This window comes from Microbacterium sp. 2FI, from assembly GCF_005502885.1.
Lineage (GTDB): Bacteria > Actinomycetota > Actinomycetes > Actinomycetales > Microbacteriaceae > Microbacterium.
The window spans coordinates 55,714-109,900 of record NZ_SCMR01000014.1; the positions used below are offsets into that span (position 1 = coordinate 55,714).

Genomic DNA, 54,187 nt, shown 5'->3' on the forward strand with positions numbered 1-54,187 from the left:
TTCGCGAACCGCTGCGCCTTCGCCACCCCGGAGTGCAGCGCCGCGCCCGTCGCCCTCGTCGACGATGTGCGCTGCATCCGCGCCGACGAACTCACCCTCTCGGAGGCCGCACGATGACCGCGACAGAGACGCCGACCGACACGCGCACTCCGCTTCTTCAGGTGCGCGGACTCGCGGTCGAGTACGAGGCCGGCGGCGGCCTCCCCTGGCGTCGACACAAGGCTCGGGCGATCCAGGACGTGAGCTTCGACGTCTTCCCCGGCGAGACACTGGGCCTCGTCGGCGAATCCGGCTCGGGCAAGAGCACGACGGGCCGCGCGATCCTGCGGCTGGCCGAAACCGCCGCCGGATCGATCGTGTTCGACGGCACCGACGTCACCGCGATGGGGCGCACCACGCCGCTGTCGTATCGGCGCGACGTGCAGGCGATCTTCCAGGATCCGAACTCGTCGCTGAATCCGCGCCACGTCGTCGCGCGCTCGCTCGACGACGCCCTCCATCGCCACGGCGTGACGGATGCCGCGGAGCGCCGCATCCGCTCGATCGAAGCCTTCGAGCAGGTGGGCCTGTCGAAGGACCACATGAACCGCTTCCCGAGCGAGCTCTCGGGCGGCCAGCAGCAGCGCGTCGCGATCGCGCGGGCGCTCGTTTTGAACCCGCGCCTCGTCGTCTGCGACGAGGCGGTGAGCGCGCTCGACCTGTCGACGCAGGGGCAGATCATCAATCTGCTCGCCGATCTGCAGGAGCGCACCGGGGTGAGCTACCTCTTCATCGCCCACGACCTCGGGATCGTCCGGCATCTGTCCGACCGGATCGCCGTGATGCAGAAGGGCCACCTCGTAGAGATCGGCGAGGCGGAGGACGTCTTCCGGCATCCCCAGCATCCGTACACCCGCAAGCTCCTCGCTGCGAGCCCGGCCTCGCACCCCGAGGGTCGCGAGGAGCGTCGCGCGAATCGTCAGCGCTTCCGGATGGATCAGCGCATCGCGGCCTCTTGAACCGGCCGCAGACGCGAGAACGCCCCGCTCCCTCGTTCGAGGAGCGGGGCGTTCTTCGTGGTGTCAGTCGGTCTCGGCTCCCTGGCAGAACTCGCACGGGTCGTCGACGCAGGCTCCGTCGCCGGAGCCCCGCACCCACCGCAGCAAGGTCACGTCAGGCCGTCGCCGGCGCGACCTTGGCGTAGCCGCGCACGTCGGGGAACGGCGGCACGCGATCGGGCTGCAGGTCGACCTGGAAGGTGTTGAGGCACATCGACAGCAGCGTGAAGTTGCCGAGCAGCCCGATGGCGTCGACGAGCTGCTGATCGGTGAAGACGGAGCGGGCACTCGCGAAGGTGTCGTCCGAGACGAAGTGGGTCGTCAGCAGCTCGGTCGCGAAGTCGTGGAAGGTCGAAAGCTCGACATCGTCGCCGAAATCGGGCTCGGCCCACGTCGCGAGCGCCTCCACGGCCTCGGGCGGGATGCCGGTCTCGATCGCCTTGTCGATGTGCGAGTTCCACGAGAACTGGGCGTCGAAATGGCGCGAGGCGATCAGCAGCGCGTACTCGCGGATGCGCTCGGGCATGCTGCAGTCGAAGCGCACGAACGCGCCGAGGGCTTCGACCCGGTCGCACAGCTCGGGGCTGTGCAGCCAGACCTTGAACGGGCCGCCGATCTTGCCGCGCTTGGCGACGATGCGGTCGGCGAGCTCGCGCTGGCGGTCGGTCATGTCTTCGACGGGGGTGACCTCGAGTCGCATTCGTCGTTCCTTCGGTTCGGGCAGTGGCTTCCACCGTGAGACTAGGTCGGTGCCGGAGCCGGGAGAAGGGCCCGACGGGCAAGGTAATCGTGCACCCTCTGAACCGACCTGCGACCTACCGTGGGAACGTGCCCGCACTCATCACCTCGCTCACCGCCGAGCTTCGTCACGACTCGGCCGCCGTCGCGACCCCGACGCCTCGGCTCACGTGGGCGACGGCATCCGATTCCCCCGACTGGGTGCAGGCGTGGGCCGAACTCCGCCGTGACGACGAGATCGTCCGGCTGGATGCGCGCGACAGCGTGCTGGTCGCGTGGCCGTTCGCGCCGCTCGAGGCCGGCGAGCGCGCCATGGTCTCGGTGCGCACCGGATCGACCGCGGGCGACGAGACGCCGTGGAGCGCGCCGCTCGAGGTATGGGCGGCCTTCACCGACGAGTGGACCGCCCTGCCCATCGGACTCGCGAACCCTTCGCGCGTCGCGCAGCCGGTGCTCTTGCGGACGACGTTCGCGCTCGACCGGCCGGTGCGCTCGGCGACGCTCCACTGGGCGGCGCTCGGTGTGGCCGAGGCCTCGCTCAACGGCGAGGCGGTCGACGACCTCGTCCTCACCCCCGGCTGGACGAGCTACCGCGAGCGCCTCGTGCACGAGACGAGCGATGTCACCGCGCTCGTGCGGGTCGGCGAGAACGCACTCGGCATCGCGCTCGCCGGCGGCTGGTACACCGAGGAGTACCACGTGCTCACCGCGCCGAGGCGGTTCTTCGGCGATCAGCCGCGCGCGCTCGCGCAGCTCGTGCTGGTCTTCGACGACGGAACCATGCGCACGATCGCGACCGGCGACAGGTGGCGCGCCCTCGGCGACGGACCGATCGTCTCCAGCGGCATCTACGCCGGTGAGCACGTCGACGCGAGGCGTCTTCCGGCCGGCTGGGACGAGCCGGGCTTCGACGACGGGGATTGGGCACCGGCGCTCGTGACCGACGACGTCGTGCCGCGCCCCGAGGCGCGAATGGCGCCGCCGGTGAGGCGCATCGAGCGGATGCCGGTGGTCGAAGCCTCACGCACGCCCTCAGGCCGCATCCTGCTCGACTTCGGCCAGAACATCGTCGGCCGGCTGCGGCTGCGCGTCACCGGACCCGCCGGCACCGTGATCACGCTCCGTCACGCCGAGGTCCTCGAGGACGGCGAACTGGCGCGGCGCCCCCTGCGGCTGGCGGAGGCCGTCGACTCGTTCACGCTCGCAGGCTCGGGCGAGGAGGAGCTCGAGCCGCGCTTCACGTTCCACGGGTTCCGCTACGCCGACATCGAAGGATGGCCCGGAGAGTTCGATCCCACCGCTGTCGAAGCCGTCGTACTCGCGAGCGACCTGCGCCGCACAGGGTGGTTCGAATCCTCCGATGCGACGCTCGACCGGTTCCACGAGAACGTCGTGTGGACGCTGCGCGGCAACTACCTCGCCGTCCCGCAGGACTGCCCCCAGCGTGACGAGCGCCTCGGGTGGACGGGCGACACGCAGCTGTTCACGCCGACCGCGGCCTTCCTCTACGACTGCCACGCGTTCCTGCGCTCGTGGCTGCGCGACCTCGCGCTCGAGCAGCAGAAGCTCGGCGGACTCGTGCCGCTGTTCGCGCCGAACGTCGTGCCCGGATTCGCCGACCGCGGACCGGTCGCCGCGTGGGGGGACGCGATCGCGGTCATCCCGCGGTTGCTCGCACACAGTTCGGGCGACGCGACCCTCCTCGCCGAGTTCTACCCCGGCATGCGGGCGTGGGCCGACCTCGTGCTGAGTCACCGCGATGCCGAGGGCCTGTGGACGAGCGGGCGGCAGCTGGCCGACTGGCTCGACCCGAACGCGCCACCCAACGCCCCGTCGCGCGGGCGCACCGACACCGACATCGTGGCGACGGCCTACCTCGCGCGCACGCTGGCACTCACCGCCGACATCGCGCGCGAACTCGGCGACGATGCGGATGCCGACCGCTTCGCCGCCCAGGGGATCGCCACCCGCCGCGCCTTCGTCGACGCGTTCGTGACACCCACGGGCCGCATGATGAGCGACACCCAGACCGCGTACGCGCTGGCGATCGCCTTCGACCTCATCGACGATGATGCCCTGCGCGGGCGCGTCGGCGACCGCCTCGCCTTCGTCGTCCGCCGCGACGGGTTCCACATCGCCACCGGCCTCGTCGGCACCGCCGTCATCGCCCCGGCGCTCACGAAGGCGGGCCACATCGATGTCGCCGAGCGCCTGCTGTTCCAGACCGAGGCGCCGTCGTGGCTGTACCCGGTCGGCGTCGGGGCGACCACCGTGTGGGAGCGCTGGGACGGCCTCCGCCCCGACGGCACCCTCAATCCGGGCGCCATGGTGTCGTTCAACCACGTGGCCCTCGGCTCCGTCGCCGCGTGGCTGCACGAGGAGGTCGCGGGGCTCTCGGCCCTCGAGCCCGGTTACCGGCGCCTGCGCATCGCGCCGCACCCGCTCACCCGACTGACGCATGCGCGTGCCGAGCACGAGACCCCCTATGGACCTGCGGCAGCCGGCTGGGAGCGCGTCGACGGTGCCCTCCGCGTGCGGGCGGTCGTGCCGCCCAACACGACCGCGCTCGTGCGGCTGCCCGACGGAAGCGAGTTCGACGTCGGCTCGGGCACGCACGAATGGACGTGCCCCGCGGATGCCGCCCGGCCCCTGCCCCCGCTCGACCTCGACTCGTCGCTGGCCGACCTCGCCGACAGCCCCGCCGGCTACGGCGCCTTCCACGGCGCGCTCGCACGCCAGCCCAACCGCTTCCTCGCCGGGGCGGTGCGCGCCAACGCCCTGTACACGCCGGGCCGCAGCATCCGCGACGCCCTCGTCTTCGCCGACGGCGCGACGCTCTCCGCCGTCGCGGCGGCGCTGGCGGCGGCATCCGATCCCGTGGCCCCGATCGCCACGCCCGTTCCCCACCGACAGGAGCCCTCATGACCACCATCCGCATCTTCGCCGAGATCGAGGTGCTCGACCGCGGCGGCGCCGTGAAGACGTGGCCGCTCATCACGACCGAGACGAGCGGCGGCGAGAACGACCTCGCCACCGGCATCAGCGTCTATCCGGTCGGCGCGGGGGCGCCGCTGCACTCCCACAACTGCGACGAGCAGGTGCTGATCCTCGACGGCGAGGGCTTCGTAGAGGTGCACGAAGGAGGGAAGGATGCCGGCATCCTTCGCCGCGACCTCGTGAAGGACGACACCGCCTATGTGAAAGCGGGCGTCTTCCACCGCTACCAGAACACCGGCGACACCCCGATGCGGATCCTGTGGATCTACCCGCAGGCCTACGTGACCCGCACGTTCGGCGACACCGGCAAGACCGTCGAGCACCTCACCGCCGAAGACGCCATGGGCGGGCGCTGAGACGGTCAGACCGTCAGCACGACCTTGCCGTCCGGGTGCCCCGTCGCGACGAACCGCAGCGCCTCGGGCGCGTCGGCGAGCGAAAACGTGCGTGCGATCGTGAGGGTGAGATCGCCGGATGCCGCGAGGGCCAGGATCCGCGCACGCGCGGGCATGCGGAACGCGATGCTCGCCGGGGCGGCGCCCGCCGAGATCCCGACCCCGGCCTCGCGAGCCTTCGGGCCGGGCGCGAGCGTCGCGATGCGCGAGGGGTCGGCTACGAGGTCGAGCGACACCGCGAGCGCCTCGTCGGTGCCGGCGGCGTCGACGGCGGCATCCACACCTTCCGGTGCGAGCGCGCGCACGCGATCGGTGAGACCGTCGCCGTAGGTCGTCGGCTCGGCACCCAGCGCGCGGAGGCGCTCGTGGTTCCCGGGCGAGGCGGTCGCGATCGTGCGCACGCCCGCGAGACGGGCGAGCTGCAGCACGAGGGAGCCGACCGAGCCCGAGCCGGCATGGACGAGAAGCGTCTCGCCGTCGCGCGCGCCCGAGAGCGCGAGAAGTTCGGCGGCGACGACCCCGACGTGCAGAAGTCCCGCCGCGGTGACGTCGCCGATCGACGCGGGCAGCGCGAAGACGTCGGACGCCGAGACGGTGAGGTCGGTGGCGAATCCGCCTGCGACCTTGAACGCAACCACGCGATCGCCGGCGGCGACGTGCGTGACCTCGTCGCCGACCGCGGTGACGACCCCGGCGGCCTCCTGGCCCACGCCCACCGGCAGCAGCGACTCGTCGGCGTTCCAGCCGCCGGAGAGACCCTTGTAGTCCGAGGGGTTCACGCCGGCGGCGGTGACCGCGATGGTCACCTCGCCGGCGGCCGGTGCCGAAGCAACGGCATCCACGAACTCGAGCGCGTCGATCCCGCCGTACGTCGGGAGGACCCACCGCTTCGACACGTCAGCCGACCTCGGGCACGACGACGCCCAGCGCGGCAGCGAGGTCGACCAGCTCGGTCCAGAGCTTCTCGCCCACCGGGATGCCCGCTTCCGACCGGTTCGCGGCCTTCGCCGAGCTGCGCTCGCCGGGGACGAAGATCTCGTCGACACCCTCCGCCTTCGGAAGGGCGTGGATCGTCTCCACGGTGGCGTCGACGTTCGCGATGAACTCGCCCACGTCGCCGAAGGCGGCCGGATCGATCACGATCAGCGTCGCATTCTGCCGGTGCTTCTTCGTGCCCGCGTGGTACGGCGTGAGGATCGGAGCGGTGACCAGAACGCTGGTGACCAGCTCGAACATGAGCGAGAGTCCCGAGCCTTTGGCACCGCCCAGCGGAGTCGGAACCTTCGCCGCCTCGGGGTCGGTCGTCGGGGTGCCGTCGGCGGTCGTCGCTGACCCATCGGGGAGCGGCAGCCCCTTGCGCTTGTAGTCGGCGATCTTGCCCATCGCGATCAGCGACGTCGCCATGTCGAGCAGCACGGTCGGGCGCCCCGCGCCCGACGGCACGCCGATGGCCAACGGGCTCGTGGCGACCGAGGCGCCGACGGCGCCGGTGTACGACATCATCGGCGAGCCGGCCGCGATGCCGATGCCGATCAGCCCCTGGTCGGCGATCAGCGATGCGTAATAGCCGATGGCGCCGGTGTGGACGGTGTTGCGCACCGAGACGATCGCGACGCCCTGCGACTTGGCCTTCTCGACGGCGAGCGTGGCCGCGCGCGTGAGTGCGATCGGCCCCGGGGCGAAGTCGGCGTCGACGACGGCTGCGCCGGGCCGGGTGTCGTCGACGGTGATGCTCGCCGTCGGATTCGCCACCCCGCTCTCGAACATCTCGACATAGCGGGGCACGCGCGCGATGCCGTGGGAATCGATCCCCCGCAGGCTCGCCCACACGAACGAGCGGGCGAGTGCGGTGGAGTCGTCGACGGAGAGGCCGGTGGCGACGAAGATGTCGCGGGCGAAGTCTTCGAGGGCTTCGGCGGGCACGGTGACAGGACCGGGCATGGTGGTGCTCCTTGCGGTGAGGGATGTCAGCGGGTGACGGCGACGTTCACGACGGCGGTCGTGCCGCGCTTGACGGCGTCGACGGCGTCGGCGAGCACGCCGTCGAGCTCGTCCGGGTCCGAAACCTCGGCGGCGAACATGCCGAACGGCGTGGCGAACGCCGACAGTTCGGGCTGCGACGACAGGTCGACGCCGAGGTGGTTCCGGGTCCGCACGGCTGCACCGTCGGGGTAGAAGCGCAGGTGGTTCATCTTCATCGACAGGTACTTCTTGTTGTTGACGATGACGACGAGCAGCGGCAGTCCGTTGTCGGCGGCCGCGAGCAGCGACTGCACGATCGGGTTGTAGAGGAACGCGCCGTCGCCGATGGTGAGGATGACGAAGCCGTCCTGCACCGCGAGCTTGACGCCCAGGGCGACAGCGATCCCCTGGCCGAGACCGCCCTGCACGTAGAAGTACGAGTCGGACCGTTCCCAGCCGACGTGGCGCTGCACGACGCGGCTGTGGGTGATCGTCTCGTCGACGACGACCGCGTCTTCTGCTCGCGCGATGCCGCGAAGGGCCATGGCGAGGGCGACCGGGTCGATCCCGCCGGAGGCGCCGGGGGCCCGCGAGCGCTGCTCGGCGGCATCCGTCTGCGAAGCCCACGCATCGTGCGCGGGCGCGAACGACGCCGCCCGCGCCGCGAAGTCGCCGCCGACCACGAGCGTCGCCTCACGCAACTGGGCGAGCGTCTCGGGCAGCGCGCCCTCGAGGTAGTGGTCGGCGTTCAGCACCTGGTAGACGATGTGCGGGCGCTGCGGCACCTCGTCGATGACGACCGTCTTCGCCGAGCCGGGCTTGCGGCTCGGCGGATAGAACGGGGCGCGGCAGTTGACGAGCAGGATCAGGTCGGCCTCATCGATGTGCGGCTCGAGGTCGGCGCCGAGGGCGAGCGGCCCGGTCTTCGGGTAGTTCGCGCATACGGCGGATGCCGGTTCGATCACGCCGATGCCGAGGTCGTCGGCGAGCGCGCGCAGCGCCTCGAAGCCGCCGGGCTCGCGGCCCGCGGTCTCGGTGATGATGATCGGACGCTCGGCACGGGCGAGGAGCTCGGCCACCGCCGCGATGTCGGATGCCGCCGACACGCGTCGTCCGCGGGCGACGACCTCTTTGCGCACGGGCTTCGCTGCGGGCTCGAGCAGCACCTCGAGCGGCACGTTGAGGTAGACAGGCCCGGCCGGCTGACGCTCGGCGATCTCGCCGGAGCGCTTCACCAGCTCGTAGAGGGTCGAGACCGAGCCCGCCATCTGCGACCACTTGGTGAAGGGATCGGCGATCGGGTGCGTGCCGCCGACGATCGAGAGGTTGCGGTACCACTGGCCGCCGGGATCCTGCCCCGGTCCATCGCCGTAGGTGGTCGACTCGCTCGAGGCGACGACCATTCCGACGCCCGCGAGCAGTGCCCCGTGGACTGCCATCGACCCCTGCAGGAGTCCGGGTGCCGCGTGCAGCAGCACCGCCTGCACGCGGCGGGTGACGAGGCCGTACCCCGTCGCCATGCCGACGGCGACCGTCTCGTGCGTGAGGTCGAGGTAGCGGGGCGCATGCTCGCCGGCATCCTGACGACGAGCGAACGCCTCCCACGCCGGGGCCCATTCCGACCCCGGCGATGAGAAGACGACGTCGACGCCGAGGTCGGTGAGCGCGTCGATGAGCAGCTCACCGCCGTCGTACGTCTCGGTCATGGGATCAGCTCTCCGCCTTCGCCGATGATCCTGCGGCCGCGCCGGCCGTCTCGGGGATGTCCCAGTCGAGGACCTTGCAGATGCCCTTGCCCATGATCCAGTCCAGTTCCTCGGGCGAGAAGGTGTAGTACTTCGTGAACTGCTCGACGGTATCGGTCCAGGTGAGGCCGTGACCGAGCAGGCGCGTGATGTCGGTGCCGAAGTGGGCACGTTCCGGACCCATCTTGTCAACAACCTCGCGCACGTACTTCTCGATGTTGTAGTTGGGGAAGGGCTCGGTCGAGTAGCCCGGCAGCGCCGAGACCTTCACCGAGATGTTCGGGTGCACGTGCAGGTCGGCGGTCTCCTGAACCCAGTAGCCGATCGCGTCATCGACGCAGCGGGCCATGATGCCCATGTGGTCGATGATGATCTTCAGATCGGGGTGCTTCTCGGCGATCTGGCCGAGCTCGGCCTTCCAGATCGGCGCGTGCACCATCGTCGGGATGCCCAGCTTCTCGGCCAACGGCCAGTACCAGTCGTTGGTGCCGTCGATCATCCAGTTGCGGTCCTGCGGGCGGTGGAAGGTCAGGCGCACGCCCTTGATGTGCTCGCTGTCCTTGATGAAGTGCAGCAGCCGCTCGCCCTCTTCGGGATCGTTCTGGGGCACGCGGGCCATGATCCCGAACCGGCCGTCGTACTGCTCTGCCGCCTCGAGGGCGTAGTCGATGCGGTCCCCCTCCCACGACGGGGGCAGGATCAGCGCGCGGTTGACGCCGGCCTCGTCCATGAGCGAGATGGCCTCTTCCGCGAGGAAGGCCTCCTCACGATGCCCGTTGAGACGAATGCGCTCGCGGGCGCCCGGGACCCAGGGGCGGTCCGGCGTCTCTTCCTTCCAGAGGTGGATCTGCGAATCGACGATGAACAACGGTCTTCCTCACGTTCGTGTTGCTGGGCCGGTCTGCCGCGTCGGCGATGACTCGGTCACCGGCTGGGCCAGTCGGCTCCAGTGCAAGCGAACGTATCCCGGGGTCTCGGCGCTAGCCAGGGTCGGGAGCGCACGTTTAGGTTTCCGGATCGTGCACGGTTCCGGGGCAGTGCACCGGTGTCGTCGTGGTTGGCTGAGATGGGCCCGTCCTGTGGGCGGCGCCGGAAGGAGATCACCCATGACGGATGCCGCTGCCGCCGCTTCGGGACCGCGCGGGCGAACCGGGCGCCCCGGTGTCGACCCGGCTTCGCCGTTCTTCCGCGCCGGCGGGCGGAACCGGTTCACGGCGCGCCGCGCCCGCGTGATCGGCGTCGAGCAGGTGGCGCCGGCGATGCTGCGCGTGCGCGTGTCGGGACCGGACTTCGCCGACTTCGTCAGCACCGGACCCGCCGACCACGTGCGCGTGTTCTTCCCCGACCCCGAGACCGGCGAGCTCGTCGCACCGGTCGCCGTCGGGCCGGGCGAGGACGGCATCGTGCGCCCCGAGGCGCCCGTGCATGCCCGAGACTTCACGCCGCTGCGGGTGGCGCGGGTCGGCGCCGAGGTCGCCGTCGACATCGACTTCTATCTGCATCCGTCACCCGGGCCCGCCGCCGTGTGGGCGTCACGGGCCCGGCTCGGCGACGAGCTCGTCATCGTCGGCCCGCGCGGCTCGAAGGGCGCTCCGCAGGGGGCCGCCCGGCTCGTGCTGGTGTGCGACGAGACGGCACTGCAATCGGCGACGCGGTGGGCCGCGGAGGTGCCGGCATCGACCGTCATCGACCTCATCGCGGTGGCTGCGGACAATGGCGAGTGGATCGCCGGCTACATCGCCGAGACGGCGGGGCGGGCTGATGTGCGCCTGCGCCTCGTCGGCGCCGGCCGCGATGACGCCCTCGTCGAGGCGGTGCGGGCGACGGCTCCGGATGCCGAGACCTTCGTGTTCGCCGCGGGTGAGGCGTCGGCTCTCGTGCCGGTGCGCCGGTTCCTGCGCAGCCTCGGCCTCGCACCCGAGCAGGTCGCCCTCAGCGGGTACTGGAAGCAGGGCACGACGGGCTTCGACCACCACGCCCCGATCGACCCCGCCGACCCCGACTGAGCGGGTTACTGCGCCTCGACCGGCGCCTCCCACGCAGCCGTCGAGGGCACCGGACGCCGCAGGAACAGCACCGCGACCACGCCGACGAGCATGACGGCGGCCGGCAGCAGGATCGCCTGTGACATCGCCACCGCGAACGGCTCGGCGATCGCGGGCGGCAGCGCGCCGCTGCCGAAACTGCCGCCCGACTCGCCTGCGCCCGGGATGTTCGCCTCGATGCGGGCCTGCATGAACACGGCGATCGCGGCCGAGCCGAGAACCGAGCCGATCGTGCGGGTGGTGTTGTAGATGCCCGCGCCCGCGCCCGCCTGCCGCGGCGAGAGGTTGCGGGTGGCGGTGGTGGCGAGCGGCCCCCACATGCCGGCGTTGCCGACGCCCATGATGAACGACGGGATCAGGTACATCCAGATCGGGGTGTCGAGGTTCATCAGGACCGAGTAGAGGACGAGCGACCCGGCGACCAGCAGCAGGCCCGGCACGAGCAGCACGCGCGGGTCGGTGCGGTCGAGCCACCGGCCCGCGAGGGGCGAGAGGACGCCGGCGGCGACCGCCATCGGCACGAGCAGCAGCGCGGCCTCGGTGGGCGAGAGCCCCCGCGCGAGCTGGATGAAGAACATGAGCGGCAGCGACATGCTGGTCACGGTGAACCCGACCGTGGCGATGCCGATGTTCGCGACCGAGAAGTTGCGGTCGCGGAACAGCTCCATCGGCACGAGCGGCTCGCTCTTGGTGCGGAACTGCTGCCAGATGAACAGGCCGAGCACCCCGACGCCGGTGATGATGAGCCCCCACACGGTGATGGGTCCCCAGATCACGCCCCAGTCATAGGTCTCGCCCTCCTGCAGCCCGAAGACGATGAGGAACAGCGCGGTCGCGCTCAGGAACACGCCGACCAGGTCGAACCGGTGGGGGTGCGTCTCGAGCTTGGGCACCAGCATCCAGGCCAGGACGAATCCGACGATGCCGACGGGGATGTTGATGAAGAAGATCCACTCCCACCCGAAGCCGTCCACCAGCAAGCCGCCGGCGAGCGGGCCGACGAGCATCGCGACGCCGGACGTCGCGCCCCACAGGCCCATCGCCGCGCCCCGCTGGTTCGGCGGGAAGGTGCGCGTGATGATCGCCATCGTCTGAGGCGTCATCATCGCAGCCCCCAGGCCCTGCACCGCGCGGAACGCGATGAGCGCGCCGAGCGTCGGCGACAGTCCGCACGCGAGCGAGGCGAGCGTGAAGACCGTGAGGCCGATGAGGTAGATGTTCTTGGGTCCGAACCGGTCGCCGAGGCGCCCCGTGATCAGCAGCGGCACGGCGTAGGCGAGCAGGTACGCCGAGGTCACCCACACGACGTTGTCGAGGTTGTTCGAGTCGGGGTCGAGGGCCGCCTTGATCGCGGGGTTCGCCACCGACACGATCGTCGTGTCGACGAGGATCATGAAGAACCCGATGACCAGCGCCCACAGCGCCGGCCACGGATTGCGGGCGGGCGGCGTCGCGGCGGATGCGGTGCCGGCGGGTGCTTCGGCGGGGCGGGCGGATGCTGCGCCCGGCGTCTCGGAGTGCTTCACTGTCGTGCTGCCTTTCGCTGAGCGAGATAGCGTTCCGAGGGCTCGGCTGCGCGCCCCCAGGGGAAGTCGGGTCGGTCGATGCGCTCGAGCAGGGCGTCGAGCCACGCGAGCTCGGCGCCGCGCAGCGTCTCGTCGCGGTCGACCTCGAGCAGATACTGCGCCGGCACGCCCTTGTCGCGGGCGAAGCGGTGGCCCTCGGCGAGCGCGGCGCGCGCCTCGGCGAGCGCCGTGCGGCGGATCCGCAGCAGGGCCACGGCCTCGGCCCGCTCGAGGTTGTGCGCCTCGGCGAGGGCGATCCGGAACTCTGCGGGCCGGTCGATGCGCGCGAGCTCGCGCCGCACCCACTCGCCGACGACGGCGGATCCGGCATACGTCAGCGCGTACGTCGTGCGCTCGGGGCGGTTGCCGCCGCGATCGACGCCGACCTCGGCGACGAGCCCCGCCTTCTCGAGCCGCGCGACGGTGTGGTACATCGTGCCGTTCGTGATCGGCACGAGGCGATCGTCGCGGCGCATGCGCATGAGCCGGATCATCTCGTAGGGGTGCATGTCGCCCTCGTCGAGGAGCGCGAGGACCATGATCCCCAGCGGGGTGATGCGGTCGACGGCGTCAGTCATGCGATTGCTCCGAATTGGTTAGTCCACGTGGACTATACGCGGCCCCGCGGACGGTTGTCACGTTCTCGCGCCACGCCGGGATAATGGGCGGGTGACGGATGCCGCTCCCCTCGACCTCGCCGGATGGCGCCACGTCTACTCAGGCAAGGTGCGCGATCTGTACGAGCCCGACTCCGATGCCGCGTCGGCGGCTGCCGCCGACCGGATGCTGGTCGTCGCGAGCGACCGCGTGAGCGCATTCGACCACGTGCTCTCGCCCGGGATCCCCGACAAGGGCGTGCTGCTGACGACGCTGAGCCTGTGGTGGTTCGATCAGCTCGCCGGCGCCGACGGCGGGCGCAGCATCCCGAACCATCTCGCCGCGGCGCATGTGCTGACCCTCGGCGCCGACGGTCGGGCGAACACCGCCGACGACGTGGTCTCGCTCATCCCCGCCGCCGTCACGGGGCGATCGATGGTCGTGAAGAATCTCGACATGCAGCCGATCGAATGCGTCGTGCGCGGCTACCTCACCGGCTCGGGCTGGGCCGAGTACCGCGAGAGCCGCACCGTGTGCGGCATCGCGCTGCCCGACGGACTCACCGACGGCGACCGACTTCCCGAGCCGATCTTCACGCCCGCCTACAAGGCGCCGATGGGCGAGCACGACGAGAACATCTCGTTCGAGCAGACCGTCGAACTCGTCGGCGCCGAGCGCGCGGCGGAGCTTCGTGACCTCTCCCTCGAGATCTACACGCGCGCTGCGCGCACCGCCGAGGCGCACGGGCTGATCCTCGCCGACACGAAGTTCGAGTTCGGCCTCGACGCCGAGGGCGTGCTGACCCTCGCCGACGAGGTGCTCACGAGCGACTCGTCGCGGTACTGGGATGCCGAGGCATGGGCCGCCGGAACGACGCCGGCCGAGCGGATGGCGAGCTTCGACAAGCAGATCGTCCGCAACTGGCTGGCCGAGAACTGGGACAAGCAGGGCGAGCCGCCGGCACTCCCGGCCGAGATCGTCGAGCGCACCGCCGACCGGTACCGCGAGCTCCTCGGGCTCCTCACCGGCTGACCCCCTGGCCCCCGGCCCTGGCCCCTGGCCCCTTCTCCCGTACCGAAAACCTGGTCGGTCACGACGACACCCCGACGGACGGTCGTTCGGCCCGGCGTGTCGGATGACGGGCCGGGTTTTCGGCCCGCCGACCGGGTCAGGCGACCGTCGCGTGCAGGGCGTTGCGCCACGGATCGTCGAACGAGACCGTCTGCCCGTCGTCGCGCAGGGCGACGCCGTGGTGCCGCAGGCGCTCACCCAGCGAGCCGAGGGCATCGGCATCCGGCAGTGCGAGATCGACGCGACCGAGCCCGAGGGCCGGCATCCGCGGACCCGCCCCGCGCGAGTTCCACACGTTCATCGCCATGTGGTGGTGGTATCCGCCCGCGCTCACGAAGACGGCCTGGTTGCTGAGCCCGGCCGTCTCGTCGAAGCCGAGTGCGTCGACGTAGAAGGCGCGCGCGGTCGCGACATCGCCCACCGACAGGTGGACATGGCCGATGGATGCCGCATCCTCCGCGGTCGAGCCGCGCACCACGTCGTCCGACAGGTGCTCCGAGAGGAATGTGTTCGGATCCAGGTACAGCGTCGCCATCTCGATCTGGCCGTGCACCCACGACCACTCGGTGCGCGCGCGGTCCCAGTAGAGCTCGATGCCGTTGCCCTCGGGATCGGTGAAGTAGAACGCCTGGCTCACCAGGTGGTCGGCGGATCCTGTGAAGGTTCCCGGCGCGCTGCGCGCGACCGAGTACAGCGCGGCGGCGAGCGCCGCCTGAGATTCGAACAGGATCGCGGTGTGGAAGAGGCCGGCCGAGCCTGGCGTCGCGTGGCGCAGCGTCGCCTCGTGTCGCAGCACGACAAGTGCACGGCCCGCGCGACCGAGGGTCACCGTGTCGCCCTCGGCGGCGAGCACCTGCAGAGTGACGACGTCTCGGTAATACCGGGTCATCGCGTCGAGGTCGCCCACGAGGAGCGTGACGGCTCCCATGCCGGTGGCGGGGGCCAGTCGATCGGATGCTGCGCGCTCTTCATTCACGTGAATGAGAACCGTCGGCATCCGCCCATCATTCCCCGACCCCGCTGTACCGAAAACCCGGTCGGTGACGACGACACGCCGTCGGTGGCGCCCCGCGCCCGGCGTGTCGGATGACGGACCGGGGTTTCGGCACGCGCCGAGGACAGGTGCGGGGACGCCCGGAACGGGTCAGACCGGGTCAGACCGAGTCGCGGACGACGAGCTCGGTCTCGAGGATCGTGACGTGGCGGGGGTGCTTGCCGGCCAGGAGGTCGAGCAGCACGGTCGCCATGCGCTCGCCCTGTGCGAACGACGGCTGCCGCATCGTCGTCAGGTGCGGGATGACCGAGGTGGCCACGGGCGAGTCGTCGAAGCCCATGATCGCGATGTCTTCGGGCACGCGCAGGCCCGCGCTGCCGATGACGGCGAGCGCACCGCGGGCCATGAGATCGCTCGCGATGAACACCGCGTCGGGTGCGTCGCCCGCGTCGAGGATGCGCTGCATGGCGGCGGCGCCGCCGTCGGCGGTGAAGTTGCCGTCCTCGACCGCGCCGGGCGTGAGCTCCCACGCGGCGAGCGCCTCGTGGTACCCCTGCAGCCGGTCGACGCCCGCGGGCATGTCGAGGGGCCCCGCGATCGTCGCGATCCGGCGGCGTCCGCGCTCGATGAGGTACGTCGTCGCGTCGTGGGCGCCGCGCACGTTGTCGACGTCGACGTAGTAGTCGCGCTCGCGCTCGCGCACGGGGCGTCCGCCGTACACGACGGGCACGGACGATGCGATGCGATCGATGAACGTGTCGCTCGTGTGGTGCGACACGATGATCGCTCCGTCCACGGCGCCGCTGCGCACGTAGCTCGTCGTCTTGTCGCCCGGGTCGTCGTTGGCGATGAAGAGGTTGAGCACGTAGTCGGATCGGCTCAGCCGCGCGTTGATGCCCGAGACGATCGCCGCGAAGAACGGGTCGCCGAAGAAGCGCGTCGTGTCTTCTGGGACGATGAGCGCCACCGCGTGTGTCTGCCGGCTCGCGAGCGAACGGGCGGCGCGGTTGGGCACGTAGTTGAGTTCGGCGATGACCCGCGTCACCGCCTCGAGCGCCTCGGGGCTCACCGCCGACGACCCGTTGACGACCCGCGACACGGTCGATCGTGAGACACCGGCTGCCGCGGCGACCTCTTCGATCGTCACGGAACCGCGCATCGCTTCCGTGGTCATGTCGCCCTCTCCCTCTCGCCCCCGACGGGCCTAGACCCCGACCGGCGCCACCGCCGGCTCGAGAGCGCGTGCCGCGATGATGCGGCTGTACTCGCGCCCACTGTCCTTGACGGTGCGTTCCTGCGTTTCGTAGTCCACTCGAACGATACCGAACCGCTTCTCGTAGCCCCAGGCCCACTCGTAGTTGTCGAGGAGCGACCAGTAGAAGTAGCCGCGAACGTCGACGCCGGCATCCTGCGCGTCGAGGATCGCGCCGAGGTGCGACCGCACGAAGTCCACGCGGTCGTCGTCGTGAACGCGGGTCTCGCCGTCCTCGACGACGGCGACGTCGTCGTACGCGGCGCCGTTCTCGGTGACGTACAGCACGGTGCCTGCGGGCTCGGCGTAGTCCTCCCACACGCGGACGAGCAGGCGCGTGAGCCCTTCGGGCTGCACCTCCCACTGCATGGGCGTGCGCGGAAGGCCGCGCTCGTGCCAGTAGATGCCCTCGTGCGAGGGGAAGGGCGACGCCGACACGCGGTCGGTCGGCGCGTCGCCGCCGATCGGCGGGTTCTGCGGCGCGTGGCCTCCGACGAGCTCGCCGTGGTAGTAGTTGACGCCCAGCGAGTCGATGCGCGTCGAGATCGCCTCGAGATCGCCGGGGCGGACGGCGGCTTCGAAGGATGCTGCGGCAGCGGCATCCACCGCGCGCATGTCTTCGAGCACATCGGCGGGGTACTCGCCCTTGTAGATCGGGTCGAGGAACCAGCGGTTGAACTGTCCGTCGATGCGGCGTGCGGCATCGAGGTCGGCCGGGTCGGAGGCGTCGACCGGGTCGGCGACGGTGAGGTTCACCGTGATGCCGAGAGTGAGCGACTCGTCGCGGGCCCGGAGCTCGCGAACGGCCTGGCCGTGACCGAGCAGCAGGTGGTGCGAGGCGAGCATGCCCTCTTCGACGCTGTAGTGGCCGGGGGCGTGGATGCCGGCGGTGTAGCTGAGGAACGACGAGCACCACGGCTCGTTGAGCGTGGTCCACACGTTCACGCGGTCGCCGAGCGCGTCGTGCATCGTGAGCGCGTACTCGGTGAAGAGGTCGGCGGTGTCGCGGTTCGCCCAGCCACCCTTCTCCTGGAGCGCCTGCGGGAGGTCCCAGTGGTACAGGGTCAGCCACGGCAGGATGTCGGCGCCGAGCAGCTCGTCGACGAGGCGCTTGTAGAAGTCGACGCCCTGGGCGTTGGCGGGGCCCCCGTCGGGGTGCACGCGCGACCACGACGTCGAGAAGCGGTAGGTCTGCAGACCCATCGACGTCATGAGCGCGACGTCGTCCTGGTAGCGGTGGTAGTGGTCGCACGCGACGTCGCCGTTGTCGGCGTTGATCACGGCGCCCGGAACGCGGGCGAACGCGTCCCAGATCGAGTCGCGCCGGCCGTCCTCGTGGGCGGCGCCCTCGATCTGGTACGCCGCGGTGGCGGCTCCGAACAGGAAGTTGGAGGGGAATTCGCGCGGGGTGGTCGCGGTCATAGGACAGCGTCCTCTCTGGGGAAGTGGGAAAGTGTGCGGGTCGGCTGTGGTCGGGGGTGTCAGCCCTTGACGGCGCCGGCCATGATGCCGCTGACCAGCTGCTTGCCGGCGACGGCGAACAGGATCAGGAGCGGGATGGTCGACAGCAGCACGCCGGCGAGCACGATCGAGTAGTCGACGAAGTAGTTGGACTGCAGGAGCGACAGCGCGACGGGGAGCGTCGGGCTCTGGCGATCGAGCACGATGAACGGCCAGAAGAAGTTGTTCCAGGCGCCCACGAAGGTGAACAGGAACAGCATCGCGGCGGCGGGGCGGGCTGCGGTGACGCCGATGACCCAGAACGTGCGCATCATGGATGCCCCGTCGACACGCGCGGCCTCGATGAGCTCGTCCGGCACCGACTGCTGCAGGTACTGCGTCATCCAGAACACGCCGAACGCACTCGTGAGGGCCGGAATGATGATCGCGCCGATCTGCCCCGTCCAGCCGAGGTCGGAGAACAGGATGTACAGCGGCACGACGCCGAGCTGCATCGGCACGGCCATCGTCGCGACCACGAAGACGAGCAGCGCCTTGCTGCCGCGGAAGCGGAGCTTGGCGAACGCCCAGCCGGCGAGCGTCGAGGTGATCACGACCGCGGTCGCGATGAGCGTCGAGCTGAAGATCGAGTTCCACAGCGCCAGCCAGAAGTTGACCGCGGGGTCGTTGACGACGGCGGCGGCGTTGGCGAAGAAGTTGCCGCCGGGGATCCACGACATGTTCGGATCGTTGATCGTCGTCGAGTCACCCGAGCCGATGAGGAACGACCAGTAGTAGGGGAACACGGCCGACAGGAGCACGACGCCCATGCCCGCGTACACCCAGAACCCTGCGCGGTAGCCGCGGATCTTGGTGGTCTTCTCGCCGCGGCTGCGACGGGAGGCATTGGGGATGTTCTGCTCGACGATGGCGAGCGGCGGGGTCGAAGTCATCGACGGATTCCCTTCTTGCGCGGTGCGACCACTCCGCGGCCGCCCTCGTCACGGACGAGACGCCGGGTGACCATCAGGTTGATCAAGCCGATCACGATGATGATGAGGAACAGGATCCAGGCGAGCGCCGCGGCGCGGCCGAAGTTCCACTCGCGCCAGCCGAGGTTGTAGAGGAACAGCGTGATCGTCAGCCACTGCTGCGCCGCACCACCCTGACCGGTGTTGTCGAACTGGCTCGGCTCGTCGAAGATCTGGAGGCCGCCGATGGTCGAGGTGATGATCACGAAGATCAGGGTCGGGCGCAGCGACGGAAGGGTGATCGCGGTGAACTGGCGGAACGCGCCGGCACCGTCGACGGTGGCCGCCTCGTAGTAGTCGCGCGGGATCGCCTGCATCGCGGCGAGGAGGATCAGCGCGTTGTAGCCGGTCCAGCGGAAGTTCACCATCGTCGCGATCGCGACGTGGCTCCAGAACGGGTCCTTGTGCCACGGAATGGGCTGCAGGCCGAGGTCGGTGAGGGTGTTGTTCACCAGGCCGTGGTTGTCGCCGAACATGTTGCTGAAGATCAGCGCGACGGCGACGGGGGCCATGACGTAGGGAAGCAGGACGCCCATGCGCCAGAAGGTCTTGGCGCGGATGTTGCGGTCGAGCATGGCGGCGATGAAGATCGCGAGGATCAGCTGCGGCACGGTCGAGAGCAGGAAGATGCTGAAGGTGTTGCGCAGGGCCGTCCAGAACTGCGGGTTCTCAAGGATCCAGATGTACTGGGCGAATCCGATGAACTCGCCCTCATTGCGGACGAGATCCCAGTCCTGGAACGAGATGACGGCCGTGAACGCGATGGGGAAGAGCCCGACGATCGCGAAGAGGATGAAGAACGGCGAGATGTAGAGGTAGGGCGAGAACTTCAGGTCCCACCGGCTCAGCCGGTGCGAGAAGGAGATCACCCGGGGCTGCCGGTCGGGGGACGGCCGGTCGGCCGGCCCGGATGCCGTGGGGCGGGTGGCGGTCGAGGTCACGGGTGGGGCTCCGTATCGGTGTCGAAGGGGGCGTGGGATAAGACGAGTGCGCGCGGGCCGCGGACGACCCGCGCGCACTCGGCTAGGAGGCGATGCCTATCAGAAGGCCTCGACCGTGGTGACCCACGTGTTCCACGAGGTCTCCTGGTCTTCGACGCCGTCGAAGACGCGGGTGACCGCGTTCTGCAGTTCGTCGTGGTACTTGAAGTAGCTCGCGTCCTTGTACGGAGCGACCGTGACGGCCGCGGCGCGGTTCGAGAGGATCTCACCGGACGGAGCGTTGTTGAAGTACTCGTTCGTCGCCTCGGCGAGCTCGTCGCTCTCCAGCGCCTCGAGCTGGCTCGGGAAGGTGCCCGCGTTCGCGAACGCCTTCATCTGCTGCTCGGGAGCCGTCAGCCAGTCGGCGAGCGCGAGCGCTGCGTCGACGTTGGCGCCGTTCTCGGGAACGGTCAGGTACGAGCCGCCCCAGTTGCCGCCGCCGTTCGGGAAGACATCCGCGATGTCCCACCCGGTGGTGTCGGCCGCGTTGCCCGAGATGACGCCCAGCATCCAGCCCGGGCACAGCATCGTGGCGAACTCGCCGTTGGCGAGTGCCGCGAACCAGTCGTCCGACCACTGACCGGCGTAGGCCGAGTTCGGCACGGCGCGCGAGGTCACGAGCTCGTAAGCAGCCTGGATCTCCGGGTTCTCCGTCGCGATGACGGTGCCGTCGGGCTCGGTGTACGTGTACTCGATCTGGTTGACGATGCCCTGGAGCACCGAGTTGGCCGAGTCGATCATCGGCTTTCCGGTGGCTGCCTTGTACTCGTCGGCCACGTCGAGGAAGTTCTCCCAGTCGCCGTCGAACAGTGCGGCGACCTCAGCGCGGTCGGTCGGAAGCCCGGCGGCCTCGAACAGGTCGGCGCGGTAGCAGATGCCCTGCGGGCCGATGTCGGTGCCGAAGCCCACGAGACGGCCGTCGCCGTCGGTCGCGGCGGCTTCCTTCCAGTCGAGCCAGCGGCCCTTGACGCTGTCAGGCGCCTCGGCGAGCAGGTCGGAGTACTGCATGGCCTCGGCGAACCAGTCGATCTCGACTGCTTCGATGTCGGCCAGGCCCTCCTTGCCGAGCTTCTGGAAGTAGTTCGTGCGGGCGTCGCCGGACTCGGCGGCGCGGTTGTGGACGATCGTCACGTTCGGGTTCTCGTCCATGTATTCCTGGAGGAGTTCATCGGTGTAGCCGAAGTCGTTGAACGTCGCGATCGTGAGGGTGATCTCGGCGTCGGGGTCGGACGTGGGCTCGTTGCCGCTGCCGCCGGCGCAGCCGGCGAGAACGATGGCAGAGGCCGAGAATGCGGCGACCGCCACGGCGCTCCTGCGGAAGGCACGTGAGTTCACTGTCACTCCTTTGTGTTTGTCAGGGTCGGATGTGTTGCAGGTGCTCGGTCTCGGACGGGTGCCCGTGACCGCGGTGTCGTGGGAGCGTTCCCACCGGACGGAAGGTCACGTTACGGGAGCGCTCCCATGGATGTCAAGGGAGCGCTCCCATGAAATGGTCACGGTTGCGTCACGGCGTGACCACGAGGACGGATGCCGCGCCCCGTAGACTGTGATCGACCCCTGCCCGCGACATCCGGAGCCCTCGTATGCCCACCATCGTCGTAGACGTCATGCCCAAGGCCGAGCTGCTGGACCCGCAGGGGAAGGCCGTGGCCGGTGCACTCGACCGCCTCGGCATCACGGACTTCGCGTCCGTGCGCATCGGCAAGCGCTTCGAACTCACCGTCGAGGGCGAGGTCGGCGACGACACGCTCGCGACCGCCCGACGCATCGCCGACGAGATCCTCTCGAACTCCGTGATCGAGGACGTGGTCGGCATCGAGGTCGTCGAGTGAGCATTCGCGTCGGGGTCATCACCTTCCCGGGGTCGCTCGATGACCGCGACGCGCAGCGAGCGATCGGGATCGCCGGCGCCGTCGCGGTGCCGCTCTGGCATGGCTCGCACGACCTCGATGGTGTCGACGCGCTCGTCCTCCCCGGCGGCTTCAGCTACGGCGACTACCTGCGCGCCGGCGCGATCGCGGCGCGGGCTCCGATCATGGCGGAGGTCAAGGATGCCGCTGCGTCCGGCATGCCGGTCCTCGGCATCTGCAACGGCTTCCAGATGCTCGTCGAGGCGCACCTGCTGCCGGGCGGCCTGATCCGCAACGCCCACCAGCAGTTCATCCGTCGCGATCAGCGCCTGCGCGTCGAGAACGCCGACACCGCGTGGACCTCGGAATTCGGCTCTGGCCAGGAGATCGTCATCCCGCTGAAGAACGCCGACGGCGGGTACATCGCCTCGGACGACGAGCTCGATCGCCTCGAGGGCGAGGGCCTCGTCGCGTTCCGCTACCTGGGCGTGAACCCCAACGGGTCGCTCCGCGACATCGCCGGCATCGCGAACGAGCGCGGCAACGTCGTGGGCCTCATGCCCCACCCCGAGCACGCGGTCGAGCCGGGTTTCGGCCCCGACACCGACGCCGCGATGCGCTCGGGCGTCGACGGCCTGCCGTTCTTCACGTCGGCCATCGCCGCGGTGGTCGCCGCCGCAGCGTAGGCTGCGGCATCCCCTCGTCCTAGACGGTTCCCGCCGGCGGCCACACGCCGATGATGAGGCCCATGACCACGAAGGTCACGAGTTCGTGGGCGATGTTCATGACGGTGAGCGACGACGGCCGACCCTCGAACTGATCGTGGGTGATGAAGCGCGCGGCGGTGAAGCCTGCCCACAGGATCACGGCGGTGCCGAGGGCCGACAGCAGGAACCCGCCTCCGTAGAAGTGCCATGAGATCGCGGTCGCCCCGGCCAGCACCCATGCCGACAGGAAGCTCACGAACACCGTCACGATGATCGGCATCCAGGCTTGCAGCGCGGTCTTCTCGGCATTCATGTCGACGTTCGCGAGCTTCGCCCAGCGATTGCCGAAGACCTTCGGCGCGTACCAGACCGACCCGACGATCATCGTCGAGAGTGTCGCCAGCAGAACCGCCCAGTAGTTGATCTCGGGGACCATCATCGCCTCCAGTGTCCGGTTGCCCGAACTCTAGTCCTCTCGGCGCCGGTAGCGTGGGAAGAGTGAGCAGCAGCATCCGCCCCCTCGTCGTCAGCGTTCCCACCGAGAAGCTGGCGGCCGACATCGGGCCGGTCCCGGCGGGCGTCGAGCTGATCGTGTGGGCAATGGATGCCGAGGCCCCCCGCGACGAGATCGACATCGTCGTGCCGCCCTACATGAGCGCGAGCGTGATCCTGCCGCGCCTCGAGGGCGTGCGGACGCGGCTCGTGCAGAGCCAGTCGATCGGGTACGACGGCATCGCCGCGCACCTTCCGCGCGGACACGCGTTCGCCAACGCCGCGTCGGTGCACGAGGCCTCGACGGCCGAGCTCGCCGTCGCGCTGACGCTCGCGTCGCAGCGGCGGATCCCGGCGTTCGTGCGGGCGCAGGACGAAGGACGGTGGGCGCCGGAGTTCGCCACGAGCCTCGCGGATCGCCGCGTGCTGCTGCTCGGCTACGGCGGGGTCGGCAAAGCGATCGCGGCCCGCCTCGCCCCCTTCGAAGTGCAGCTCGTGGCGGTCGCCTCGCGCGCGCGTGACGAAGAGGGGATGCCGGTGCACAGCGTCTCCGAGCTTCCGGCTCTCCTCCCCGACGCCGACATCGTGATCACATCGCTTCCGGCCGGCGAGGCGACGAACCGCATCATCGAAGACGCCTTCCTCTCGGCGCTCCCCGACGGCGCGCTCGTCGTCAACGTCGGGCGTGGGTCGCTCGTCGACACCGACGCGCTCGTCGACCACGTGCGCCGCGGACGCGTGCGCGCTGCCCTCGATGTCACCGAGCCCGAGCCGCTGCCGGCGGACCACCCGCTGTGGTCGCTCCCGGGCGTTCTCATCTCGCCGCACGTCGGCGGGGCGTCCACGGCGATGCAGCCGCGCATCGCGCGCCTCGTGCGCACCCAGATCGAGCGGATGCTGGCGGGCGAGCCCCCGTTGAACGTCGTCATCGCGGCCTGAGGCCGCTCGGCGCTCGCGCTGAGCACAATGGCGGGTCGTCCTCGCGACACGCCGCATTTCGGCATCCGTCGTCCCGCGTTTCGCCGTGTTCGCCCGCCATTGTGCACAATCGCGTCCTGTCTGCAGTTGCAGAACCTGAGCGGTCGGTTTCACGTGGGTGCGCTCCCATGAGCACCTTTTGACGAAGTTTGATGAAAGTTGCATGAGAAGCATTTTTCTTTTGCTTGACCGAGTTCTGACAAATGCCCTAGTCTCCGAGAAAGTCGAGGACGATTTCGAAGGCACGCGGACGTGCCGTGATCAACACGGATGCCGCATGCGAAGCGCGGAGGGTGCACTTCGCACTTCGAACCCCCCGCCCCCGACATCACCGGAACGATCCGTGCAAGGGAGCATCATGGACGACCTCACTTATCAGGCCGAAGAAGACGCCCGCGTCCTCGGGCGAAAGCTCGGCCTCAGCCGCCGGCAGCTGCTGGCCGCCACGACCGGAATGGCGGCAGCCGCCGTCGTCGGGCTCGGCGGTGGCCATGCGCACGCCCACGGCGGCGTCGCAGGCGGCGTCGCCGCGGCGAAGGGCGCCAACGGCGTCCTCGTGCCCCCGGGCAAGCGCGGCATCATCCTCTACACGGTGCGCGACGCTATCGGCCGCGACCCGAACACGAGCGAGTTCGCGTCGGGCTTCAAGGAGGTGCTGACCGAACTGTCGCGGATCGGCTACAAGCAGATCGAGTTCGCCGGGTACAACCAGAACGCCAACGCAGAGGGCGGGAACGTCAACAACGTCGCCGGAGCACAGCTCATGCGCACCTGGCTGGATGACCTCGGCCTCGAGGCCGAGGGCAACCACGGTTCGATCCCGTCGACGATCACCGACGCGACCCTCGCGAGCTTCGACGCGGCGTGCGAGGTGGCAAACATCCTCGGGTTCGGCCACATCGGCACCGGCAACGACCCGACCAGCAGCAGCTACCTCGCCGACTGGCAGCTCGCCGCCGAGCGGTGGAACATCCTCGGAGCGCGGGCGGCAACCCACGGTCTGAAGCTGTACACGCACAACCACTCGCCCGCATACAGCTTCCTGCTCGACAGCGGCCCCAACGACGGGTTGGGCCGCCCGACACGCTCGAGCGGTCTGCGGCGCCTGGAGTGGTTCCTGCAGAACACCGACCCGAACTACGTCTACCTCGAGATGGACGTCTACTGGGCGCACGTCGCGCAGCACCAGCACCGGCAGTACACCGCCCCGGACGGCACCGTCGTGGAGAAGATCTTCGACCCGGCCGGGCTCGTCGCCGCGCAGACCACGCGGTTCCCGCTCTTCCACGCGAAGGACGGCCGGACCAACCCGGCAAGCAGCAACGGCTACGACATCGTTCCGTTCGGCGCCGGCAACATCGACTACACGACGTTCTTCCAGCGCATCGGGGCCAAGGGCTACCACAACTCGATGTGGGAGCAGGACAACGCCGGTGGCGGCTCCGCCAACCCCGGCCAGTCGCTCGCGTTCGCCCAGTCGTCGTACGACAACCTGGCGGCCCTCCGCGGCTGACACACGGTCAGGCCGCCCGCATCCGCGCGGACGGTCGGAGGGGGGCGCCGATTCCGGGTCCAAACGCCCCCCTCCTCACTTCCTCCCTGAATCCCGCGAACCTCTCACCCCGGACCGGAAACCGGTCCACCTCCGCTGCACGACCCCAGATCTCGCAGCGGCTCGTCCGGGCCGCACGGCACCGCCGTGCGGCCCGGCTCCAGCAACGGATCCCGCCACCCCCATCCGACTGGAGTCCCCATGCGTACGTCCCCGCCACGAATCGTGGCACTGGCGACCGGCTTCGCCGTCGCAGCATCCCTCGTCATCGCCGCCCCAGCGGCCGCTCATCCCGGCCACGATCACGGCGATGAGATCACCGCCACCACGTGGGCGAACTACGAACGCGTCACACTGTCACGCAGTCTCGGCGAGCCGATCGACATGGCCGTCCTGCCTGACTCGCGCGTGCTGACCACGGCTCGCGGCGGCCAGATCCGCCTCACCGACCCCGCCCAGGGCACGACGACGATCGTCAACACGATCGACGTGTACGCCAACTCGGAGGACGGCCTGCAGACCATCACCCTCGACCCCGCGTTCGACGAGAACGGGTGGGTGTACCTCTACTACGCCCCCCGCGAGATGGTCGCCCCCTACCCCGCGACGACGGCGACAGGTTCGGCGCCGAACACGCTGCCGGCGGGCGCGGACGCCACCTACTGGAACCAGTGGCTCGGCTACAACCAGGTGAGCCGCTTCCAGTGGAACGAGGAGACCGACTCGCTCGACCTCACCACGAAGCAGGACATCATCCGCGTCGAGGTTCAGCGCGGTCAGTGCTGTCACGTCGGCGGCGACGTCGCGTTCGACAAGGACGGCAACCTGCTGCTCTCGACGGGCGACAACACGCCGGCGAGCACCCCGGGCGCCAACGGCTTCGCGCCGATGAACGACCGGGTCGGCTACAACCCGGGCTTCGACGCACGGCGCGGGGCGGGCAACACCAATGACCTGCGCGGCAAGATCCTGCGCATCGACGTGCAGGCGGACGGCAGCTACACGATCCCCGCGGGCAACCTGTTCGCGCCGGGGACGGCCAATACGCGTCCCGAGATCTTCGCGATGGGCCTGCGCAATCCGTTCCGCATCGACTCGGATCCGGTGACCGGCGCCATCACGTGGGGCGACTACGGGCCCGATGCCGGCACGGCCAATGCTCTCCGCGGCCCGATGGGGTACGTCGAGTGGCAGTCCACGACGGTGCCGATCAACGGCGGCTGGCCGTTCTGCCACGGGCCGAACGCAAACTACAACGATTGGGACTACGAGACGCTCACGCCGGGCGCCTTCTACGACTGCGACGGCACCCTCGTCAACAACAGCCCGTACAACACCGGGATCAGCGTGCTGCCGAGCGCAACCGCGCCGCAGCTCTGGTACGGCGATCAGCCGACCCACCAGCCGTGGCCGGAGTTCGGCTCGGGAGGTCAGGGGCCGATGGGCGGACCCACCTACCGCTACGACGAGGAGAACCCCGCGACCACGAAGTTCCCGGCGTACTGGGACGGCAAGGCGTTCATGGCCGAGTTCTCGCGCGACCGCGTGTTCGTCTACAGCCAGGACGACCCCGACGGCGAAGTGACCCGCATCGAGAACTTCCTGCCCAACGCGTCGCTCACCGCCGCGGGGATGCCGCCGTGGGACAACCCGATCGACATCGAGTTCGGCCCTGACGGATCGCTCTACGTTCTCGACTACGGCGACGGCTTCTTCCGCCCGAACCCCGACTCGGGCCTGTACCGCGTCGACTACGTCGAGGGCACGAAGGGTCCGCGCGTCGATCTCGAGGCGTCGGTGACGTCGGGCCAGGGCCCGCTGACCGTCGACTTCTCAGCAGCCGACTCGACCCACCCCGACGGGCTCGCACTGAGCTTCGCGTGGGACGTCGAAGGTGACGGAACGTTCACACCGGGCGAGGCGACCACCTCGCACACCTACACCGTTGACGGCCAGTACGCAGCCCGCGTGCAGGTGACCGACTCGGCGGGTCGCGTGAGCCTGGCATCGGTCACGATCACGGTGGGCAACACCGCGCCCGTGGTCGAGATCGTGACGCCGGTCAACGGATCGTTCACCGACTGGGGTGACATCGTCGAACTCGAGGTGAAGGTCACCGATCCCGAGGACGGCGCCGCGATCGACTGCAGCCGTGTGCTGTGGAGCTACGGCCTCGGACACGACAACACCCACACCCACCCGCTGTTCACCGGTTCGGGCTGCACGGCCCAGGTCGAGACGTCTCTCGAAGCCGGCCACGGCGAGACCGAGAACATCTACGCGCAGATCGGCGTCTCGTACACCGACCTCGGCGGAGCGGTGGCGCCGGCACTCACCGGTGACGCGGTGACGCTGCTGAATCCGCGTGAGCTGCAGGCCGAGCACGCCGACGCCCGCACGGCGGGTGTCGCGGTGGTCGACGACGAGTCGGCCTCGGCGTTCCGCAAGCTCACCGGCCTCGTGCCGGGCGAGTCGATCTCGTACGAGCCGGTCGAGCTCGGCGGCATCACAGGTGTCGAGCTGCGTGCGATGGGCACCGGTCAGGTGTCGCTGCACTGGGGCGATGCCGCGGCCGACGCGTTCGCGACGTTCAACGTCTCGTCTGCGGGTGCCTGGTCGCTCGTGTCCACACCGCTGATCGAGGTTCCGGAAGGCACCGGCACGATCGTCGTCACCTCCACCGGAGGCGTCGATCTCGACCGGCTGCTGTTCACGACGTCGATCGCCGACATCAAGGCGACTCTGGCGGCGCTCCGCGCTGACGGAGACGTCACGAACGGCGCGCTGACCTCGCTCGGCATCCGTCTGGATCGCGCGTCGGCGGCCCTCGCCGCAGGCAACGAGGCGAAGGCGCTCAGCGAACTGCGCTTCGTGCTCGTTCAGATCCCCGAGCGGGTCGAGAACGTCGAAGCCCGCGCCGTGCTGCAGCGCGCGGTCGAGGCGGTGATCGCCGACATCGAGCAGCCGAGCGCACAGGAGTAACCCGAATACAGGCCGGTGCGGCCGGATCACTTCCTGGCGGGATCCGCCGGCCGCACCCCCTTCGACCGGGCCGTGTTCCTTCGGGAGCGCGGCCCGGTCCTTGTGGTTGCAGGGGTGGGTCAGCGGGTGTCGATGTCGGCGCCCGACCACAGGTCGCCACACTCGACGTCGACGACGCCGTGCGTGGCGAGGTAGGGGCGCGCGCCGCGGTCGCCGGTGACGGCCGCGGCGACAGCGTCGAAGTGGTGTGCGCCGATCGCGACGGGGTGGCCGGGCCTGCCGTCGTAGATCGCCTGCGCGAGGCCGTCGCGGGGCTCGGGGCCGAGGGCGGCCAGCACACGGACGACGGCGGCGGGTGCGGCATCCGGCGTATCGACGGGCGTCACGACGACCGCGTCGCACGCGAGGACGGATGCCGCGGCCAGCCCCGCCCGCAGGGTCGCCGACACTCCGTCGCTCCAGTCGGGCACCGTGACGACCTCTGCGCCGGGCGGCACGAGGGCTGCCACTTCGTCGCCGTGCGCACCGACGGCGACGAGCACCCGGTCGCAGCCACCGTCGTGCAACATGCGCACGGCGAGGTCGACCCAGGGGGTGCCGTCGGTCGCGCGGGCGAAGCCCTTCGGGCCGCCGAAGCGCGTTCCGCCGCCGGCGGCGAGGACGAGTCCGCAGGCGTGCATCGCGCTCCTCGCGTCGGGGTGCGCCGCGGGTCGGCGCCGCCATTTCCCTGAGCGTAGTGCGCCGGAAACACGTCGGGATTAGCGTGAGGAGCATGCTCGAACTCGCGAGGGAACTGCTGCCGGTGCTGCACCGCGGCGAGCCCGTCGCGGTGGTCGTTGTCACGCGCGTCGCGCGCAGCGCGCCCCGCGGCGAGGGCGCGTCGATGGCGGTCACCGCCGAGGGCCGCGTGATCGGATCGATCTCGGGCGGGTGCGTGGAGGGCGACGCGGTCGTGCTCGCCCACACCGCCCGCTTCTCGGGGGCTCAGACCGCGCGGCTGGGGTTCTCGGACGACGCGGCCCATGCCGCCGGCCTCGCGTGCGGCGGCAGCGTCGAGGTGATCGCGTTCGCGGTCGCGCCCGACGCGGTCACGATGGCCGCACTCGAGGCGGCTGCGGCAGGGCGGGCGGTGACCGTCGGGATCACGGCGGCGGGGCGGGTGGTCGCGATCGACGGTGGCTTCGCGGCGACGGATGCCGAGAGCACCGACCAGCCGATCGTCGTCCTGTCGGTCGCCCGAGCGCCGCGGCTCATCATCCTCGGCGCGAGCGAGCACGCCGTCGCCCTCTGCCGCATCGGGGCCGCCGCCGGCTTCGCCGTCACGGTGTGCGACGTGTGGGAGACCCTCGCGACGCACGAGCGCTTCCCCGACGCCGCCGAGATCGTCGTCGGGATGCCGCACGAGTTGCTCGCTGCGCTCGACCCGCACGACCTCGATGCGAACACCGCCGTGTGCGTGCTGACGCACGACGAGCGGCTCGATGTGCCGGCACTCGCGGTCGCCCTTCGGCTTCCGGTCGGGTTCGTGGGTGCGATGGGCGCGCGCGGCACGGTCGCGCATCGGGCACGGATGCTGCGAGACGCGGGTGTCTCCGAGATCGACCTCGCGCGCCTGCACTCCCCGCTCGGACTCGACCTCGGGGGGCGGACGCCGGACGAGACGGCGCTGTCGGTGCTCGCCGAGATCGTGGCCTCGCGGCACGGCGGCAGCGGTGCTCCGCTGCGCGAGCGCGACGGAGCGATCCACCGGGAGCGCCGACCGGATGCACACGTCGATGCGGCGCGCTCGTGCGCAGCATCCATCGCCTTCACCCCCGACCCCGCAGGAGCAGCCGAATGACGCGCACCATCATCGAAGGCGGTCATGTCGCCACGGTCGACAGCGAGTCGGCGGAGTACGACGGCGGCCACGTGGTCGTCGACGACGGGCGGATCGTCGCGGTGGGTGCGGGCCGTGCGCCCGAGCAGTGGCGCGACGGCGCCGAGGTCGTCGATGCGCGCGGGTGCCTCGTGACACCCGGGCTCATCAACACGCACCACCACCTGTACCAGTGGCTCACGCGCGGGTACGCGCAGGACTCGATCCTGTTCGACTGGCTGACGGCGCTGTATCCGCTGTGGTCGCAGATCGATGCGCGGCTCACCGGCGTCGGGGCGGCAGGAGCGATGGCGGTGCTGGCGCGCTCAGGCTGCACGACCGTCGGCGACCACCACTACATCTTCCCGAAGGGGTCGGGCGACATCGTCGGCGCGCTCGTCGAGTCGGCGGCGACCGTCGGCGTGCGGTTGCACGCGACGCGCGGCTCGATGGATCTGGGTGCTTCGGAGGGCGGCCTGCCTCCGGATTTCGCGGTCGAGACGACGGATGCCGCACTCGCGGCCTCGCAGGAAGCGGTCGAGCGGTATCACGACCCTTCCTTCGACGCGATGGTGCGAATCGCGATCGCGCCGTGCTCGCCGTTCTCGGTGACCGCCGATCTGCTGCGGGAATCGGCGGTGCTCGCGCGGTCGCTGGGCGTGCGGCTGCACACGCACGCGTCGGAGACCGTCGAGGAGGACGCCTACTGCGCCGAGCACTTCGGCAAGACGCCGACGCAGTACCTCGAAGACCTCGGCTGGCTCGGCGACGACGTGTGGATGGCGCACTGCGTCCACCTCGACGATCGCGCGATCGAGCGGTACGCGGCCACCGGCACGGGCGTCGCGCACTGCCCGTCGTCGAACGGACGCCTGGCATCGGGAATCGCGCCGGTGCGCGACCTGCTGCGGGCGGGGGTTCCGGTGGGGCTCGGCGTCGACGGCGCCGCGTCGAACGAGTCGGGGCAGCTGGGCATCGAGATCCGCGAAGCCGTGCTGATGGGGCGCCTGCGCACCGGCGCGGATTCGTTCAGCGTGAGAGACGGGCTGCGCATCGCGACGATGGGCGGGGCTCGCGTGCTCGGCCGGCAGGACGAGATCGGCTCGCTCGAGGTCGGAAAGCTCGCCGACATCGCGGTGTGGCAGGTCGACCGGGTGGAGCACGCCGGCATCCTCGACCCCGTCGCGGCTCTCGGGCTCGGCGCGATGCCGCCGCTCAAGCGCCTGTTCGTGGGTGGTCGGGTGCTCATCGAGGACCAGACGCTCGTCACCACCGACGAGGACGCGCTGGCGCGAGGTGTCGCCGCGGCGTCGCGGGAGCTGGCCGAGAGGCTCTGAGGCGGGGTCGGCCGCGCGGCGCACGCGGCCGGCGCACGCGGCCGGCGGCGAGTGCACGACCTAGCGCCGAGTGCACGACCTAGCCGCGCGGGCACGGCGTGCGCTCGGCGGTAACCCGTGCACTCGGCGGTCCGGCGCGCCGCTCGGCACAGGGGGAGGAACCGGCATCCGGCCTCGGCTGCTCGTCGAGATGACGCAGATCGTCGCGTGCGCGGAGCGGCAAGAGCAATCTGCGTCGTCTCGGCGGCAGCAGGGTGGAGGGGAGACCGTCCGGCCCCCGAAACACCGCCGAAACCGCGTCTTGGTTGACTGACCGCCCAGGCCCGCACAGCATGGGACACGAGGGAGGTGGTGCACCGTGGACGTCGTGACGGTCACCGGCTATCGCCGCGCGCGCACCCGAGCCGACCTCGCGCTCGCGCCGGGCGAGGTCTTCCTCGCGGGCGGCACGTGGCTCATGAGCGAGCCGCAGCCCAGCACCACCGGCTTCGTCGACCTCACCACCCTCGACTGGCCCGCCCTCGAGATCACCCATGCGGGGCTGCGCATCGGCGCGACCTGCACGATCGCCGAGCTCGTCGCGTGGGCCGAGGGTCGCGCCGAGCTCGCAGTTCCCGAGGGGTGGGCGGCAGCATCCGTCATCCCCGACGCGGCGAACGCGCTCCTCGCGTCCTTCAAGATCTGGAACACCGCGACCGTGGGCGGCAACCTCTGCCGCACGTTCGCCGCGGCATCCATGGTGTCGCTCGCCGTCGCCCTCGACGGCACCGCCGAGGTCTGGACGCCCGACGGCGGTACCCGCACGCTCGCCGTCGCCGACCTTCCCACCGGCAACGGCACCAACGCGCTGGCGCCGGGCGAGATCGTGCGCGCAATCGACCTGCCCGCCGACGCCCTGCGCGCCCGCACGCTGCTGCGAAAGATCGCGCTCGCCGAACTCGGGCGCTCGGGCGCCGTCGTCACCGGCCGCGTCGACCTCGACGGCTCGGCGGTCTTCGCGGTCACGGCCGCGACGCTGCGGCCTGCGGTCTTCCGCTTCGCGGGGATTCCGGATGCCGAGGCCCTCGCCTCAGCGATCGGCGACGCGCCGGACTTCTACACCGACCCGCTCGGCGCCGCGGACTGGCGCCGCGGGGTCAGCATCGTGCTCGGCGAGCGCATCCGCGCCGAACTCGAAGCCGGAGTCGCGGGAGCAACGCCGTGACCGCCGTGAACGAGGCCGGACGCATCGCGCTCGAGGTCAACGGCGAGCGGATCGAGGCCGAACCGCGCGCCGGCCAGTGTCTGCGCACGCTGCTTCGTGAGCACGGCCACCACGAGGTCAAGAAGGGCTGCGACGCCGGCGACTGCGGAGCCTGCGCTGTGCTCGTCGACGGCGTACCCATGCACTCGTGCATCATCCCGGCGGTGCGCGCCGACGGCATGCGCGTGACGACGGCTGCGGGCCTCGCGCCGGGTGATGAGCTGCATCCGGTGCAGGAGGCGCTGGCCGAGGGCTTCGGCTTCCAGTGCGGATTCTGCACCGCCGGCATGGCGGTGACCGCCTCGACCCTCACGGCCGACGACCTTCCCGATCTCGACCGGCGCATGAAAGGCAACCTGTGCCGCTGCACGGGGTACCGCCCGATCCGCGAGGCGATCGGATCGGCCGTACTGGGTCCCGTGCGCGAGACTGGCGCGCCAGCCGGCGCTTCGACCGATGAGACGGATGCCGGCACCTCGCGAACCGTCGAGCCCGCAGCATCCGCCCCCCGCGTCGGCGAGTCCGCCCGACCCGAACCCGCGCGGCGCATCGTGCAGGGGCTCGAGCCGTTCACGTTCGACACCCCCGCGACCGACGCGCTCGTGCTGCGGGTGCTGGGTTCGCCCCACGCGCACGCGCGGATCACCGCGATCGACACGACCGCCGCCCGCGCCGTGCCGGGCGTGGCCGCGGTCTTCACGCACGAGAACGTGCCCGCGCGCCGCTTCTCGACCGCCCGCCACGAGCACCGTGAGGACGACCCCGACGACACGCGCATGCTCGACGACGTCGTGCGCTTCGCAGGTCAGCGCGTCGCGGCGATCGTCGCCGAGACCGCCGAGGCGGCCGACGCCGCGTGCCGGCTGATCGCGGTGACGTACGACGTGCTTCCGGCCGTGTTCGACGCCGAGGCTGCGCGCCTGCCGGGCGCTCCGCTGCTGCATCCCGACCGCACGCCCGACGATCGCGTCGCACAGGCCGGGCGCAACGTGATCGCGTCGCTCCACGACGGCATCGGCGGCGATGCCGATGCCGCCCTCGCGGCGAGCGCCGTCACCGTCTCGGGAACCTGGCGCACCGGACGCGTCGCCCACGCGCAGCTCGAGACCCACGGAACCCTCGGGCGGCTCGACGACGACGGTCGGCTCGTGATCCGCTCGAGCACCCAGGTGCCGTTCCTCGTGCGCGACGAGCTCGCACTGCTGTTCGACCTGCCTCGCGACCGCGTGCGCGTGGTCGCCGCGCGCATCGGCGGCGGGTTCGGCGGCAAGCAGGAGATGTTCACCGAAGACCTCGTCGCCCTCGCCGTGCTGCACACCGGCCGGCCGGTAGCGTTCGAGTACTCGCGCACCGAGGAGTTCCGGCGGGCGTCGCTGCGGCATCCGTTCCGTGTCGAGGTTTCGCTCGGTGCCGATGCCGACGGCACCCTCACCGCGATGAAGCTCGATGTGCTCAGCGACACCGGCGCGTACGGCAACCACTCGATCGGGGTGCTCTTCCACGGCGTCTCGGAGTCGGTGAACGTCTACCGCAGTCCCGTCAAGCGCATCGACGCCGAGGTCGTCTATACGAACAACGTTCCGTCGGGAGCGTTCCGCGGATACGGCCTCGGCCAGGTCAGCCTCGGCGTCGAGTCGGCGATGGATCTGCTCGCCGAGCGCCTCGGCATCGACCCGTTCGACCTGCGTCGCCGCAACGCGGTGCGCTCGGGCGACCCGCTCGTCACGGTGCACGACGAGCACGAGGAAGGCCTCGTGTGGGGCAGCTACGGCCTCGACCAGTGCCTGGACCTCGCGCAGGGCGCGCTGCGCCGCGGCAACGGGGTCTCGGGGCCGGATGGCTGGCTCGTCGGCGAGGGCATGGCGATGTCGTTCATCGCGGCGATGGCGCCCGGCGGCCACCACGCGCACACCTCGGCGACCCTCCGGCCCGACGGAACCTTCGCGCTGTCGGTCGGCACCGCCGAGTTCGGCAACGGGACGAGCACCGTGCACCGGCAGATCGCGGCGACAGTGCTCGAAGCATCGGCCGATCGCATCGTGCTGCGGGCCTCCGACACCGACCTCGTCACACACGACACCGGAGCCTTCGCCTCGGCGGGCGTCACCGCCGCCGGCAAGGCGCTGCAGGCCGCGTGCGCGGCCCTTCGCGGGCGCATGCTCGCGATCGCGCGCGATCTCGCGGAGACCGAATCGGGGGGAACGGATGCCGCGACCCTCGCCCCCGACGGCGTGCGGGTCGGCGGCCTGCTCGTCCCGTTCTCAGACATCGTGCGCGCCGCCGGTGCCGACGAGCGTGCCGCCGAAGGACTCATCGCGCACGGCAGCGAGCACGGCGACGAGCGCAGCCTGTCGTTCAACGTGCACGCCGTGCGCGTCGCGGTCGATCCCGACACCGGAACCGTGCGCGTGCTGCAGTCGGTGCAGTCCGCCGACGCGGGGTTCGTCATGAACCCCGCGCAGTGCCGCGGCCAGGTCGAGGGCGGCGCCGCGCAGGGACTCGGGAGCGCGCTGTACGAAGAGGTTCTCGTCGACGACGCCGGCGAGATCTCGAACCCCGTGTTCCGGCTCTATCGCGTGCCGCAGTTCGCCGACGTGCCCGTGACCGAAGTGCTCTTCGCCGACACGCACGACACCGTCGGACCCTTCGGCGCCAAGTCGATGAGCGAATCGCCGTACAACCCCGTCGCCCCCGCGATCGGCAACGCGATCGCCCGCGCGATCGGCCGCCGCCCGTATCAGCAGCCCTTCACGCGCGAGCGTGTGTGGCGGCTGCTGAACGACGCCGGGTAAGTCGTCACATCCGCGAAACACCCCGACGCCTGCGGTGAAATCTGCGCGGCCTAACGTCGCTCTGATCACACTGCTTCAGAAGGGGAGCCAACCCGATGGCCACACACAGCAACTTCTCGCGGCGAGCACGGCTGGGGGCCGCCGCCGCAGCATCCCTCGCCACCGTCCTCGTCCTCGCCGGCTGCGCATCCGGCGGCACCGAGCCCGCGGCATCCGGTGACGAGGAAGCCGCCTCGTACGGCGAGATCAGCGTGCAGTACTCGTGGATCAAGAACGAGGAATTCGCGGGCGAGTTCTACGCCTACGAGAACGGGTACTACGACGAGGCCGGCTTCGAGAACGTCGTCGGCATCGCCGGCCCCGACACGGGCGTCGCCAAGCTGCTCTCGGGAACCGTGCAGTTCGCGCTCAGCGACGCGGCCTCGGTCGGCGCAGCCGTCGCCGAGCAGGACGCCCCGCTGAAGATCATCGGCGCGACGTTCCAGAAGAACCCGTTCACGATCCTCTCGCTCGCCGAGGGCGGGAACATCGAGACGCCCGAAGACCTCATCGGCAAGAAGATCGGCGTGCAGGACTCCAACGCGTCGGTGTTCGCGGCGCTGCTGGCCGCCAACGGCATCGACGAGAGCGAGGTCGAGATCGTTCCCGTCGACTTCGACCCGACCCCGCTCATCAACGGCGAGGTGGACGGCTTCATGGCCTACCTCACCAACGAGGCGATCACGGTCGAGATGGCGGGCTACCCCGTCACCAACCTCGCCTACGCCGAGAACGGCCTGCCCTACGTCGCCGAGACCTTCACGGTGACCGACCAGTACCTCGCCGAGAACGCCGACCTCATCAAGGCGTTCCTCATCGCCGAGATCAAGGGCTGGACCGACACGTTCATCGAGCCGACCGACGACACCGTCGCGCTCGTGACCGACTACTACAACGAGTCGGCCGCCGCCGGCGACCTCACCTTCGGCGAGCTCGACCCCGCCAAGGTCGCAGCCGGCATCATGGCGCAGGCGCTGCTCATCTCGACCGAGGAGACCGAGGCCAACGGCCTCTTCACCATCTCGGACGAGCTCAAGGAGCAGACGCTCGCGTCGCTCGCGGCATCCGGCTGGGAGCTCGAAGCCGACGACCTGTTCGACACGACGATCATCGACGAGATCTACGAAGAGAACCCCGACCTCCTGGCATACCTGCCGTAAGGAATCATGACCATCTCTTCGAACGTGGATGCCGGTGCCCTCACGGGCACCGGCATCCAGATCACCGGAGTCTCGAAGTCGTTCGCCCTGCGCGGCGGCAAATCGCTCCTCGCCCTGCAGGACACCGACCTGCACACCGAGAAGGGCTCGTTCCTGGCCCTTCTCGGGCCCTCGGGCTGCGGCAAGTCGACGATCCTGCGGATCCTCGCGGCCCTCGAGCACCCCAGCACCGGCACGGCGCTCGTCGATGGCCAGACGCCCGACCAGTTGCGGGCGGCGAGCGAGCTGGGCATCGCCTTCCAGGACCACGCGCTGCTGCCCTGGCGCAGCGTCCGCAAGAACATCGAGCTGCCCTTCGAGGTCGCCGGCCGCCCCGTCGAGCGGGACTACGTCGACGAGCTGATCGCCCTCGTGGGCCTCAAGGACTTCGCGAACGCGAAGCCCGCCCAGCTCTCGGGCGGCATGCGGCAGCGCGCATCCATCGCCCGCGCCCTCGTGCTGAAGCCCTCGGTGCTGCTGCTGGACGAGCCGTTCGGCGCGCTCGACGACATGACGCGGCAGAACCTCAACCTCGAGCTCCTGCGCATCTGGACCGAGAAGCCCGCGACGACCCTGCTGGTCACGCACGGCATCAGCGAGGCGATCTTCCTCGCGGACCGGGTCGCGGTCATGTCGCCGCGGCCGGGCCGGGTGAAGGAGATCATCGAGATCGACCTGCCGCGCCCGCGCACGCCCGACCTCATGCGCACGCCCGAGTTCCACGCCTACGTCGACCGGGCCTCGGAGCTGCTGTTCGGTTCCGACGGACGCGCCGAAGCGGAGGCGTGAGCGTGCGCACCGTGCGGATCCCGACGTGGGCGGCCGGCTTCATCGGGGCCGCCCTGCTGATCCTGGTGTGGTGGCTGTTCTCGCTGACGGCCTTCCAGATGCAGGCGGGAACCAGCTTCACCCCGGTGCCCTCCCCCTGGGCGGTGTTCTCGTGGCTGTTCGTCGAGGGCAACATCGCGGGCGCGTGGGGCGTCTTCCAGCCCACCCTCACCGCCGCGGGGATCGGGTACCTGTGGGGCAACGGGATCGCCCTCGTGCTGGCATCCTTCGTGCTCGTCTTTCCGAAGACCGAGACCGTCGTCACCCAGATCGCGGTGGTCAGCTACTGCCTGCCGATCGTCGCGGTCGGCGGCATCTCGGTCGTCGTCCTCGGCGGCGCGAAGAGCCCCGGCGACCCGTCGGCGACCGCCATCTTCCTCGCCGCGCTCGTGTGCGTCTTCACGACGGTCGTCGGCGCGATCCTCGGCTTCAAGTCGGCCGACCGGTCAGCGCTCGACGTCGTGCGCGTCTACGGCGGCGGGTCGTGGACACAGCTGCGCAAGGTGCGCCTGATCGCGGCGCTGCCTGCCATCCTCAACGCCCTGCAGATCGCCGTTCCGACCGCGTTCCTCGGCGCCGTGCTCGGCGAGTACCTGGGCGCGATCACGGCCGGAGTCGGCCCCACGCTCATCCGACTGCAGGGGCAGCTCGACGCCGCCGGCGTCTGGTCGGTGTTCCTCCTGTGCGCGGTGTTCGCCCTCGTCGCCTACGGCCTCGTCGGCCTCGTCGTGCGATTCGTCACGCCCTGGGTTTCGGGGAGCACATCATGACCGAGAAGATCGTCGACACCGCGCACCCGCCGGCTCCTGCCACCGGCAAGCTCGTGCTCTCCGCCGACCCCGCCGCGCAGGCGCGCCTGAAGGCCGACCGCCGCCGGGCGCTGATGCGCACGATCGGCCGGTCGGTCGGCAACGCCGGCATCACCTTCGCGGTCGTGCTGCTGCTGTGGCAGGGCATCGTCAGCTTCAGCGGCATCTCGCCCTACGTCGCGAAGGGCCCGGTCGACGTCTGGAACTTCCTCTTCACCGCGGAGGATGCCGCCGAGAACCGCGCCGAGATGGCACCGCTCGTCGCCCAGACGCTCATCGACGCGTCGATCGGGTTCGTGTTCGGCATGATCACCGCGATCGTCCTCGCGGTGCTCTTCAGCCTGTCGAAGGCGGTCGAGGCCGGCGTCATGCCGCTCGTGCTGCTGCTGCGCACCATCCCGCTCGTCTCCATCGCCCCGGTCATCATCCTCATCACCGGTCGCGGCACCGTGGCATCGGTCGCCGTCATCGGCACGATCGTGGTGCTGTTCCCGGCGCTCGCCAGCATCCTCTTCGGGCTGAGCCGAGCCAGTCGTCAGAGCATCGACGTCGTGCACGTGTTCGGCGGCGGGCGCTTCACCGCGCTGCGCAAGGTGAGCTTCCCCGGCGCGGGGCCGTCTCTGTTCGCAGCCTCCCGCGTCTCGGTGCCGGGAGCCGTCACCGGCGCACTGCTGGCCGAATGGCTCTCGACCGGGCAGGGGATCGGCGGATCGATCCTGAAGTTCAACGCGCAGGCGCAGTTCACCGAACTCTGGACCTCGATCGCCCTCATCACCCTCATCACGCTGCTGCTCTACAACATCGTTCAGATCGTCGAGAACATCGTGCTGGTGCGGATGGGGATGACGCCCGGCCAGCGCTGACCCGGCTTCCGGTGCCCGTGTCGGCGGGTCGGCGTAGCGTGTCGCGCGTGCCGCGGCACCGGCTGCCGCGGCGGAGGAGCGACCGATGGCCTCCAAAGTGGGCAACATCGTGTTCTACGCCGAAGACCCCCCTGCCCTCGCGCGGTTCTGGGCGGCGACCCTCGGCTATCCCGAGCAGACGTGGGACGAGCCGCTGAAGTCGCAGCTGCTCGCGTCGGGCCTGACCGAGGCCGACCTCGCCAAGCGCGGTCTCGCCGAGGATCCGACCGGCGAAGGACCGCGCCTGTTCTTCCACCACGCCGACGGCGGCAAGGACGAGCGCAACCGCATCCATCTCGATGTCAGCGCGACGCCCGGTCGAGCGCCGACGCACGACGAGCTCGAAGCCGAGAAGAATCGCCTGGTCGCGCTCGGGGCCGAGGTGGTGCGGCTCGTCGATCAGTCGTGGGGGCCGTGGCCCGAGCATTACTACCAGCTGCGCGATCCCGAGGGCAACGAGTTCTGCCTGCAGTGACGATCGGCGTGGCGTTCAGACCGGTTCTGCCGCGCGATGCAGCACGGCTTCGGCGAGGGCCTGGATGCCGCGAGCCACGTCTCCGGCGGCGACGGCCTCGTCGGGGTGATGGCTGATGCCGTCAGGATTGCGGAGGAACAGCATCCCGACGTCCGTGACCGCCCCGATCGCCATACCGTCATGGCCGGCCCGGCTGAAGATGACGGCGGGGTCATCGGCACCGGACGGCAGAGTCGAGAGGATGCCCTCCCGCACGACATCCTGCAGGAGCGGCGCGCAGAAGACCGCGGGCGCGCTGTGGATCTCGCGCGCGTGCCAGCGGAGCCCCCGGCGACCCATGATCTCGTCGACATCGCGCGAGATGGCACCCCACACGCGGTCGCGTTCGCCGTCGAACTCGCCGCGCAGGTCGAGCGACAGCCGCGCTTCGCCGGGAATGATGTTGACCGCTCCGGGATACGCCTCGAGCTGCCCGACCGTACCGATGATGTGGTGCTCGGCCCGGCAGATGCGCTCGACGGCGAGCGCCGCCTCGCTCGCCCCCAGCAGGGCGTCGCGGCGGAGGTCGTACGGGGTTCCGCCGGCGTGCCGGGCCTCGCCCTCGACGACGAGCTGGAACCGCCGCGCGCTCGCGATCGACGAGACCACCGCGAGCGACTCGCCGCGCCGGTCGAGCTCAGGACCCTGCTCGATGTGCGCCTCGAGGTAGCCGACCAGCTCATCGGGGTGCCGTGCCGCCTCGCCGATGCGGCCGGGGTCGAGTCCGAACTCGCGGAAGGCCTCGCCGAGCGTCGTTCCGTCGGCATCCGTCAACGCCCACCAGTCGGCGTCCCACGTGCCCGCCACCGCCGACGACCCCAGCAGCGCCTTGCCGAATCGCGTGCCCTCCTCGTCTGAGAAGGCGATCACCTCGAGCGCGAAGGGGAGGGCGGGATCGGATGCCGAGCCCTCGGCCCCCGGCGGGCGGAGGAGGCGCACGACCTCGAGCGCCATCAGCACGCCCACGATGCCGTCGTAACGGCCGGCGTCGGGCACGGTGTCGAGGTGGGATCCGAGCAGGAGCGCCGGCGCATCGGGCGGGCCGATGCGGCCGAGCTGGTTGCCGGCGGCATCCTGCCTCGTGGTCATGCCGATCTCGCGCATCCACTCCGCCGCGAGGCGATTGACGCGCGCGTGCTCGGTCGAGAGGTACACGCGCTCGATCGCGCCCGACGTCGCCGACACGCGGGCGAGCTCGTCACAGCGCGCCATCACGCGGCGCGCGGCCCCGGCGATGCGGTCGTGGCCGGCGACGAGGAGGGATGCCGGCACCTCAGCCGCTCCGATAGACGTCGGCCGCGGCGGCCACCCCGCCGCCGGCCGGAACGTGTGCGCCGAAGCGGCGGAGCACCGCCTCGAGGGCGACGAGCGTCGTCAGCACAGCGTCTTCGCGGGCGTTGTAGCCCATCGTGCCGATACGCCAAACGCGACCGTGGAGGGGTCCGAACGACGTGCCGATCTCGATGCCGAAGTCCTCGAGCAGCGCCGCTCGCGCGGCATCGCCGGGAACGCCCTCGGGGATCTCGACCGCGACGACGTTGTTCATCTTGTGGGCGATGTCGCCGAACATCTCGAGCCCGAGGCCGCGGACACCTTCGAGCATCGCGGCGCCGGCGAGCCGGTGGCGCTCGATGACGGCATCCCGTCCCTCGAGGAGCAGCACCCGCGCGCACTCGCGCGCGCCGTACAGCATCGACGTCGCCTCGGTGTGGTGGTTGAGCCGGCGCGGACCCCAGTAGTCGAGGATCATGCCGAGGTCGAAGTAGTTCGAGCGCACGAAGTCGGCGGCGTCCGGGTCGCCGTCCTCGCGGATGCCGGCCTCGATCTTCGCGCGGGAGCGGATGACCTCCACGGCCCGATCCGAAAGCGTGATCGGCGCCGATCCGCTCGGCCCGCCGAGGCACTTCTGAAGCCCCGCGGTCGCGGCATCCAGCCCCCATGCATCCGCCTCGAACGCGTTGCCGCCGAGCGAGGCCGTGGCGTCGCTGTAGAAGAGCACGCCGTGCTTCGCGCAGATCGCGCCGACCTCATCCAGCGGCTGGAGCATCGTGGTCGAGGTGTCGCCCTGCACGAGCGCGAGGAGGGCGGGCCTCACGCTCACGATCGCCTCTTCGATCGCCGAGACCGGGAACACCTGCCCCCACGCCGTCTCGATCGTGTGCACCTCGGCCATCGCTCGCTCGGCGATCTCGGCGAGCAGGTGCCCGAAGCGGCCGAACACCGGCACGAGCACGCGGTCGCCGGGGCGGATGAGCGACACCATCGCGGCCTCGATGCCCGCGCGGCTCGTGCCGTCGACGAGCAGCGTCGCCTCGTTCTCGGTCGCCCAGACCCCGCGGTAGAGCTCCTGCGTCTCGGTCATCGTCGCCGTCATGAACGGGTCGTACTGTCCGACGAGCGGCGCCGACATCGCCTGCAGCACGGAGGGGTAGGCCGAGATGGGTCCGGGCCCCATGAGCAGGCGGGGCGGCGGGGCGATGGGCCCGGGGATGCCGGTCATGAGGTCTCCTGGGGGTTGACGCGATTCGGGCCCTGTTCCCTGCCCTGTTCCCTGCCCTGTTCCCTGCCCTGTTCCCTGCCCTGTTCCGCGAGTGCACGACTAACCGCCGAGTGCACGGCATACCGCCGAGCGCACGGCCTACCCGCGCGGCGAAGCCGTGCACTCGGCGATGGGGAGGGGGCGGGGGCGGCGGGGGCGGGGGCGGTCACGGGGCGACCGCCTCGGCGAGGCGGCGGGCGAGGCGCACCAGGGCGATGTCGGTGCCGGATCGCGCCGTGACACAGACACCGACCGGCGCGGGACCGAGCTGCGACGGCACGGTGAGCAGCGGCGCCGAGAGCGACGGGAGCCCGGCGACCGCGGCGGGCGTCGTCATGCGGAGCGTGTCGATGCGCACGGCGTTCACGCGATCGCCCGCGGCCGTGCGCATCGGCGCGGGTCCGGGCACGGTCGGCATCAGCAGCACGGCGCCGGCGACGAGCGCGTGCAGGCGGTCGGCGAGCGGCTCGAGCGCGCGGCGCGCGGCCTGCTCGTCCTCGGCGGTGACGACGGATGCCGCGCGGAGGCGCTCCGCGACGGCGGGCCCGACGGCATCCGGGTGCGCCGTCACCCACTCGCCGTTGTTGCGCCAGGCCTCCGCCCCCTGCACGGTGCGGAACGGAACGAAGTACTCGTCGAGTTCGCCGATCGACACGGTCTCGACGGGCGCAGCATCCGTCGACGAAGCGAGCGCGGCGAGCAGTGTCTCGAACGCCACGCGGGTGTCGGGTTCGACCGCGGCGAGCACCTCGGCCGGCACGACGAAGCGCCAGGGCAGGTCGTCGTCCGACTCGCCGTACACCTTCTCGGTCGATTCCGACCCGTCGTAGCTCAGGCACCAGTCGGCCACGCGCTGCAGGGTCTCGCCGTCGCGGGTCAGCCACCCGACCGTGTCGAACGACTGCGCGAGAGGGAGCAGCCCCTGTCGCGGCACGAGGCCGTGGGTCGTGCGGAGTCCCCACAGCCCCTGGTACGACGCGGGTACCCGCACGGATCCCGCGGTGTCGGTCGCGAGGCCGATGTCGGCCTGGCCGGTGGCGACGGCGGATGCCGGACCGCTCGACGATCCGCCGGGGAGAGCCCCCGGCAGCGCGCCGTTGGGCGGGGTGCCGTAGTGCACGTTGTCGCCCGCGATGCTGTACGCGAACTCGTCGGTGCGGGCGATGCCGCGCAGCGACGCTCCGCCGCGCAGCAGATCGGTGACGGATGCTGCGGTGGTCGTCTCTGCGCGTGCCGAATCGAGGAAGGTCGGGTTGCCGGCGCCGATGCGGTAGCCCTTGATCGCGAAGAGGTCCTTGACCGCCACCGTCAGACCGGCGAGCGCTCCCTGCCACGCGCCTTGCCAGAGCGGCGACCCGACGGTGCGCCACACCGAGGTGTCGAGGGCCTGGGCGCGCGGCGTGACGTGGGCCGCGGTGATCGACCACGTGCCGTCGATGAGCTGCCACAGCTGGGTCTGCAGTCCGGTGCCGCCGCCGGCGTAGCGCGAGATCGAGACGAGGAGGGCGACGCCGGGAGCGAGTTCGCGGTACTCGATGCGCTCGATGACCCGTTTCGGCACACCGCCACGCGTGCCGCGGAAGGCGCTGATCGCCTCGTGGCCGACCAGCAGGCCTGCGGCGTCGCCGCGCATGGTTCCCACGCCCGGCGCAAAGGCGGCATCGAGCGCGTCGAGGTCGTTCGCGATGATCGCCCGCTCGTACTGCTCGAACGCGGCGAGGAGGTCAGCGGGCACGGCGTCGGCGCCGCGGATGCCGCTCGGCTCAGCCACGATCCACCCCGGCGAAGTCGGACTCACGGATACGCGCGTGCACGCCGCACACGATGTCGACCACCTGCGAGATGTCGAAGTCGGTCGCGGCGCTGAGGTACGCGTAGGCGAGGTGCTCGTCGAGGCCCCAGCGTGCCCGGATCAACGCGATCGCCGCGCGCACGCAGTTGCGCATCGCGACGTTCAGGTCGGGGTCGAGTCCGGTCGGCACGATGTAACCTCGCGCCCGGACGAGCGGACCCAGCACGTCACCGAACTCGCGCAGCGCCTCCGCCCGCGGCACGACGTCGAACCGCAGCGTCGCCCGCAGCGATGCCTCGAGCGCGGTGAGGGCGACCTCGCCGTCGCCCTGCGCGAAGTGCGGGTCGCCGACGTAGGCGAGGGCGCCGTCGACCTGCACCGGCAGGTAGAGGACGGCGCCTTCGGTCAGCAGATTGATGTCGATGTTGCCGCCGTGGGATCCGGGCGGCACCGAGTGCGGGCGCTCCCCACCCGCCACCGCGACGCCCATCGTGCCGAGGAACGGCGCGAGCGGGAACTCCACCACCCGCTCGCCGCCCTCGACGACCGGAAGAAGCCCGACGAGTCCCCCGTCGCGCTCGGCGACCGGGGCGAAGACGCTGACGTTCGCCTCTCCCCGCGGGAGCTCGCCGACGAGTGCCCCCTTGCCGTGCCGGTTCGAGATCACGCCGTACGGCACGCGCGGATCGAGCCGCACGACCGTGATCGCGAGCAGGTCACCGGGCCGAGCCCCCTCGACACGGATCGGGCCGGTGACCACGTGGGGTCCGTCTGCGCTGGGGTCGCGGGCGAGGGTCGCGGCGATCTCGATCGCATCGTCGAGGACGGCTGCGGCATCCACCCCGTGCCCGCCGAAGAACGCCAGCGGATCCTTCCCCTGGTCCTCGAGGATGCCCTCGTGGCTCACGGTGTCGATCGTGACGGTGTCGCCCGGCGCGATCGTGAGGACGGCGGCATCCGTCTCGCAGGGAAGCCGGCCCCACACCACGTTCACCGGCGCCGCGGGCAGATAGTGGTCGCCGGGGATGGGCCCCCGGCCCCGCTGCAGGACCTCGGTCACCGTGCGCATGCGCCCATCCAATCCCATCGGCGTCGTCTCGTGTCGGGTATCGGTCACTCGGCGTCGGCGGGGGCCGTCACGAGCAGGCGTCCGCGCGGCTTGCCGCGGAATCGCGGCGCCTCGCCCGCGCCGCCCTCGGTGACGTTGTAGATCGCCTTCCCGTGCACCCACGTACGGCGGATGCGGCCGGTGAGGAGCCGATGGTCGTAGGCTGTGATCGGGTTCTTGTGCAGCAGTCGTGCGGCGTCGATCGGGAACGCGTCGTCGACCCCGAACACCGTCAGGTGCGCCGGTGCGCCCACCGCGATGATGCCGGCGTCGACACCGGCGACGGTGGCGGGCCCGGTCGTGAAGAGGGGAAGGATCGCCTCGAGGGGGATGCCGCGGTCTCGCGCGTCGGTCCACACGGCCGACAGTCCCACCTGCAGCCCGGCGATGCCGCCCCATGCGAGGCCGAAGTCGCCGCCGCCCGAGCGCTTGAGATCGACCGTCGACGGCGAGTGGTCGCTGACGATGGCGTCGATCGTGCCGTCGACGACGCCCGCCCACAGCAGGTCGCGGTTGGCGGCGTCGCGGATCGGTGGGCAGCACTTGAACTCGCTCGCGCCGTCGGGGATCTCCTCGGCCGTGATCGTCAGGTAGTGCGGGCACGTCTCGACCGTGAGCGCGATGCCCTCGGCCTTCGCCGCGCGGATCGCGGGCAGCGAATGCGCATCGCTGAGGTGCAGGATGTGCGCGCGAGCGCCCGAGCGGCGAGCCGCATCGATGACGGCGTCGATCGCCGAGGCCTCGCTCTTCGCCGGCCGCGACGCCAGGAACGCGTCGTAGCCCCGGCCGAGCGCGCCGTGGTCGTGCAGCAGCGCGGGGTCTTCCGCGTGGACGATGAGGCGCGATCCGAGCGCGGCGATCTCCTCCATCGCGGCGCCGAGCTGAACTCGGTCGAGATGCCCGAACTCGTCGACGCCCGACGGCGACAGGAAGCACTTGAACCCGTACACCCCCGCGTCGTGGAGAGGCCCGAGTGCGCCGAGGTTCTCGGGCACGGCCCCGCCCCAGAACCCGACGTCGATGTAGGCCGAGGGGGCCGCGGCGGCGCGCTTGATCGCAAGCGCGTCGACCGTTGTCGTGGGCGGGAGCGAGTTGAGCGGCATGTCGACGATCGTCGTCACGCCGCCCGCGGCTGCGGCGAGGGTGGCCGAGCGGAAGCCCTCCCACTCCGTGCGTCCCGGCTCGTTCACGTGCACGTGCGAATCGACGAGCCCCGGCAGCAGCACCGCGTCGTCGGGCACGAGGACGGTCGTCGCGATGACGCGGTCGCGGAGGCCCACGATGTCGGCGACGACGCCGTTCTCGACCACGACGGCCGCGGGCCGGAATCCACCGTCGACCCACACGCGTGCGGCGCGGATGACGGTGATCCGGGCGGAATCCTTGTTCGCTCTCGGCATCCGGTCCCCCTTCCTGCGTGCCAGCCTGACCGATCGACGTCTCCGCTGGTTGCCCGGCGCGTTTCGGTCGTGTGAAACGTATGCCCGGCAACAGGGTTTTTACACCCGGGTAACCGTCGGAGCGTGTCGCGGTCGTAGCGTGGGGCAGAGGCCCGGTCGCGGCCGTGGACGGGAGCGCAGACGTGGGCATCGACGAGTTCGACGAGGCGGATGCCGCCGCCGCCGTCGCGGTCGTGCTCGTGTGGGCTGCCATCCCCGCGTGGGCCGAAGCGGTGGTCGCCGGTCGCCCCTACGGCTCGGTCGACGCGCTCACCGCGCACGCGGGCGCCCTCGCCCGGGACTGGACCCGCGACGACCTCGACGCCGCCCTCGCCCACCACCCCCGTATCGGCGAGCGCCCCGCGGGCTCGGGCGCGGAGGCTGCGGCATCCGTCCGTGAGCAGGCGTCGATGCAGGATGCCGCCGACGACGTCACCGCCCGGATCGCTGCGGGCAATCGCGCGTACGAGGAGCGGTTCGGCCGGGTGTTCCTGATCCGCGCGGCGGGCCGCTCGCCGGAGGAGATGCTCGCCGAGCTCGAACGGCGCCTCGGCAATGATCCCGACAGCGAGTGGCGGGAGGCGGCATCCCAGCTCGCCGAGATCGCGCTCGGACGGATGCGCGCGACGATCACGGACGACAGGATGGCGTCATGAGCTCGCACATCACGACCCACGTCCTCGACGCCGCCACCGGATCCCCCGCCGTCGGAGTCGGCGTCGTGCTCGCCGCGGTCTCGGGCGAGACGGTGGTGGCCGAAGCCCCGGGCGCGGTCATCGCGCACGGAAGCACCGATTCCGACGGCCGGCTCGCGCTCGGCCCCGAGCAGCTCGCGGCGGGCGACTACACGCTCACCTTTCTCACCGGCGAGTACTTCGCCGAGCGATCCGTCCCGACCTTCTACCCCTTCGTCACCGTGACGTTCAGCGTCGAGATCGCGGCCGACGGCACCAGCGCGCACCTGCATGTGCCGCTGCTGCTCAGCCCGTTCGCGTATTCGACCTACAGAGGGAGCTAGTCATGGTCTCGGTGAGCCTCGGCGCCAACAAGTACGGCAAGGCGGAGAACCGCGTCGTGCGGATCTACCGCGACACCCCGCGCCACGAGATCGTCGATCTCAACGTGTCGTCGCAGTTGCGCGGCGCTGCCCTCGTCGACTCGTACCTGACGGGCGACAACGCGCTCGTCGTCGCCACCGACACCCAGAAGAACACCGCGTTCGCGTTCGCGAAGGAGTTCGGCATCCCCTCTCCCGAGGAGTACCTGCTGCGCCTCGGGGAGCACTACGTGTCGGAGTTCGACTGGATCGAGGGCGGGCTCTGGCACGCCGAGCAGTACGAGTGGGAGCGGATCGTCGTAGGCGGCGTGCCGCACGACCACTCGTTCGTGCGGAAGGGCCAGGGCACGCGGCTCGCCGCCGTGCAGACGATCGACGGCGCGACGCACGTGACCGGCGGCGTCAAGGACCTGACGGTGCTGAAGTCGACGGGGAGCGAGTTCGCCGGCTTCCCGCGCGACCGGTACACGACGCTCGTCGAGACGAACGACCGCATCATGGCGACGTCGGTGACCGGTCGCTGGCGGTTCCTGCCCGCGGCGGTCGAAGCCGGGATCGACTACAACGGCCTGTACGCCGAGGTGCTCGACGTGCTGCTGGCGACGTTCGCGACCGTGCACTCGCTCGCCCTGCAGCAGACGCTGTTCGCGATGGGGCAGGCCGCGATCGAGGCACGGCCCGAGATCGCCGAGGTGCGCTTCGCGATGCCGAACAAGCACCACTTCACGTACGACCTGTCGCCCTTCGGGCTCGAGAACCCGGGCGAGGTCTTCTGGGCCGCCGACCGCCCCTACGGGCTGATCGAGGGCACCGTCACGCGCGACGGCGCCGCCGAGGCGCCCGGCGCGTGGGTGGATCTGCCCGCTTTCGTCTGAGGCCGACGGTTCGCGCGGCGAGGCCGCGCACGCGATGGCGCCACTTTCCGGCATCCGCGCCATCGATCTGTAGAGCGGATGCCGGAAACTGGCGCCGACGTGTTGTCGACGGCGGGGCCGGGCTTTTCCGGTCGCCCGGGCCCCCGCCGTCGTTCGATCGGAGGGCGCGAGCACTGCCTCCGACTTTCCTCAGACACTGGCAGGTCTCCGAACGCACGCACCCCACGCCTCCGGGGTGCGCCGAGATCCGGAGCTGTGCGGATCCGAGAAGCGCTGCTACGGGGCCGGGTCGGCCGTGCCCCGTCCGGGTTCGGGTGACGTCGGCTCGGGTGACGCGTCGACGGATGCTGCGGCATCCGTCCTCTCGCCCTCGAGAAGCTGGGTCGGGATGAGCCCCGTGCCCTCGGCCTGCGGGTGGACGAGTGCGGCAGCCGCCGGGCCGCGCACCGCGTCGTAGGCGCCGAGGGCGGGGTCGCCCGCTGCCGCGGCGCGCATCTCGTCGGAGTTCAGCAGCAGATTCAGCAGGATCGCGGTGATCGCGCCCGCCGAGATGCCCGAGTCGAAGATCAGCGTGAACCACTGCGGGAACTGGTCGTAGATCGTCGGCGCGACGGTCGGCAGGAGCGCCACCCCGACCGAGATCGCGACGATCAGCACGTTGCGGTTGTTGAACTTCACTTTCGTGAGGGTCCGGATGCCGGATGCCGCCACCATGCCGAATAGCGCGATGCCCGCGCCGCCGAGGACCGCGCGGGGAACGCCCTCGACGATCGACGAGATCTTGGGGATGAGCCCCAGCACCACGAGGATGACGCCGGCGGCGGTCGCGACCCACCGCGACCTCACGCCCGTGAGCGAGACGAGCCCGACGTTCTGCGCGAACGCGGTGTACGGGAAGGTGTTGAAGATGCCGCCGATCACGGTGCCGAGGCCGTCGGCGCGGAGGCCGTCGGCGAGCTGGCGCCGACCCACCGGCTTCTCGACGATCTCGCCGACGGCGATCATGTCGCCGGTGGTCTCGGTCATGATCACGATGCCGACGATGATCATCGACACGACCGACGCGACCTGGAAGGTCGGAAGACCGAAGTGGAAGGGCGTGACGACAGCGAACCACTGCGCATCGCCGACAGCCGACCAGTCGACCATGCCCGGCACGAAGAGGGCGGCAACGGTTCCGAGCACGAGGCCGAGCAGCACCGAGACGCGCTGCAGCGCGGGTGGCCCGAAGCGCTCGATCAGCACGATGAGCAGCAGCGTTCCGAAGGCGAACGCGACGTTGATGGGCGGTGCGCCCTCGGTCGAGCCGTCGATGATCCAGCCGGCGGCGACCCGCATGAGCGAGAGTCCGATGATGAGGATCACGGTGCCCGTCACGATCGGCGGGAAGAACCGCAGCAGCTGCGAGAAGAACGGCGCCACGATGATCATGAACAGACCGCAAGCTATCGTCGCGCCGAATACCGCCTGGATGCCCTCGCTCTGCCCGATTGCGATCATCGGCCCGACGGCGGCGAACGTGACGCCCTGCATGAGCGGGAGCCTCACCCCGAACCGCCAGAATCCGACCGACTGGATGATCGTCGCGATGCCGGCGACGAACAGGTCGGCGCTGATGAGGAACGCGAGGTCGGCGGAGGAGTACCCGAGCGCCCCGCCCACGATGAGGGGCACCGCGACCGCGCCGGCGTACATCGCGAGCACGTGCTGCAGACCGAGCGGGAACAGCCGTGCGAACGGCGGGATCGAGTCGACGGTGTTCGCCGCCGCGCGCTCGCGTCGCGCCGCCTTCTTCGCAGCCTTGTCGACCTCGGCCGGATCGTCGGTCTTCGTCATCGCGCGCTCCCGTCGTCGCGGAGCGCAGAGGGAGACGCGCTCCGTTGCTGACTCCGAAGCATGGCGGGCAGCATCCGTCCTCCGCCAGGTCGGACCGCGACTCGTCGCAAGGAATTCACGCCCCGAAACAGCCCCGCAATGCGGCTCGCCCGTCAGCTCTCCACGTGCACAACGGCGGGTGGATGCTGCGACGCGCCGGCCGGCGGCATCCGTCCCCCGGCCTGTCGTCCGCTGCGCCCGCAGCTGTGCACGACCCCGAGCGCGTACACGGGTCAGGCGGTGAAGACGGCGTGCACGTCGCCGACGGCGGCGCGGCCGCCGAGGGCGGCGAGCTCCATCAGCACGGCGGTGCCGACGACGGTGCCGCCGAGCTCGGCGACGAGGGAGTGGGCCGCGACGAGGGTGCCGCCGGTGGCGAGCACGTCGTCGATGAGCAGCACGCGCATGCCGGGCGTGATGTCGTCGTGCGCCTCGATCGTCGCGGTGCCGTACTCGAGGGCGTAGTCGACGGATGCTGCGGGCCGGGGGAGCTTGCCGGCCTTGCGGATCGGCACGAGGCCTGCTCCCGCCTCCATCGCGGCGGCTCCGGCCAAGAGGAACCCGCGGGCCTCGACGCCGGCGACGACGTCGAACTGCCCGGCGAACGGCGCGATCAGCGCGTCGATGACCGCGCGGAGGGCCGCGGCATCCGCCAGCAGGGGTGTGATGTCGCGGAACAGCACGCCGGGCTCGGGGTAGTCGGGGATCGAGCGGATGAGCGATTCGGCGCGGGTCAGGGCTTCGGAGGACATGCGCCCACCCTAGAGGCGTCGGGAATGTAAGCGCTTGCAGTACCCTGGAGGGATGACCTCGCCCGAGACCGCCGAACGCAGCGCCGTGTTCCCCGCCCACGCCGGCTCCGAGTGGTGGCGCACCGCCGTCATCTACCAGATCTACCCGCGCTCGTTCGCCGACCAGTCGGGCGACGGCATCGGCGACCTCCCAGGCGTCACGGCGCACCTCGACGACCTCCGCGACCTCGGTGTCGACGCGATCTGGCTGAGCCCCTTCCAGCGCTCGCCGCAGAAGGATGCCGGCTACGACGTCGCCGACTACTGCGACGTCGACCCGCTCTTCGGCACGCTCGTCGACTTCGACGACATGCTCGCGGCGGCGCATGAGCGCAGCATCCGCGTGATCGTCGACCTGGTGCCCAACCACTCGTCCGACCAGCACGTGTGGTTCCAAGAGGCTCTCGCCGCCGCGCCCGGCAGCGCCGCACGCGCGCGCTACATGTTCCGCGACGGCCAGGGCGTCGAGGGCGAGATCCCCCCGAACAACTGGGAGTCGGTCTTCGGCGGCCCCGCGTGGACCCGCATCGTCGAGCCCGACGGCACGCTCGGCCAGTGGTACCTGCACATCTTCGACTCGTCGCAGCCCGACTTCGACTGGGGCAACGACGAGGTGCGCGAGGAGTTCCGGCGCATCCTGCGCTTCTGGCTCGACCGGGGCGTCGACGGCTTCCGCGTGGACGTCGCCCACGGCATGATCAAGGCCGAGGGCCTGCCCGACTACAGCCCCGACCCCGAGGCCGGCTCGATGGGCGGCGAAGAGGCCGACGTGCCGTACTGGGGTCAGGACGGCGTGCATGAGATCTACCGCGACTGGCACATTCTCCTCGCCGAGTACGACGGCGACCGGGCCCTCTGCGCCGAGGCGTGGCTGCCCACGCCCGAGAAGACGGCGCTGTGGGTGCGTCCCGACGAGATGCACCAGGCGTTCAACTTCGCCTACCTCGAGACGGCGTGGGATGCCGCGGCCCTCCGTGCCGTCATCGCGCAGTCGATCGCCGCGTACTCGGACGTCGGCGCGCCGAGCACGTGGGTGCTCTCCAACCACGACGTCGTGCGCCACGCGTCGCGCCTCGCGCTCACCGCCGAGAACCCCCAGGGCCACGGCATCGGCCCCGAGTCGCCCGGCAAGCCCATCCCCGAGGTGGGGCTCCGCCGCGCTCGCGCCGCGACGACGCTCATGCTCGCGCTCCCGGGCTCGGCCTACCTGTACCAGGGCGAGGAGCTCGGGCTTCCCGAGGTCATCGAGATCCCCGGCGAGGCGCGTCAGGACCCCACGTGGTTCCGCACGAACGGCGAGCGCTACGGTCGCGACGGCTGCCGCGTGCCGATCCCATGGACCGCGGATGCCGCCGCCTACGGCTTCAGCCCGACCGGCGCCGCCTGGCTCCCCCAGCCCGCCGAGTGGGCTGGGCTCGCCCGCGACGCGCAGGTCGGCGACCCCGACTCGACGCTGTCGCTGTACCGGGCGCTCACCGCTCTCCGTCGCGAGCATGGTCTCGGCGCCGGCTCGCTCGAGTGGCTCGAGGGCTTCGGCACCGACGTCGTGGCGTTCCGCAACGGCGCCGTCACCGTCGTGGCGAACACCGGTGCGACGTCGGTGGCGCTGCCGGACGGTATCGTGATCGCGCAGAGCGGTCCGCTCGCGGGGGACGAGCTGCCGGCCGATACGACGGTCTGGCTCACGAACGACTGAGACGCGCGCGGCCTACGGGACGCTGCGAGAAGTGGGATGACGACGTGGTCAGCATCGACGAGGTGGCCCGCCACGCGGGCGTCTCGACGGCGACCGTCTCGCGCGCGCTGAGCGGTCGCGGCCACGTCTCGGATGCCACGAAGGCGCGGGTCGAGGCCGCCGCGAAGAGCCTCGGCTACGTCGTGTCGGCATCCGCATCGAGCCTCGCGTCGGGCCGCACGCGCAACATCGGGGTGCTCGTGCCGTTCCTCGACCGCTGGTTCTTCTCGACGGTGCTCAGCGGCATCGCGTCGGCGCTCATGCGCCGCGGCTACGACATCACGCTCTACAGCCTCACCGCCGACCGCGCGGAGCGCCGCGACGTGTTCGACACGTTCCTGCGCCGGCAGCGCGTCGACGGCGTCATCGCCATCGCGATCGAGCTCGGCGAGGAGGAGACCGGGCGCCTGCTCGAGCTCGACCTGCCGGTCATCGCGATCGGCGGCCCGAACCCCCGGCTCACGACCCTCACCGTCGACGACGTCGCCGTCGCGCGGCTCGCGACCGAGCACCTGCTGGCCCTCGGGCATCGCGAGATCGCCCACATCGGCGCGAACCCGCAGTTCGACATCGACTTCCACATCCCCACGCAGCGCCGGCAGGGCTTCGAGCAGGCGCTGGCCGATGCCGGCCTCACCGCCCGCCCGGCCCTCTACGAGCCGGCCGACTTCACGATCGAGGGCGGCTTCCGCGCCGCCAAGCAGCTGCTCGGCAAGCCCGGAGGCCGCCCGACCGCGATCTTCGCGGCATCCGATGAGATGGCGATCGGAGCCCTGCTGGCCGCCCGCGAACTCGGCTACCGCGTGCCCGAAGACCTCTCGGTCGTGGGCATCGACGGTCACGAGCTGGGCGACTTCTTCCGCCTCACCACCGTCGACCAGTTCCCGCTCGGGCAGGGCGAGCGCGCGGCCGACGCGATCCTGGCGGAGCTCGAATCGAAGGATGCCGCCCCCCTCGCCCACGAGCCGGGCGAGCTGCCGTACGAGCTCATCGTCCGGGGCTCGACAGCCCGGCTCGTCTCCTGATCCCCCGGGACGCCCCGCCC

47 protein-coding genes (1 of these 47 cut by a window edge) are annotated in these 54,187 nt (G+C 70.7%); 25 read left to right on the forward strand and 22 right to left on the reverse strand.

The features are described 5' to 3' along the window. A protein-coding gene (locus FFS15_RS12220) for a dipeptide/oligopeptide/nickel ABC transporter permease/ATP-binding protein (RefSeq protein WP_137845309.1) crosses the window boundary here: on the forward strand, positions 1–117 show its 3' portion. The gene continues 1,965 nt to the left of window position 1, outside the view; 117 of the gene's 2,082 nt are visible here — the last part of the coding sequence; the start codon falls outside the window, past its left edge; its stop codon occupies positions 115–117. Next, on the forward strand, positions 114–998 hold the full coding sequence (locus FFS15_RS12225) for an ATP-binding cassette domain-containing protein (RefSeq protein WP_137845310.1): 885 nt from the start codon (positions 114–116) through the stop codon (positions 996–998). Before FFS15_RS12220 ends, FFS15_RS12225 begins: the two co-directional genes overlap by 4 nt. Before the next feature lie 154 nt (positions 999–1,152). Here the strand turns inward: FFS15_RS12225 and FFS15_RS12230 are convergent, their stop codons facing one another. Beyond that, complete coding sequence (locus FFS15_RS12230) at positions 1,153–1,737, reverse strand: carboxymuconolactone decarboxylase family protein (RefSeq protein ID WP_171013181.1); 585 nt, start codon at positions 1,735–1,737, stop codon at positions 1,153–1,155. Between the two features lie 128 nt (positions 1,738–1,865). Between FFS15_RS12230 and FFS15_RS12235 the strand changes: the two genes are divergently transcribed. Continuing rightward, a complete protein-coding gene (locus FFS15_RS12235; RefSeq protein WP_137845311.1) occupies positions 1,866–4,700 on the forward strand; it encodes an alpha-L-rhamnosidase in 2,835 nt (944 codons plus the stop codon). After that, positions 4,697–5,128: a cupin domain-containing protein gene (locus tag FFS15_RS12240; RefSeq protein ID WP_137845312.1), complete on the forward strand. Its 432-nt coding sequence runs from the start codon at positions 4,697–4,699 to the stop codon at positions 5,126–5,128. The genes FFS15_RS12235 and FFS15_RS12240 overlap by 4 nt, the downstream gene beginning before the upstream one ends. Positions 5,129–5,133: 5 nt before the next feature. On the opposite strand, the gene FFS15_RS12245 is transcribed toward FFS15_RS12240, so the two are convergent. Genes FFS15_RS12245 through FFS15_RS12260 form a run of 4 tightly spaced genes read right to left on the reverse strand, consistent with a single transcriptional unit; the run spans position 5,134 to position 9,742 of the window. Continuing rightward, the gene (locus FFS15_RS12245; RefSeq protein WP_137845313.1) at positions 5,134–6,063 is read right to left on the reverse strand and encodes an NADP-dependent oxidoreductase; all 930 of its coding nucleotides are present in this window, start codon (positions 6,061–6,063) and stop codon (positions 5,134–5,136) included. 1 nt (position 6,064) lies between these two features. Further along, on the reverse strand, positions 6,065–7,108 hold the full coding sequence (locus FFS15_RS12250) for an Ldh family oxidoreductase (RefSeq protein WP_137845314.1): 1,044 nt from the start codon (positions 7,106–7,108) through the stop codon (positions 6,065–6,067). 26 nt (positions 7,109–7,134) lie between these two features. Further along, positions 7,135–8,835: a thiamine pyrophosphate-binding protein gene (locus FFS15_RS12255; RefSeq protein ID WP_137845315.1), complete on the reverse strand. Its 1,701-nt coding sequence runs from the start codon at positions 8,833–8,835 to the stop codon at positions 7,135–7,137. 4 nt (positions 8,836–8,839) lie between these two features. Next, positions 8,840–9,742 (reverse strand): amidohydrolase family protein, encoded by a 903-nt coding sequence (locus FFS15_RS12260; protein ID WP_137845316.1) that lies wholly within the window; start codon positions 9,740–9,742, stop codon positions 8,840–8,842. 238 nt (positions 9,743–9,980) lie between these two features. On the opposite strand from FFS15_RS12260, the gene FFS15_RS12265 reads away from it, so the two are divergent. Next, entirely contained in the window at positions 9,981–10,880 is a 900-nt protein-coding gene (locus tag FFS15_RS12265; protein WP_137845317.1) for a siderophore-interacting protein, read from the forward strand. Between the two features lie 5 nt (positions 10,881–10,885). On the opposite strand, the gene FFS15_RS12270 is transcribed toward FFS15_RS12265, so the two are convergent. Together FFS15_RS12270 and FFS15_RS12275 are read right to left on the reverse strand one after the other, a co-directional pair. Continuing rightward, positions 10,886–12,445 (reverse strand): DHA2 family efflux MFS transporter permease subunit, encoded by a 1,560-nt coding sequence (locus FFS15_RS12270; protein WP_137845318.1) that lies wholly within the window; start codon positions 12,443–12,445, stop codon positions 10,886–10,888. Further along, positions 12,442–13,062: a PadR family transcriptional regulator gene (locus tag FFS15_RS12275; RefSeq protein ID WP_137845319.1), complete on the reverse strand. Its 621-nt coding sequence runs from the start codon at positions 13,060–13,062 to the stop codon at positions 12,442–12,444. Before FFS15_RS12275 ends, FFS15_RS12270 begins: the two co-directional genes overlap by 4 nt. 91 nt (positions 13,063–13,153) lie before the next feature. Between FFS15_RS12275 and FFS15_RS12280 the strand changes: the two genes are divergently transcribed. After that, positions 13,154–14,113: a phosphoribosylaminoimidazolesuccinocarboxamide synthase gene (locus tag FFS15_RS12280; RefSeq protein ID WP_137845320.1), complete on the forward strand. Its 960-nt coding sequence runs from the start codon at positions 13,154–13,156 to the stop codon at positions 14,111–14,113. 136 nt (positions 14,114–14,249) lie between these two features. Here the strand turns inward: FFS15_RS12280 and FFS15_RS12285 are convergent, their stop codons facing one another. The 6 genes from FFS15_RS12285 to FFS15_RS12310 form a co-directional block, all read right to left on the reverse strand. Further along, positions 14,250–15,080, reverse strand: coding sequence for a VOC family protein (locus FFS15_RS12285; protein WP_171013183.1), 831 nt, complete (start codon positions 15,078–15,080; stop codon positions 14,250–14,252). Positions 15,081–15,306: 226 nt separating this feature from the next. Further along, complete coding sequence (locus tag FFS15_RS12290) at positions 15,307–16,320, reverse strand: LacI family DNA-binding transcriptional regulator (protein ID WP_137845322.1); 1,014 nt, start codon at positions 16,318–16,320, stop codon at positions 15,307–15,309. A gap of 30 nt (positions 16,321–16,350) precedes the next feature. Then, positions 16,351–17,820, reverse strand: a complete 1,470-nt coding sequence (locus tag FFS15_RS12295) for a GH1 family beta-glucosidase (RefSeq protein WP_137845323.1) — start codon at positions 17,818–17,820, stop codon at positions 16,351–16,353. Positions 17,821–17,879: 59 nt separating this feature from the next. Then, positions 17,880–18,791 carry a carbohydrate ABC transporter permease gene (locus FFS15_RS12300; RefSeq protein ID WP_137845324.1) on the reverse strand — a complete coding sequence of 304 codons (912 nt, stop codon included), beginning with the start codon at positions 18,789–18,791 and terminating at the stop codon, positions 17,880–17,882. Further along, positions 18,788–19,810 carry a sugar ABC transporter permease gene (locus FFS15_RS12305; RefSeq protein ID WP_137845325.1) on the reverse strand — a complete coding sequence of 341 codons (1,023 nt, stop codon included), beginning with the start codon at positions 19,808–19,810 and terminating at the stop codon, positions 18,788–18,790. The genes FFS15_RS12300 and FFS15_RS12305 overlap by 4 nt, the downstream gene beginning before the upstream one ends. A 99-nt stretch (positions 19,811–19,909) precedes the next feature. Next, positions 19,910–21,184: an ABC transporter substrate-binding protein gene (locus tag FFS15_RS12310; protein WP_137845326.1), complete on the reverse strand. Its 1,275-nt coding sequence runs from the start codon at positions 21,182–21,184 to the stop codon at positions 19,910–19,912. Positions 21,185–21,432: 248 nt separating this feature from the next. On the opposite strand from FFS15_RS12310, the gene purS reads away from it, so the two are divergent. Together purS and purQ are read left to right on the forward strand one after the other, a co-directional pair. Next, positions 21,433–21,681, forward strand: coding sequence for a phosphoribosylformylglycinamidine synthase subunit PurS (purS, locus tag FFS15_RS12315; protein ID WP_137845327.1), 249 nt, complete (start codon positions 21,433–21,435; stop codon positions 21,679–21,681). Continuing rightward, positions 21,678–22,385 (forward strand): phosphoribosylformylglycinamidine synthase subunit PurQ, encoded by a 708-nt coding sequence (gene purQ / locus FFS15_RS12320; protein WP_137845328.1) that lies wholly within the window; start codon positions 21,678–21,680, stop codon positions 22,383–22,385. Before purS ends, purQ begins: the two co-directional genes overlap by 4 nt. Positions 22,386–22,404: 19 nt before the next feature. On the opposite strand, the gene FFS15_RS12325 is transcribed toward purQ, so the two are convergent. Further along, entirely contained in the window at positions 22,405–22,842 is a 438-nt protein-coding gene (locus FFS15_RS12325) for a DUF1761 domain-containing protein (protein ID WP_137845353.1), read from the reverse strand. Positions 22,843–22,904: 62 nt separating this feature from the next. Between FFS15_RS12325 and FFS15_RS12330 the strand changes: the two genes are divergently transcribed. The 3 genes from FFS15_RS12330 (at position 22,905) to FFS15_RS12340 (ending at position 28,410) form a co-directional block, all read left to right on the forward strand. Then, positions 22,905–23,837: a 2-hydroxyacid dehydrogenase gene (locus FFS15_RS12330; RefSeq protein ID WP_249354015.1), complete on the forward strand. Its 933-nt coding sequence runs from the start codon at positions 22,905–22,907 to the stop codon at positions 23,835–23,837. Positions 23,838–24,234: 397 nt separating this feature from the next. After that, complete coding sequence (locus FFS15_RS12335) at positions 24,235–25,389, forward strand: TIM barrel protein (protein WP_137845329.1); 1,155 nt, start codon at positions 24,235–24,237, stop codon at positions 25,387–25,389. Between the two features lie 264 nt (positions 25,390–25,653). Next, positions 25,654–28,410 carry a PQQ-dependent sugar dehydrogenase gene (locus FFS15_RS12340; RefSeq protein WP_249354017.1) on the forward strand — a complete coding sequence of 919 codons (2,757 nt, stop codon included), beginning with the start codon at positions 25,654–25,656 and terminating at the stop codon, positions 28,408–28,410. Positions 28,411–28,529: 119 nt separating this feature from the next. On the opposite strand, the gene FFS15_RS12345 is transcribed toward FFS15_RS12340, so the two are convergent. Next, entirely contained in the window at positions 28,530–29,090 is a 561-nt protein-coding gene (locus FFS15_RS12345; RefSeq protein WP_137845330.1) for a nucleotidyltransferase family protein, read from the reverse strand. Between the two features lie 92 nt (positions 29,091–29,182). Here FFS15_RS12345 and FFS15_RS12350 point away from each other — a divergent pair, with 92 nt between their 5' ends. The 9 genes from FFS15_RS12350 to FFS15_RS12390 all read left to right on the forward strand — a co-directional run bounded on the left by FFS15_RS12350 (position 29,183) and on the right by FFS15_RS12390 (position 39,892). Then, a complete protein-coding gene (locus FFS15_RS12350) occupies positions 29,183–30,250 on the forward strand; it encodes an XdhC/CoxI family protein (RefSeq protein ID WP_137845331.1) in 1,068 nt (355 codons plus the stop codon). Continuing rightward, positions 30,247–31,605, forward strand: coding sequence for an 8-oxoguanine deaminase (locus FFS15_RS12355; protein ID WP_137845332.1), 1,359 nt, complete (start codon positions 30,247–30,249; stop codon positions 31,603–31,605). The genes FFS15_RS12350 and FFS15_RS12355 overlap by 4 nt, the downstream gene beginning before the upstream one ends. Before the next feature lie 358 nt (positions 31,606–31,963). Further along, the gene (locus tag FFS15_RS12360; protein WP_137845333.1) at positions 31,964–32,809 is read left to right on the forward strand and encodes an FAD binding domain-containing protein; all 846 of its coding nucleotides are present in this window, start codon (positions 31,964–31,966) and stop codon (positions 32,807–32,809) included. After that, a complete protein-coding gene (locus FFS15_RS12365; protein WP_349290462.1) occupies positions 32,806–35,640 on the forward strand; it encodes a molybdopterin cofactor-binding domain-containing protein in 2,835 nt (944 codons plus the stop codon). The genes FFS15_RS12360 and FFS15_RS12365 overlap by 4 nt, the downstream gene beginning before the upstream one ends. Before the next feature lie 95 nt (positions 35,641–35,735). Then, positions 35,736–36,839, forward strand: a complete 1,104-nt coding sequence (locus FFS15_RS12370) for an ABC transporter substrate-binding protein (RefSeq protein ID WP_137845334.1) — start codon at positions 35,736–35,738, stop codon at positions 36,837–36,839. A 6-nt stretch (positions 36,840–36,845) separates the two neighbouring features. Next, positions 36,846–37,667: an ABC transporter ATP-binding protein gene (locus tag FFS15_RS12375; RefSeq protein ID WP_171013182.1), complete on the forward strand. Its 822-nt coding sequence runs from the start codon at positions 36,846–36,848 to the stop codon at positions 37,665–37,667. After that, a complete protein-coding gene (locus tag FFS15_RS12380; RefSeq protein ID WP_249354019.1) occupies positions 37,664–38,476 on the forward strand; it encodes an ABC transporter permease subunit in 813 nt (270 codons plus the stop codon). The genes FFS15_RS12375 and FFS15_RS12380 overlap by 4 nt, the downstream gene beginning before the upstream one ends. Further along, positions 38,473–39,378 (forward strand): ABC transporter permease subunit, encoded by a 906-nt coding sequence (locus FFS15_RS12385; RefSeq protein ID WP_137845335.1) that lies wholly within the window; start codon positions 38,473–38,475, stop codon positions 39,376–39,378. The genes FFS15_RS12380 and FFS15_RS12385 overlap by 4 nt, the downstream gene beginning before the upstream one ends. 85 nt (positions 39,379–39,463) lie before the next feature. Next, positions 39,464–39,892 (forward strand): VOC family protein, encoded by a 429-nt coding sequence (locus tag FFS15_RS12390; RefSeq protein WP_137845336.1) that lies wholly within the window; start codon positions 39,464–39,466, stop codon positions 39,890–39,892. Between the two features lie 15 nt (positions 39,893–39,907). Here the strand turns inward: FFS15_RS12390 and FFS15_RS12395 are convergent, their stop codons facing one another. The 5 genes from FFS15_RS12395 to allB all read right to left on the reverse strand — a co-directional run bounded on the left by FFS15_RS12395 (position 39,908) and on the right by allB (position 46,770). Continuing rightward, entirely contained in the window at positions 39,908–41,203 is a 1,296-nt protein-coding gene (locus tag FFS15_RS12395; protein ID WP_249354021.1) for a Zn-dependent hydrolase, read from the reverse strand. 1 nt (position 41,204) lies between these two features. Then, a complete protein-coding gene (locus FFS15_RS12400; RefSeq protein WP_137845337.1) occupies positions 41,205–42,431 on the reverse strand; it encodes an alanine--glyoxylate aminotransferase family protein in 1,227 nt (408 codons plus the stop codon). Between the two features lie 205 nt (positions 42,432–42,636). Continuing rightward, positions 42,637–44,241, reverse strand: coding sequence for an AtzH-like domain-containing protein (locus FFS15_RS12405; RefSeq protein ID WP_249354023.1), 1,605 nt, complete (start codon positions 44,239–44,241; stop codon positions 42,637–42,639). Then, positions 44,234–45,331: an acetamidase/formamidase family protein gene (locus FFS15_RS12410; RefSeq protein WP_137845338.1), complete on the reverse strand. Its 1,098-nt coding sequence runs from the start codon at positions 45,329–45,331 to the stop codon at positions 44,234–44,236. The genes FFS15_RS12405 and FFS15_RS12410 overlap by 8 nt, the downstream gene beginning before the upstream one ends. A gap of 44 nt (positions 45,332–45,375) precedes the next feature. After that, complete coding sequence (gene allB / locus FFS15_RS12415; protein ID WP_137845339.1) at positions 45,376–46,770, reverse strand: allantoinase AllB; 1,395 nt, start codon at positions 46,768–46,770, stop codon at positions 45,376–45,378. A 182-nt stretch (positions 46,771–46,952) separates the two neighbouring features. Between allB and uraD the strand changes: the two genes are divergently transcribed. Genes uraD through pucL form a run of 3 tightly spaced genes read left to right on the forward strand, consistent with a single transcriptional unit; the run spans position 46,953 to position 48,741 of the window. Beyond that, the gene (gene uraD / locus FFS15_RS12420; protein ID WP_249354025.1) at positions 46,953–47,465 is read left to right on the forward strand and encodes a 2-oxo-4-hydroxy-4-carboxy-5-ureidoimidazoline decarboxylase; all 513 of its coding nucleotides are present in this window, start codon (positions 46,953–46,955) and stop codon (positions 47,463–47,465) included. Further along, positions 47,462–47,827 carry a hydroxyisourate hydrolase gene (gene uraH, locus FFS15_RS12425; RefSeq protein WP_137845341.1) on the forward strand — a complete coding sequence of 122 codons (366 nt, stop codon included), beginning with the start codon at positions 47,462–47,464 and terminating at the stop codon, positions 47,825–47,827. Before uraD ends, uraH begins: the two co-directional genes overlap by 4 nt. A gap of 2 nt (positions 47,828–47,829) precedes the next feature. After that, positions 47,830–48,741, forward strand: a complete 912-nt coding sequence (gene pucL / locus FFS15_RS12430) for a factor-independent urate hydroxylase (RefSeq protein WP_137845342.1) — start codon at positions 47,830–47,832, stop codon at positions 48,739–48,741. Between the two features lie 276 nt (positions 48,742–49,017). Here the strand turns inward: pucL and FFS15_RS12435 are convergent, their stop codons facing one another. Both FFS15_RS12435 and FFS15_RS12440 read right to left on the reverse strand, forming a co-directional pair. Continuing rightward, on the reverse strand, positions 49,018–50,577 hold the full coding sequence (locus FFS15_RS12435; protein WP_137845343.1) for a nucleobase:cation symporter-2 family protein: 1,560 nt from the start codon (positions 50,575–50,577) through the stop codon (positions 49,018–49,020). Between the two features lie 272 nt (positions 50,578–50,849). After that, complete coding sequence (locus tag FFS15_RS12440; protein WP_137845344.1) at positions 50,850–51,368, reverse strand: adenine phosphoribosyltransferase; 519 nt, start codon at positions 51,366–51,368, stop codon at positions 50,850–50,852. A 52-nt stretch (positions 51,369–51,420) separates the two neighbouring features. On the opposite strand from FFS15_RS12440, the gene FFS15_RS12445 reads away from it, so the two are divergent. Together FFS15_RS12445 and FFS15_RS12450 are read left to right on the forward strand one after the other, a co-directional pair. After that, positions 51,421–53,103 carry a glycoside hydrolase family 13 protein gene (locus FFS15_RS12445; RefSeq protein ID WP_137845345.1) on the forward strand — a complete coding sequence of 561 codons (1,683 nt, stop codon included), beginning with the start codon at positions 51,421–51,423 and terminating at the stop codon, positions 53,101–53,103. A gap of 44 nt (positions 53,104–53,147) precedes the next feature. Next, the gene (locus FFS15_RS12450) at positions 53,148–54,167 is read left to right on the forward strand and encodes a LacI family DNA-binding transcriptional regulator (RefSeq protein ID WP_137845346.1); all 1,020 of its coding nucleotides are present in this window, start codon (positions 53,148–53,150) and stop codon (positions 54,165–54,167) included. The last annotated feature ends 20 nt before the right edge of the window (positions 54,168–54,187 follow it).

What these genes read in the sequence shown, in the direction of transcription:
- FFS15_RS12225 (WP_137845310.1), top strand. Translation starts at nt 114, where the DNA reads ATGACCGCGACAGAGACGCCGACCGACACGCGCACTCCGCTTCTTCAG.
- FFS15_RS12230 (WP_171013181.1), bottom strand. Translation starts at nt 1,737, where the DNA reads ATGCGACTCGAGGTCACCCCCGTCGAAGACATGACCGACCGCCAGCGC.
- FFS15_RS12240 (WP_137845312.1), top strand. Translation starts at nt 4,697, where the DNA reads ATGACCACCATCCGCATCTTCGCCGAGATCGAGGTGCTCGACCGCGGC.
- FFS15_RS12250 (WP_137845314.1), bottom strand. Translation starts at nt 7,108, where the DNA reads ATGCCCGGTCCTGTCACCGTGCCCGCCGAAGCCCTCGAAGACTTCGCC.
- FFS15_RS12255 (WP_137845315.1), bottom strand. Translation starts at nt 8,835, where the DNA reads ATGACCGAGACGTACGACGGCGGTGAGCTGCTCATCGACGCGCTCACC.
- FFS15_RS12265 (WP_137845317.1), top strand. Translation starts at nt 9,981, where the DNA reads ATGACGGATGCCGCTGCCGCCGCTTCGGGACCGCGCGGGCGAACCGGG.
- FFS15_RS12275 (WP_137845319.1), bottom strand. Translation starts at nt 13,062, where the DNA reads ATGACTGACGCCGTCGACCGCATCACCCCGCTGGGGATCATGGTCCTC.
- FFS15_RS12285 (WP_171013183.1), bottom strand. Translation starts at nt 15,080, where the DNA reads ATGGGAGCCGTCACGCTCCTCGTGGGCGACCTCGACGCGATGACCCGG.
- FFS15_RS12290 (WP_137845322.1), bottom strand. Translation starts at nt 16,320, where the DNA reads ATGACCACGGAAGCGATGCGCGGTTCCGTGACGATCGAAGAGGTCGCC.
- FFS15_RS12295 (WP_137845323.1), bottom strand. Translation starts at nt 17,820, where the DNA reads ATGACCGCGACCACCCCGCGCGAATTCCCCTCCAACTTCCTGTTCGGA.
- FFS15_RS12300 (WP_137845324.1), bottom strand. Translation starts at nt 18,791, where the DNA reads ATGACTTCGACCCCGCCGCTCGCCATCGTCGAGCAGAACATCCCCAAT.
- purS (WP_137845327.1), top strand. Translation starts at nt 21,433, where the DNA reads ATGCCCACCATCGTCGTAGACGTCATGCCCAAGGCCGAGCTGCTGGAC.
- FFS15_RS12325 (WP_137845353.1), bottom strand. Translation starts at nt 22,842, where the DNA reads ATGGTCCCCGAGATCAACTACTGGGCGGTTCTGCTGGCGACACTCTCG.
- FFS15_RS12335 (WP_137845329.1), top strand. Translation starts at nt 24,235, where the DNA reads ATGGACGACCTCACTTATCAGGCCGAAGAAGACGCCCGCGTCCTCGGG.
- FFS15_RS12345 (WP_137845330.1), bottom strand. Translation starts at nt 29,090, where the DNA reads ATGCACGCCTGCGGACTCGTCCTCGCCGCCGGCGGCGGAACGCGCTTC.
- FFS15_RS12350 (WP_137845331.1), top strand. Translation starts at nt 29,183, where the DNA reads ATGCTCGAACTCGCGAGGGAACTGCTGCCGGTGCTGCACCGCGGCGAG.
- FFS15_RS12355 (WP_137845332.1), top strand. Translation starts at nt 30,247, where the DNA reads ATGACGCGCACCATCATCGAAGGCGGTCATGTCGCCACGGTCGACAGC.
- FFS15_RS12370 (WP_137845334.1), top strand. Translation starts at nt 35,736, where the DNA reads ATGGCCACACACAGCAACTTCTCGCGGCGAGCACGGCTGGGGGCCGCC.
- FFS15_RS12375 (WP_171013182.1), top strand. Translation starts at nt 36,846, where the DNA reads ATGACCATCTCTTCGAACGTGGATGCCGGTGCCCTCACGGGCACCGGC.
- FFS15_RS12385 (WP_137845335.1), top strand. Translation starts at nt 38,473, where the DNA reads ATGACCGAGAAGATCGTCGACACCGCGCACCCGCCGGCTCCTGCCACC.
- FFS15_RS12390 (WP_137845336.1), top strand. Translation starts at nt 39,464, where the DNA reads ATGGCCTCCAAAGTGGGCAACATCGTGTTCTACGCCGAAGACCCCCCT.
- FFS15_RS12400 (WP_137845337.1), bottom strand. Translation starts at nt 42,431, where the DNA reads ATGACCGGCATCCCCGGGCCCATCGCCCCGCCGCCCCGCCTGCTCATG.
- FFS15_RS12410 (WP_137845338.1), bottom strand. Translation starts at nt 45,331, where the DNA reads ATGCGCACGGTGACCGAGGTCCTGCAGCGGGGCCGGGGGCCCATCCCC.
- allB (WP_137845339.1), bottom strand. Translation starts at nt 46,770, where the DNA reads ATGCCGAGAGCGAACAAGGATTCCGCCCGGATCACCGTCATCCGCGCC.
- uraH (WP_137845341.1), top strand. Translation starts at nt 47,462, where the DNA reads ATGAGCTCGCACATCACGACCCACGTCCTCGACGCCGCCACCGGATCC.
- pucL (WP_137845342.1), top strand. Translation starts at nt 47,830, where the DNA reads ATGGTCTCGGTGAGCCTCGGCGCCAACAAGTACGGCAAGGCGGAGAAC.
- FFS15_RS12435 (WP_137845343.1), bottom strand. Translation starts at nt 50,577, where the DNA reads ATGACGAAGACCGACGATCCGGCCGAGGTCGACAAGGCTGCGAAGAAG.
- FFS15_RS12440 (WP_137845344.1), bottom strand. Translation starts at nt 51,368, where the DNA reads ATGTCCTCCGAAGCCCTGACCCGCGCCGAATCGCTCATCCGCTCGATC.
- FFS15_RS12445 (WP_137845345.1), top strand. Translation starts at nt 51,421, where the DNA reads ATGACCTCGCCCGAGACCGCCGAACGCAGCGCCGTGTTCCCCGCCCAC.